Origin of the sequence: Bacillus sp. EKM501B (genome assembly GCF_011800505.1) — a bacterium.
In the GTDB taxonomy this organism is placed as follows: Bacteria; Bacillota; Bacilli; order Bacillales; family Bacillaceae_G; genus Bacillus_A; species Bacillus_A cereus.
Map to the genome: position 1 here is coordinate 1 of NZ_JAALFZ010000004.1, position 57,671 is coordinate 57,671.

Here is a 57,671-nt window from a genome sequence, read left to right on the forward strand (position 1 = left end):
CAAAAGCTAAAGAAGAAGAAAAAGCAAGAGAAATAGCAAAAGCTAAAGAAGAAGAGAAGGCAAGAGAAATAGCAAAAGCTAAAGAAGAAGAGAAGGCAAGAGAAATAGCAAAAACTAAAGAAGAAGAAAAAGCAAGAGAAATAGCAAAAGCTAAAGAAGAAGAGAGAGCGAAAGAAGCATCTAAAAACAACATACAGTCTGCTAAACGTGAATTAACGGTAGTAGCGACAGCGTATACTGCTGATCCAAGTGAAAATGGTACATATGGTGGACGCGTTTTAACTGCGATGGGGCATGATTTAACGGCAAATCCGAATATGAGAATTATCGCAGTTGACCCGAAAGTAATCCCATTAGGATCTAAAGTATGGGTAGAAGGCTATGGAGAAGCTATTGCTGGTGATACTGGAAGTGCAATTAAAGGTAATCGTATTGATGTTTTAATGGGTTCAAAAAGTAAAGCTATGAATTGGGGAAGACAAACTGTTAAAGTGAAAATTTTATAGTAACAATAATTATCCAAATAGAAGTCAGTTCTCTTTATTGAGGCTGGCTTTTATTTTTTTAGTAGAAGGATAATAGGATTTTTAAATGGCTTATTACTAAACCTGTAACAAAACATAAAAATTGTATGATGTTTAGAAAATAAAACTATTAAGAATGAGGTAAGGAAGTAGAACAGAAGTTTATTGAGAAGTAGAGAAGAGTAGTATGTTGAAAACGAAGGATTAACGTATAATGAAATGTATAAATTGGATCAAATCGTTTACTAAACACTTTCACTCATAATAGTGTAATTAAGTTCAAAGGATAGGTGTATTTCATGAAAGAAGTAAGAGAATATATTGAAACAAAGAAACAAGGTGTATTGGAGCTGCAAATAAAAGAAACTGAAGAAAAGTTAGGTGCTGCTTTCCCAAATCAATATAGGGATCTTATTAAATTAGTTAATAATGCTGAAATAGGGGAATGGATACTATATCCGATTAAAGATAATAGAAATGTAACGAAAACTTGGGATGATATAGTTAGACAAAATGTTGACATGAGAGATGAGTATATGCCAGAAAACCTTATCATAATTGGTGACGATGGTTCAGGGGATAAATTGTGCTTTAAAATAAATAATGGAAAAATGGATGATGAAATATACATTTGGTATCACGCGGATGACGAAATGGAAGAAATATCTCCGAGTTTAAAAGAATTTATTATGGAAACTATTCAGGAAGACGATGTTTTTTAGTCTTAATTATTATCATTTTGTGAATCATTCTTATAAAAGGCGAGGATAGAATATGACAACAGAATTATATGGTGCACATTGCAAAGAAAGGAAAGGGTATAGAGTAATTGAAGGAAGAGGTTCATATAATCATTATTTTGGCGGTCAAGATTGTAATTTGCCAGTATGTAAGTTATGCGGTGAAAAGATGCATCAAATTCTCTGTTTTGATTTAAAAGATGGGAGACTTGCTGAACTTAAAAGTAATGAACTAAATATTTTACCATTCGTTTCATGTTTAAACTGCGCGATGGTATGGGAACCGCAATATTTTCAGTTAAGTGATGGAGGGAAAACTGTTCAAATCATACAGCAGCAAAATACAGAAGAATGGATAATGGAAGAGGAATATAAGTTACCAGTTTTATTACCAAAAACAACGGTAAAGCTTATAAATATGAAAAATGAAGATATACCTACAGATGAAGATAGTTACTGGGAAGCTTTTGACTTGTTCGGTTCTGAATATGTATGTAGATTATTAGGGGTACCGTTATATGATGATCTTCCAAAGGATTTGGCGTGTCCAACTTGTGCGAAAGAGATGAAATATGTTGCTACAATTACTCAAGATATTGAGGAACGTGGACTTATTTCAGTAGTTAATTTCCAGTTTGGGGAAATGAATATATACTATTATTTATGTATAGATTGTTCAATTATAAAAACTGAAATACAAAATACATAACAAGCCTAACATAATATGTTAGGCTTGTTTTTTGATCGCAACATCATTAAGAATTGCATCAAATATATCTTTTTGCGTAAAGTTATCTGTAAAAATAGTTTCTCTGGCAACCTTAATAGTATCGTGCGGATTATACCATTTTTGTAGGGAATCTTCACCAAATTCGTGTCGTTTGTCCCTTGTGTTATGTCGTCTAATAGTTTCCTCTAATGATAAATCAAAGTAATATGCAAATGCATTTTCATCAAAATAACGAATTAATTCTTCTAACATCTCACCATACCTATGACTGTTCAATATACCTTCTAAAATAACAAATTCACATTTTCCTTTTCCGTACTTCGTAATTTCAAATAGTAAATCATGTGATAAATTACCCATTGTGTCGTGTACTCTAAGCATATCTCTACGTACAACATCCTGTGATACTAAAAGTGTCCCTTGTCCGAAATGTTCTTGTAGTTGTTTTGCAATCGTTGTTTTACCACTTGCGGAGTTTCCTCTAAGAATGATTAAAGTGGATGTAAATATAGGATTAGACATAATGTATTCCCCCAACAGTATTAATTATATAGAAAATTTTAACAAATAAAGTGAGGAAAGTGTATAATCAATATGATGGATATTTAAGGAGGGGGGTAAGTTTCGTTATCTAGGGGCATTTTTTATTGTTCAGTTACTGTTTATTTTGTGTGAAATAACTGGGTGGGTACCAAACTTTAGGCCAGGCGGAGAGTTTTTTAATAGAATATTAAATTCTCAATTTTTCACTGAATGGTTCACACTCTATACAATCCCGCAATTTAACGTATTTACAGCATTTTTTGCGATTACATTACTACCATATGCATTAGTAGGTGCAATGAAAGATGTAACAGCAAGAAAAAATATAAAGGAATAATAGAGGTAGAATATGCTTTTTCAAAAAGAAGGTTTATTGATTAGATACGTAATGGAAGATGATGCATCTATCATTTCTAAATGGTTAATGGACCCAGCAGTCCTGCGGTATTACGAAGGACGAGATAATCCGCAATCTGTAGAAAAGGTGCTTGATCATTTTATACATAGTCCAAACAGTAATGAAAAAAGATGTTTAATAGAATTTGATAACATTCCGATTGGTTACATACAAATGTACCCAGTGGATTCAGAGTGGAAAGCGTTATATGGCTATAAAGAATCACAAAATGTATGGGGTATGGACCAATTTATCGGTGAACCAGCCTATTGGGGAAAGGGAATTGGAACAAAACTCGTTCAGGCAGCAATTACATATATTATGGGTGAAATGGGAGCAGAAGCAATTGCAATGGATCCGAAAGTAAATAATGAACGAGCAATAAAGTGTTATGAAAAAAGTGGATTTAAAAAAGTAAAGATTTTAAAGGAACATGAGTTGCATGAGGGGAAATTAGAAGATTGTTGGATGATGGAATATAAACAATAATAATGGCTTATACAAACAAAGGGGGATGTGTGAAATGAAAAAAGCATTAATCGTAATTGATGTGCAAGCGGGTATGTATACAGCTGGAATGCCAGTACATAATGGGGGAAAGTTTTTACAAACATTGCAAGAGCTTATTAGGGAATGTCGTTCAAATGATATTCCAGTTATTTATATCCAACATAACGGTCCTAAAGATCATCCGTTAGAAAAAGGTACGGATGGATGGCGAATCCATGCGGCCATCGCTCCGCAAGAAGGAGATCATATAGTTGAAAAGACGACTCCAGATTCATTCCATAATACAAACTTAAGCGAAGTGTTACAAGAGAAAGGAATTGAACACGTTATTCTTTCGGGAATGCAAACAGAGTATTGTGTAGATACGACAACGCGCAGAGCATGTAGTGAAGGATATAAAGTAACGTTAGTGAGTGATGCACATAGTACATTTAATACAGAAGTGTTACGTGCTGAAGATATTGTGAAACATCATAACGCAGTATTGGGAGCGTTTGCGGATGTTGTTGCAGTAAAAGACTTAAAAGTGGCTGCCTCTAAATAAGAGGCAGTTTTTTATTAGAAAAAATAGCGTCAAATATTGTTAGTAGGTCGGTATTTTGAAATAATCACTTATATAATTTCACGTACCATAATGAAAAAATAAAAAAAGGAGCACCACATAATTAAAAAGGGCGCTCCTGCATTAAAACGTTACTTTTTTTTATCTTTATCCAATATATTTTGTTCTTCAGCAAACTCTGTACCATATGCAAAGCGGCGATTAATACGAATGTTATCATTGTTGTGCCTTGTATGAGAGTTAGAGAAGCGATGAACGATTACTTCAGATAAAGTGAAGACGATGGCAGAAAGGATACTGCCCCATGCAATTTGCATATAGTTGTCTAATAAAATATTACCGAAAATCCATACGCTTAAATATGTTAATAAGAAATCCGACATAATGGCACCAGTATTGCCAATTCGATTTAAAATGATTTTATCAACGAACATGTAGGATACGATTGTAACAAAGAGACTGAATGAAATAATTTGAACAAACGTTGCAGGGAAAAATAAAGCAAGCCCAATGCTAAATGCGATAATGCACGATATAAACTTGATAAGCACTACTGTGAAATCATTCAAAATTTACACCTCCGATTTATACATAGTTTTTCAATAAATTCTGGAGTTCATACATTGTAACGGATTTATTTACATAAAACTTTTTCATGTTCGGAATTTAGTCTAAATATTATAAAAACAACGAAAAAATGTTATAGTAAAATGAGAGTGTATGACATTTTTAGGTAAGGGGGAATCCAGGATGTGGATTACTTCAGAAGTAGAAATTCCAGATGAGTTAATTGATCACCTTGAGCAAGGAAAGTTAGTATTATTTGTTGGAGCGGGAGTTTCTATGAAAGGGAAATCAAACTTACCGAATTTTGATGATTTAGTTGATGAAATTGCAAAAACGTTATATGTCGAAAAACGTGAAATAACAGAACCACATGATTATTATCTTGGTAAAATTGCGAAAACAAAAGATGTACATCAAGTCGCAAGAGATCTTGTTCATATAGAGAAATCAAAACCGAATCCATTGCATTATGCAATTCCAAGGCTATTTCCTTTAGATACAGATATCCGCATTGTAACAACAAATTTTGATCAACATTTTACAACAGCAATTAAAGAAATAAATAGAGATATCAATGTTTATTACGCTCCAGCTTTACCGACTGGGAGAGCTTTTAAAGGTCTTGCTTATATACATGGTAATGTAGAACAGGAGAAAGAGGCTTTAATTTTAACAGATGGTGATTTTGGAAGGGCTTACTTAACGGAAGGGTGGGCGAGAAGATTTTTAGTTGATCTATTCTCAAATTACACCGTTTTATTCATTGGATATAGTCATAATGACCCAGTAATGAAATATTTAGCAACTGGTTTACCACCAAGTACAAGACGATTTGCTTTTGTCGCACAAGGAGAAAATACGTACCATTGGGAACATTTAGGGATAAGACCAATTGTGTATCCGAATAAGGGGAATAACCATCAACCCCTCGTAAAAGCAGTAAAACGCTGGGCTGAATTAATGGGTGATAATTATATTACGAAAAGAATGCGTATTCGGGATATTGTAACGGTTCCCCCGTCAGTAGAACAGGAACAATTATCATACATAAAGCAATCGATTAAAAAAATTGAAACAGTACGTTACTTTGTGGAATTTGCTCATGATTATGAATGGGTCGAATGGTTAGAAGCAGAAGGTAAATTACAAAATTTGTTTATGCTTACGCCAAACTATAATGAAGTAGATGAATTACTTGCAGAATGGTTAGTGGAACAATTTCTTTTTAGTCATCAGAAAGAATTATTTCAATTAATTTATAAAAACTATTCTAAAATATCACCGTTATTATGGAGAACAATTTGTAACTACTTAAACGAAACGAAGAGTAAGATGGACCCGCTGTTGTTTGCAAGGTGGACACTCCTTTTATTAGAAACAGCTGAAAAAGATAGTAGCTCTATAGAAAAGATTTCTAAGTTACTGCAAAAATGTTCTTTTCCTGAGCATAAAGAAATTGCCTTATTGTTACTAACTTTTATTTTAGACGGAAAACTGAAGTTGAAACGTGTAAGAAAATGGGGGAATGATACGCAAGAATCAATAGAACTCGAGGAATCGAGTCGCTTACCAGTATCTACATTTTCTCATGTGGAGCAAATTTGGAACGAAAAGATGAGGCCATATATCGCTTATTATGCTGTTCCAATTATGATGATTGGATTAGAAAAATTGAGAATGTTGTCGTTAAGACAAACGGCACTGAAAAAAAGAAATAAGGAAAATGTAGAGAAAGAGTTTCATCAAAATGATCTTGCATTTTTAATACGAATTGTAAAAGAGTGTCTAACTTATTTATGCGAAAACAATGAGAAAAAAGCGGATTATTATATTACAGAAATGATAGAAGCAAATAGTGTACTTCAAAAGCGAATTGCAATTGATGCGATGAATAAAAATATTTTTGTTCGTGTAGATGACAAAATGAAATGGTTGTTACATGAAGGACTTCTTTTAGATTTCACTTATAAACACGAAGTTTTTCAACTTTTAAAAAGGCATTATGCATATTGTTTAGAAAAAACAAAAGAAGAAGTCACTCGAACTGTAATAAAGCATCTTACAGAAGAGAGGGTATTTGATGCATATCTCGTATTAGACTTATTATTCAAGTGTGATTCAAATAGCCCATCTACGGCAAATGGGTATGAGTTAATGAAGCAAAAGCATCCTCATTTTCATTCTGAACGATACAGTGTACAAAAGAAAGAGGATACAGCAGAAAGCATTACTTGTAATGTAACTGCTGACGGATTATTGCAGCTGAAAGATGTTGAAATTATGAAGCAAGTTCAGCAATTTTCGCAAGATGGTGTTTTTGAACAACGCCATTTTTTAGAGATGTTATCAAAAGCATGTAAATTAAACACAGAGTGGAGTATTTCATTTGCATACCAATTAGTAGGAGTGCAAGAAATAAGTAATGAAGTATGGTTTGTTTGTATTAGAGAATGGCGAAATAATCGAGGATTGACGAATGAGCAAATCCAAAAAATTATTCCGCTATTGCAGAAATTTGTTAGAAATACTGCTTTTCATTGGTTAATTAGTAGTTTTCTATATGAAATTAGTAATCGACTAGAAGAGTTAGAAGAGAATAGTATACGTGTTGTAAAACGATTTGCTTTTTCAGTGTTCCCTCAAGTTATGAAGAGTGATACAGACTTTAAGCTTGGGAAACAAGATTTTTATAATGAATCAATTCAGCATCCAGTTGGAAAAATGACGGCTGTATTATTAAAGTTGTTATCATATGATCATTTATACGATCGTAATGTATATGAATATTTATTTTTATTTGAAGAACAAGTAAGAGTTAATTCGGAACGAACAAACTTTATGTTTGCTCGTTTAATAGCAGATATTACATTTCTATATCATATTGAAAAACAATGGTGCCGAAAATATTTGTTACCATACTTAGATTTAAAAAAACAAAACGAGATTACGGAATATGCATGGGCCGGCTTATGTTACACGCAAATAAATTTACCTTTATTTACAGAAATGAAGCGATTTATTAAGTATGCGATAGAACATTTGGAAGTGTTACATCCGCATACGAGAGAAGCTTTCTTGAAGTGGCTTAGCTTTGTATTTATTAAATGTGTACTATATTGGGAGCAAAAAACAAATTGGTTATACCCGTTACTCATACTAGAAAATGAAGAAAATAAAATTAAGTTTATGCAGTTTTTATGCTATTACGTCAAAACATTAAGTGTAAAAGAACAACAAAAGTTTTGGACAGCTTGGCTCAGTGTATTTTTGCGAGAACGACCAAAAATGGGTGAGATAACTGCGAGAGAATATGTGATGCTTTTACGTATTATTTTATACATGGATGAAATATTAGAAAAAGGATTATGTATTATGTCTCGTGCATTTTCAAGTGTACATGGTAAATGTACAGGTGAGGAAATGAAGCGGTTATTGATTGAAATGCTTCATAAAAAAGAAAGTATGAAAGCGCATAAAGAAATGTTTGCAAATGTGTTTTTTATTTTACTACAAACATGTCACGAAGCCGTTTTATTTGAAAAAGAAATCATACAAATAAAAGAATTATTAGTTCAGTATGAAGTAGAGGAATATGTTTTACATTTACTAGAAAATGAAATAATTCGCATAGGAATTGTAATGGGTGATTTACAAAAAAAATTATAGGACGAAAGTGGAATTTAAAAAAATATATAAAAAGTTGTTGACAGTGTTTTGAAAAGCGTTCTATAATACGAATCATACTTATTCAATTTCAAAAACATTTGAATAAACAAAGTGCAATGAAGAGATCACAGTAGTGGTTAGTCTTACTGTAACAGAGAGCTGGTGGTTGGTGTGAACCAGTACAGGGATAATCATGAATTACAGTCTTGGAGCATCTTTTTCGTAATAAAGATAGTTTGTCTTTATGAGGAAAAAGCGGTCAATTGATCGTTAACAGTGAAGAGAGGTAGACGGAAAGTTAGTCTACAACTAGGGTGGTACCGCGATAAATATCGTCCCTACTGATTTATTCAGTAGGGACTTTTTGTATTTTAGTGGTTCAACTTGAAAATTAAATAGTCATGCATTGAAAGGAAAAGCAGTAGTTGTTGTTTCCCTGTAACAGAGAGCTGGTGGTTGGTGCAAACCAGTACATAAACAAGAGCGAATTACAGTCCTGGAGCATCTTTTTCGTAGTAAAGATAGTATTGTCTTTATGAAGGGAAAGACGGTCAGATGATCGTTAACAATGAAGAGAGGTAGACGAAAGAAGTCTACAACTAGGGTGGTACCGCGATAAATATCGTCCCTACTGATTGAATCAGTAGGGCTTTTTTGTACAAAAAAGTGGGTTTTTAACTAGTAGTTCATGTCTTTGTACGAATTATTAGTTTAAAATAAGAAGAGGTATCGATTCCACTATAAATTTGTATAATTAGTCAGTTCAGAAAATAGAGAATTTTTTATTCTCTTACTATACTTTTAAAACATTAGAGGAGGATTTCCAAATGGCAAATCATGAATTAGATCAATTACGTAAACAGGTAGATGAAATTAACTTACAACTATTACACCTTTTAAACAAACGTGGTGAAATTGTTCAAAAAATTGGAGAGCAAAAGCAAGTACAAGGCACGAAACGCTTTGATCCAGTACGTGAGCGTGAAGTACTTGATATGATTGCAGAGCATAACGAAGGACCATTCGAAACATCAACAGTTCAACATATTTTCAAAACGATTTTCAAAGCAAGCTTAGAGTTACAAGAAGATGATAACCGTAAAGCGTTACTAGTATCACGTAAAAAGAAACAAGAAAATACAATTGTTGATGTAAAAGGTGAATTGATTGGAAACGGAACACAAACGTTCATCATGGGACCTTGTGCAGTAGAAAGTTTAGAACAAGTTCGTCAAGTAGGGCAAGCGATGAAAGACCAAGGCTTAAAATTAATGCGCGGTGGTGCATTCAAACCGAGAACTTCTCCATATGATTTCCAAGGTTTAGGAGTAGAAGGACTTCAAATTTTACGTCAAGTAGCAGACGAGTTTGACTTAGCAATTATTAGTGAAATTTTAAATCCGAACGATGTTGAAATGGCATTAGACTACGTTGATGTAATTCAAGTTGGCGCACGTAACATGCAAAACTTCGATTTATTACGAGCTGTAGGTAAAGTTAACAAACCAGTATTATTAAAACGTGGATTAGCAGCAACAATTGATGAGTTCATTAACGCAGCGGAATACATCATTGCGCAAGGTAACGATCAAATTATTCTTTGTGAGCGCGGTATCCGCACATACGAAAGAGCAACACGTAACACATTAGACATTTCTGCAGTACCAATTTTAAAGAAAGAAACACATTTACCAGTTATCGTTGATGTAACACATTCAACTGGACGCAGAGATTTATTATTACCAACAGCGAAAGCGGCACTTGCAATTGGCGCAGATGCAGTAATGGCTGAAGTTCATCCAGATCCAGCAGTTGCATTATCAGATTCTGCACAACAAATGGACATTCCAGAATTCCATAGATTCATGGATGAGTTAAAAGGTTTCAAAAATAAATTATCTTAATTCCATATCATATATGCATTGAAGAGGAAACAGTAGTGCTTATCTCACTGTTAAAGAGAGCTGATGGTCGGTGTGAATCAGTACAAAGGTAAGCATGAATTACAGCCTTGGAGCATCTTTCCCGACAACTTTTGGAGGGTAAGACGGTCGAATGATCGTTAAAGAAGAAGAGAGGTAGACGAAAGAAGTCTACAACTAGGGTGGTACCGCGATAAACATCGTCCCTACTGAGCGCTCAGTAGGGACTTTTTTGTACAAAAAAATAGTAAAGGGGCAAGAGAAATGAGATACATTACAGCTGGAGAATCACATGGACCGCAGTTAACAGTTATTTTAGAAGGTGTACCAGCAGGTTTGACACTTACGGCGGAACATATTAATAAAGAATTATTAAGAAGACAAAAAGGTCATGGACGCGGAAGACGTATGCAAATTGAAACAGATACAGTTGAAATTGTAAGTGGTGTTCGTCACGGGATGACACTTGGATCACCGATTACGTTAATTGTAAAAAATGATGATTTCAAACATTGGACGAAAGTAATGGGTGCAGAGCCAATTTCGGAAAAAGAAAGTAAAGACATGAAACGTACAATTACAAAACCACGTCCCGGACATGCAGATTTAAATGGAGCAATTAAATATGGTCATCGTGATATAAGAAACGTATTAGAGCGGTCATCTGCAAGAGAAACGACAGTTCGTGTAGCTGCTGGTGCAGTTGCAAAACAAATTTTAAGCGAATTAGGCGTGGGAATTGCAGGACATGTTCTTGAAATTGGTGGAGTAAAAGCAAAACATATTTCAAACTTATCAATTGAAGAAATTCAAACAATTACTGAAAACTCACCAGTTCGATGTTTAGATAAAGAAGTAGAGCAAGAAATGATGAATGCGATTGACAACGCAAAAAGTAGTGGAGATTCAATCGGTGGTATTGTGGAAGTCATTGCAGAAGGTATGCCGATTGGCGTTGGTAGTTACGTTCATTACGATCGTAAATTAGATGCAAAACTTGCTGGTGCAATTATGAGTATAAATGCATTTAAAGGTGCTGAAATCGGCGTAGGTTTTGAAGCGGCACGACAACCAGGAAGCAAAGTGCATGATGAAATTCTGTGGGATGAAAAAAAAGGATACACGAGAAAAACGAATAATGCCGGCGGTTTAGAAGGTGGTATGACAACAGGTATGCCAATTATCGTAAGAGGCGTGATGAAGCCAATTCCTACTTTATACAAACCGTTAGCAAGCGTTGATATTGATACGAAAGAAGCATTCCAAGCGAGTATTGAAAGATCTGATAGTTGCGCAGTACCAGCAGCGGGTGTAGTAGCTGAATCTGTTGTGGCATGGGAACTTGCAGATGCACTAGTCGAACAATTCGGAAAAGATCGTATGGAATTATTAAAACAAAACATTATGCAACACAATAACTACGCAAAAGAATTTTAATAAAAAGGTGGGTTTAACGTGCAAGTAAAAGATCAACTATCATCATTACAACCATATAAACCAGGTAAATCACCAGAACAAATGAAAGAAGTGTACGGAGATCATTTGTTTGTGAAATTAGCATCGAATGAAAATCCATTTGGTTGTTCACCGAGAGTTTTAGAAGAGTTGCAAAACTCTTGGTTGGAACATGCTTTATATCCTGACGGAGGTGCTACAACGCTCCGTCAAACAATCGCAGATAAGTTGCATGTGCAAATGGAACAAGTACTTTGTGGTAGTGGTTTAGATGAAATCATTCAAATGATAAGCCGCGCCGTATTACGAGCGGGAGATAACATTGTAACAGCAGGTGCAACATTCCCGCAGTACCGCCATCATGCGATTATTGAAGGCTGTGAAGTGAAAGAAATTCCTTTAAATAAAGGTGTATACGATTTAGACGAAATTTCGTCAGCGGTAAATAATAATACGAAAATCGTATGGATTTGTAATCCGAACAACCCGACGGGCACATATGTGAATGAGCAAAAATTAACTCAATTTATTGAAGACATTAGTGAAAATACGTTAATTGTCATTGATGAAGCGTACTATGAATACGTAACAGCAAAAGATGTCCCTGAGACATTACCGCTTTTAGAAAAACATAAAAACATTCTTGTACTTAGAACGTTTTCTAAAGCATACGGATTAGCTTCTTTCCGCGTTGGATATGCGATCGGACAGGAAGAGCTAATTGAGAAATTAAATGTCGTACGTTTACCATTTAACGTATCTTCATTAGCGCAAAAAGCAGCGACGATTGCTTTTGGTGATGACGAGTTTATTAAAGAAATAGTTCACATGAATACAGAAGGGTTACAGCAATACGAGAGTTTCTGTAAGGAAAACGGTATACCATTTTATTCGTCACAAACTAATTTCATCTTCTTACCGGTAGATAATGCTGGAGAGATTTATGAAGCTTGTGCACATGCAGGATTTATTATTCGTCCGTTCCCGAATGGTGTCCGTATTACAGTTGGAACAAGGGAGCAAAATGAAGGGGTGATTTCAGTGTTAAAACAACACTTTGAAAATAAAAAAAATAAGTCTCGAGATGAGGCAAATGCGTAAAAAGGTAGTATTAATTGGAACAGGTTTAATAGGAGGCTCTCTCGCATTAGCAATTAAGAAAGAGCACGATGTAACGATAACAGGGTACGATATATTTAAAGAGCAAGTAGAGCGTGCAAAAGAATTACACGTAGTAGATGAAATAGGAGTTGATTTACAGCGTGCATGTGAAGAGGCACATTTAATTGTTTTTGCTTCTCCAGTTGAAGAAACGAAGAAGCTATTACACAAACTTGCGTCATTCCGTTTACGAGAAGATGTTATAGTGACTGATGTTGGTAGTACAAAAGGGTCTATTATGAACGAAGCGGAAGCTTTATTTTCAAAGGATGTTTCTTTCATTGGTGGACATCCGATGGCGGGTTCTCATAAAACGGGAGTTGAAAGTGCAAAGGCACATTTATTTGAAAATGCATTTTACATTTTAACACCGATGAATCACGTGCCAAATAAACAAGTGGAAGACCTTAAAGTATGGTTAAAAGGAACAGGGTCACATTTTCTTGTTTTAAATACGGAAGAACATGATTATGTAACAGGGATCGTTAGTCATTTTCCGCACCTTATCGCAGCAGGTTTAGTAAAGCAAGTTGAGAAACATGCAGGAGATAATCCGCTCATTCATCAACTAGCTGCTGGAGGTTTCAAAGACATTACACGTATCGCATCTAGTAGTCCAAAAATGTGGAGTGATATTGTAAAGCAAAATCGAGAGCATTTAATGGTATTATTAAAAGAGTGGATCTCTGAAATGGAAGATTTATATAAAACAGTTTCTACCGGAGATGCAGGCGAGATTCAAAACTATTTTGCAGATGCGAAAGAATACCGTGATTCTTTACCAGTAAGAAAGAGAGGGGCAATTCCTGCCTATCACGACTTATACGTCGATGTATTAGATAAGGTGGGGGCATTGGCTCATATTACGAGTATTTTAGCGCGCGAGGAAATTAGTATTACGAACTTGCAAATATTAGAAGCGCGTGAAGGACTGCTTGGGGTATTACGTATTAGCTTCCAAAGGGAAGAAGATCGTATGAAAGCAAAGCTAGCGCTTGGAGAAGAAGAATACCAAACTTATGAAACAATTTAAATGAGAAGGTGAAAAACGTGAAAGAAAGAACAATACAACCTGTTAATAACGGATTGAATGGCAACATTACAATCCCAGGTGATAAATCCATTTCACACCGTGCTGTTATGTTCGGTTCTATTGCAGAAGGGAAAACAACAATTAAAGGTTTCTTGCCCGGTGCAGACTGTTTAAGTACGATTTCATGTTTTAAAGAAATGGGAGTAGAAATTACGCAAAACGGTGATGAGGTTACTGTAGTTGGTAAAGGATTAGAAGGTTTACAAGAACCGAAAGCTGTATTAGATGTTGGTAATTCTGGTACAACAATCCGATTAATGTCAGGTATATTAGCTAACACACCATTTTTCTCTTGCGTACAAGGTGATGAATCTATCGCAAAAAGACCGATGAAGCGTGTAACAAACCCATTAAAACAAATGGGCGCAAACATAGACGGCCGAGAAGAAGGAACATTTACACCGTTAACAATACGTGGCGGCGATTTAAAAGCAATTGAATATATTTCTCCTGTTGCAAGTGCACAAGTAAAGTCGGCTATTTTACTTGCAGGTCTTCGTGCAGAAGGTGTAACAGCTGTTACAGAACCACATATTTCACGCGACCATACGGAAAGAATGCTCGAAGCATTTGGTGTTAAAGTAACTCGCGAAGGGAAAACAGTGAAGCTGTCAGGTGGACAAAAATTAACAGCAACAGACATTCAAGTGCCAGGTGACGTATCATCAGCAGCGTTTTTCTTAGTAGCAGGTGCAATCATCCCAAATAGTAAACTAGTATTACAAAATGTAGGAATGAATCCAACCCGTACAGGTATTATTGATGTTTTAGAAAAAATGGGTGCTACGTTCACTGTAGATCTAATTAACGAAGAGGCATCAGAACCAGCTGCAAATATTACAATCGAAACATCTTCATTAAAAGGAATTGAAATTGGCGGAGATATTATCCCTAGATTAATCGATGAGATTCCTGTAATCGCATTAGCGGCAACGCAAGCAGAAGGAATTACAGTAATTAAAGATGCATACGAATTAAAAGTAAAAGAAACAAACCGTATTGATACAGTCGTTGCTGAGTTAACGAAACTAGGAGCTCGCATAGAAGCAACTGATGACGGTATGATCATTTACGGAAAATCAGCTCTAAAAGGCAATACAGTAAATAGTTATGGTGATCACCGTATCGGAATGATGCTTGCAATTGCTGGCTGTTTGGCAGAAGGAAAAACAATTATTGAAGATGCAGAAGCAGTAGGTGTATCATATCCTACATTCTTTGACGAACTTCAAAAGTTAGCTAAATAAAAAGGGTGGAAAGCAGATACGTGATGTATCTGCTTTTTTTGTTAAAACGTCCTTGTAATTTCACTTATCGAACTATAATAGTAAGAATTATGATACAATTCAAACAGAGAATGGAGGAGAATTATATGAATGTCATACAATTAAAAGAAGATAAGTTTAGAGAAGCATTACGTTTATCAGAATACGCTTTTCAATATAAAGTAGATGAGGAACGATTACAGCAGCAACTTACAAAAATGAAGGAAAGTCATGAAATATACGGCATTATGGAAGGGGAAGACTTAGCTGCAAAACTACACCTCATCCCGTTTCATATTTACATAGGTAAAGAAAAATTTAAAATGGGTGGCGTTGCAGGAGTAGCGACGTATCCAGAGTACAGAAGAAGTGGGTATGTAAAAGAGCTACTTCAACATTCACTTCAAACAATGAAAAAAGATGGCTTTACAGTCTCTATGTTACATCCATTTGCTGTTTCGTTTTACCGTAAATACGGCTGGGAACTTTGTGCGAATCTACTCAAATGTCATATAAGTAAGAGCGATTTAGTGATGAAAAAACAAGTAAATGGTACTGTGAAACGTTTTAATAAAGAAAATCATCCAGAAGAAGTCGAGAAGCTCTATGAAGCATTTGCAGAACGTTTTTCATGTATGTTAGTTCGAGAGAAGAACTGGTGGTTACAAGCGGTTTATGATGATTTAACATTAGCGATTTACTATGATGAAAATAAAAAGGCAGCAGGTTACATGTTATACAAAATAGAAAACTATAAAATGACAGTAGAAGAATTTGTACCACTGCATAATGAAGCACGAAATGGTCTGTGGAACTTTATTTGTCAGCATGATTCTATGATTAAAGAAATTGAAATGACAGTAAGTGAAAGCGAACCGTTATTATATTCATTGCAAGAGCCGCGCGTGAAGACAGAAATAAAACCATATTTTATGGGAAGAATTGTAGATGTAGAGCAGTTCTTAAAACAATATGAGTTGAATTGGAGCAATGTACAGCAAGAAGTGATCCTAAACATTACAGACGCATTTGCTCCGTGGAATAACATAACAGTGAGACTTGCAAATCATGAAATAACAATAATAAAAGAAAAAACAATAGATAAAGGCATCAAACTGGATATAAACGAGTTATCTACAATAATGTTCGGCTATAAACGTCCGTTACAACTGAATGAATTAGAATTAATTAGCGGAAGTGAAGAGGAAATACAAGCGTTTGAGAAAATAGTTCCGGTACGAGAAGCATTTATTTATGATTTCTTTTAAGTTTTCAATAGAAAATTGGGCTGCCCAAAAACAATTTTTGGGACAGCTTTCTCTTTGGTTGTCGGTAAGTCGATATATCCTGAAAATCGCTGATATAATTGGAGATGCGCCGATATATTCTGAAAATCGCTGATATAATTAGACTTGCGCTGATATATTCTAATAATCGTTGATATAATTTTTTCACTAAAACGTAACTATACTTTGTCACGCACTTGACTTTTAATCCATGTAATTTATAATTAAAAACGGAATGAATTTTCATTCCTGGAAATAGAGGTGGAAAAAATGGCTAAAAACAAACAAGAGGATATTTTTGATGCTGCGATGCAACTTTTTGCAGAGCGTGGTTACGATGGTACGACAATTCCAATGATCGCTGAAAAGGCAAAAGTCGGTGCGGGTACTATTTATCGCTATTTTGAAAATAAAGAGGCACTTGTTAACTCATTATTTTCAAAAAGTATGTTACAGCTTTCTGAAATAATAAAAACGGATTTTCCTGTTGAAGCAAATATTCGTGAACAGTTTAGTCATACGTACAACCGTTTATTTGAATTTGCGAGAAACAATGTAGATGCTTTTTTATTTACAAATTCTCACTGTGATAGTTATTTTCTTGATGAACAGAGTAAGAAAATATTTGATGATTTTATAGGCTTCTTTATGAATATTATTGAAGATGGAATCGCAAAAGGTTTTCTTCGTCCATTGCCTCCAGTTGCTTTAATTATTATTGTATATCAACCGCTAGAAAAATTAACGAAAGTAATTGCAACAGGGCAATTAGAATACTCGAAAGAGTTAGTAAAAGAATTAGAAGAAAGCTCTTGGAACGCTATTAGAATCATTTGATTCTATAGCTTTATAAGGAAAGGAATGAATATTCATTCCTAAATAGATTTAAAAAATGAGAGTAGGAAAGGATGTTTGTGTAACTAAGGGAATGAACATTCATTCCGGAAAGACTAGTTTAATAGAATTTACAAAATAATGTAATAGAACAATAGGAATGAACGTTCATTCCGTTACTAACGTGAAACTTTCAAAACGGGAGATGATTCAAATGAGCAAGTTAAAAAGTTGGAGAAGTTTATCTTTTCTATTATGGATAGTTATTACTATTACAATGGTCGTAACGATGCCTAATATGGATCAATTAGTGAAAGAAAAAGGGAAAATTACAATCCCTAATACAAAGCAAAGCAGTATTGCTGACAAGATGATGAAAGAGATGGATAAAGAAGGGGTTGAAAAGTATGAAATTATAGCCGTTTTTAATAGTGGCAATAAGGCAGCTTTAACAGATGAACAAAAAAAGGAAATAACAAAAACAATCAACGCCCTGCAAAATGAAAAAGAGCAATTAGGAATTAAGGAAGTTGTTTCACATTTAGACAATAAAGACTTGGAGAAACAATTAGTTTCTAAAGATAATACGACTATTTTAACGCAAATATCGATAGATAAAAAACATGGTGAAATATCAAAAGTTTCAAATAATCTTCATGAAAAAGTGCAAACGAAAGGGGTAAAAACGTATTTAACAGGAAGTGACTTAATAGCGGGTGATTTTCTTAAATCCTCTCAAGAGGGAGTGAAAAAGACAGAAGTTATTTCAATCATTTTCATTCTTGTAGTATTAATCCTCGTATTCCGTTCACCAGTTGTTCCAATTGTTTCTCTTCTTACAGTTGGTATATCGTATTTAGTTTCAATGGGGATTATTGCCCAGCTTGTAGATCAATTTAATTTTCCATTCTCAAACTTTACACAAGTGTTCGTAGTCGTCGTCCTGTTTGGGGTAGGAACAGATTATAACATTTTATTATATACGAGGTTTAAAGAAGAATTAAGTAAACAAGAAAATGCATTTTTAGCTACGAAAGAAACATTCAAATCAGCAGGTAAAACTGTATTATATAGCGGAATAGCGGTGCTAATTGGTTTTGCATCACTTGCTTTAGCAAGTTTTAAATTATATCAATCGACTTCAGCGGTAGCAATTGGTGTTTTAGTATTATTACTCGTATTAACGACTTTAAATCCATTTTTCATGGTGCTTTTAGGAAAAGGAATGTTTTATCCAGTTAAAACATTTAAAGGTCATGAGGATAGTCGCTTATGGGGATTCTTTGCGAAAAACTCAGTAGCAAGGCCATTTGTCGCTTTAATCATCGTATTCGTAATATCGATTCCTTCCGTATTAAAATACTCTAATACACTTAATTACAATGATTTATTTGAAGTGGATAATAAGTATGAATCCAAGATGGGTATTAACGTAATAGAGGATCATTTTCCGCCTGGTTTCTCTTCACCGAGTACATTAGTCATTCAATCTGATAAAAAGCTGGATGAAGGAACTTCTCTACAAATTTTAGACGAATTAACTGATAAAATTTCGAAAGTTAAAGGTGTGTCAGAAGTATATGCACCAACACGTCCAACTGGTGAGAAGATAAAAGAATTATATTTAAATAAGCAAGCGGGAGAATTGAATACAGGATTAGGAGATGCCGATGGTGGCATAAAGGAAATTAATGATGGATTAACAGATGCGAAAAATAAAATGGGAAGTAATGATTCAAATAGTCTTGCGAATGTTCAAAAATTAATTGATGGAACGAACGAGGCGAAAAACGGGGTATCAGCATTAGGAACAGCTTTACATCAATTATCAAATGGCATAAACGACGGTGCACAAGGAGCACAGCAAATTGAGAGTGGTTTAGCTTCAGTAAACGAAAATATAAATGTTCTATCTAATGCAACGTCGCAGCTGCATGCTGGTTATGCACAGTTAGAAAAAGGTTTAAACTCTTACGATCAATTCTTCGGAAGTATTTTTCAAGCGATTGATGGTGCGAAAAAGGGATATGAACAAATTGAAATGTTAATGACCAATTTCGTTCAAACGAAACCAGAATTAGCGAATGATCCAAACATACAACAAACGATAGGAATTGCTAAAGAGGCTCAAAAGAAATTAAGCGTACTTTCAAATGAATTAAATCAATTAGCAACACAGCACAAAACGGCGATGAGTTCATTTAAAGAAGCGAATCAATCGTTACTGAAAGTGGATAACGGCTTAAAAGAAATGAGCAATGGAGTTAATAAGTTACAAAAGGGAGCAGCCGATCTTAAAAATGGATTAAATGAAGGTTCTTCAGGTTCAAAACAAATTGCAAATAAATCAGTTGAGTTACAATCTGGATTAACGAAAATAAACGATGGGCAAGGACAACTTTTAACGGGCCTTAAAGACCTGCAAGAAAAGATGGGGCAATTACAATCCGGTTTATCTAAAAGTACAGAAGGGCTTGGAAAAGTAAGTAATGGCCTGCATGACGCACAAAAATATTTAGGGGAGCTCAATGAATCGAAGAGCTCTGAGAAGTTTTATATTCCAAAAGAAGTGCTAGAGGGAGAGGATTTCCAAAAAGCATTGAACACGTACATGTCACAGGATAGAAAAATTGCTAAAATGACTATCATTTTAGATGTAAATCCGTATTCAAAAGAAGCGATGCCAATTATTCAAGAAATCAATAAAACAATCGATGGCACTGTAAAGGGAACGGAATTACATGATGCGAAAACAGCAATTGGCGGAACAACAGCTAGAAACGTTGATTTAAAAGAAGTAACAGGGCAAGATTTCTTACGTACAGCTACAATTATGTTAATTGGAATTGCGATTGTATTAATCGTAATTACACGCTCATTACTAAACACAATATTTATTATTGGCTCATTACTATTAGCGTACTTCGCATCACTCGGTATAAGCGAACAAATTAGTGCACATGTATTACATGTAGATTCATTAAGCTGGAATGTTCCATTCTTTAGCTTCATTATGATTGTCGCTTTAGGAGTGGATTATAGTATTTTCGTAATGATGCGCTATAACGAGATAGAAGGGGATTCGGTAACGAAAATTGTAACTGCATCTCGTCATATAGGAGGAGTTGTATTATCAGCGGCGCTAATTTTAGGCGGGACATTTGCAGCATTAATTCCATCAGGTGTATTAACACTTATACAAGTTGCATCAGTAGTTGGCGTTGCACTTCTTCTATTAGCTTTAATTGTGATGCCGATATTATTACCGGCGTTAATAGGGTTAACGAGTAAAATGAAGAGTTACAAAGAGAAAATAATAAATACGAAATAAGAAGAGACTGTAGGGAATGATTTCTCTACAGTTTTTTCGGTATATAATATTTCAGATGAAAATGAATCCGATATATTACAGAATGAGCAGTGAAAGGTTATATGAGAAAGAGGTCGATGATATACATACAATAGCTAGGGGAATGGACAAAAACTATCCGATTTCATTGTAGAAAGGTAATCAACCGTTGCTATTCATCCAGCTTCTACTATATAATAGCTATAGTCTACAATAATTGAGTCGTAATATGCGATTTTTTAAGACAATCGGTGAGAAAACGCTGAAATAAGCGGTATTAGTAGGAGGACACAAATGATTACAGTAAGTAACGTTAGTTTGCGTTTCGCGGATCGCAAATTATTTGAAGATGTTAACATAAAATTCACGCCAGGTAACTGCTACGGTTTGATCGGAGCAAACGGTGCTGGTAAATCTACATTTCTAAAGATTTTATCTGGAGAAATTGAACCATCAACAGGTGACATACATATTACGCCAGGTGAGCGTCTAGCAGTATTAAAACAGAACCACTTCGAATATGAAGAGTTCCCAGTATTAGAAACAGTAATTATGGGTCACACGCAACTTTACAAAGTAATGCAAGAGAAAAATGCTATTTACATGAAAGAAGACTTTAGTGATGAAGATGGAATGCGCGCTGCTGAACTTGAAGGTGAGTTCGCTGAGCTTAACGGTTGGGAAGCTGAGTCAGAAGCTGCAATTCTTCTTAAAGGTTTAGGTATTGGTGAAGATCTTCATGATAAGAAATTGTCAGAATTAACTGGGGCAGAGAAAGTAAAAGTATTACTTGCTCAAGCTTTATTCGGTCAACCTGATATTCTATTATTAGATGAGCCTACCAACCACTTGGACTTAAAAGCGATTCAATGGTTAGAAAATTTCTTAATGAACTTTGAAAACACAGTTATCGTAGTATCCCATGACCGTCACTTCTTAAATAAAGTATGTACGCACATGGCTGACCTTGATTTCGGTAAAATTCAACTTTATGTTGGTAACTATGACTTCTGGTATGAGTCAAGCCAATTAGCTTTAAAATTAACACAAGATGCTAATAAGAAAAAAGAAGAGAAAGTAAAAGAGTTACAAAACTTCATTGCACGCTTTAGTTCAAACGCTTCTAAAGCGAAACAAGCAACTTCTCGTAAAAAATTATTAGACAAAATTACATTAGATGATATTAGACCGTCATCACGTCGTTACCCATTCGTTGGCTTCACACCTGAGCGTGAAGTAGGAAATGACTTATTAACTGTTGAAGGTCTTTCTAAAACAATTGATGGTGAAAAAGTGTTAGATAATGTGTACTTCACTTTAAATAAAGGTGATAAAGTTGCATTTATCGGCCGTAACGATATTGCGATGACAACATTATTTAAAATTCTTATGGGTGAAATGGAGCCGGATAGCGGTTCATTCAAATGGGGTGTTACAACCTCTCAATCTTACTTCCCAAGAGATAACTCTAAGTACTTTGAGAACAGTGATTACAACTTAGTTGAATGGTTACGTCAATTCTCTCCACAAGATGAGTCTGAAAGCTTCTTACGTGGTTTCTTAGGCCGTATGTTATTCTCAGGTGAAGAAGTTAAGAAGAACGTTTCTGTATTATCTGGAGGCGAAAAAGTTCGTTGTATGTTATCTAAAATGATGTTAAGTGGTGCGAACGTAATCACACTTGACGATCCAACGAACCACTTAGACCTTGAGTCAATCACAGCATTAAACAACGGTTTAATTGCATTCAAAGGTACAATCTTATTCACATCTCATGACCATCAGTTCGTGCAAACAATTGCAAACCGCATTATCGAAGTAACACCAAACGGTGTAATCGATAAAGAGGCTACTTATGATGAGTTCTTAGAAAATGAGGAACTTCAAAAACAAGTAGATGCAATGTACAAAGGTCAATAATATATAATGAAAAAACTCGTTCTTTTTAGAGCGAGTTTTTTTGTCGAGAAAACGTAACATCGCTGGTCGGTCAAATGAATAATTATTCAAATATAATATTAATGAACAGGAGAATTCTTTCATGTATGGAAGGGATGTAATGACTTTTAGATTTAAAGAGTTAGTTGAAGAAGGGAAATGTAAGTGGAGTAATATAATCAAATCGTATTATTTTGTCATGTGAAATATGTACCAAATTTGGAGATAGAATAGTTTGCGAATGAGTTTATAAAGGTATATAGTATGGGGTGTCATAATTAGTGGATGAATCTTGGGAGAAAACAGGAAATGTTACAAATTTATTTTGTTAAATAGAAACCAAGGTCAAAATGTCTAGAAAGAAATAGTTGAATAAATACTAGCTTCAAATTATAATTACTAATATTCTTCATATAGTTAAATAAAGATAATCTATTTGAAGAAGAAAATTTGAATAGAGAGACAGACTTATAAAAAATAAGCCTTGGATGATCAAAAGAGGTGGAGAAATGAAACAGTTCTTATTAAAGAGCAAAAGTGTGTTAAGCAATCATTTTGGATTCTTTCTGTTTGCCGTTATTTTATTGTGGCTCAAAACATATGCAGCTTATGTAACGGAATTCAATTTAGGAATTTCAAACACAATCCAAAAATTCTTGCTGTTTTTTAACCCGCTTAGTTCAGCAGTTCTATTTTTAGGACTTGCATTATTTGCAAAAGGGAAACGATCTTATATTTGGTTAATTATCATTAATTTGTTATTGTCGATTCTTTTATACGCAAACGTAGTATACTATCGCTTTTTCAGTGACTTTATTACGTTCCCGACATTAACACAAACGAATAACTTTGGAGATTTAGGTGGTAGTATTCTTGCGTTGTTACATCTTTATGATCCATTATACTTCTTAGACACGATTATATTAATTGTGTTAGTCGCAACAAAATTTGCAAATCCAAAACCAATTCGTGTTGCGAAGCATAAATTATCTCTAGTATTTGTAGTAGGTATTTTATTATTCAGTGTTAACTTAGGTCTTGCAGAGTCTGACCGTCCTGAATTATTAACAAGAACGTTTGACCGTAATTATATTGTGAAATATTTAGGTGCATACAACTACACAATTTATGATGGAATTCAAAGTGCGAAAGCATCGACAGAACGAGCATTAGCGGATGGCGATAATATGACAGAAGTACGAAATTATTTAACATCAACTTATGCAAGTCCAAATCCTGAGTATTTCGGTAAAGGAAAGGGAATGAACGTAATTTACATTCATTTAGAGTCATTCCAAAACTTCTTAATTGATTACAAATTAAATGGTCAAGAAGTTACACCGTTCTTAAACTCATTTACAAAAGATGCGAATACACTATACTTTGATAACTTCTTCCATCAAACAGGACAAGGGAAAACATCAGATGCGGAGTTTATGTTAGAGAATTCAATGTTTGGCTTACCGCAAGGTTCTGTCTTTACAACGAAATCTCATAATACGTATCAATCAGCACCAGCTATTTTAGGACAACAAGGATACACATCAGCAGTATTCCACGGTAACTACAAAACATTCTGGAACCGTGACGATATTTATAAATCATTTGGTTTTAATAAATTCTTTGATGCGTCATACTACGATATGAATGAAAAAGACGTAGTAAACTACGGATTAAAAGATAAACCGTTCTTTAATGAATCTATTCCGTTATTACAAACGTTGAAACAACCGTTCTATACAAAGTTTATTACGTTATCGAACCATTTCCCTTATCCAATTGATAAGGCAGAAGCAACGATTGAACCAGCAACAACAGGTGATTCATCAGTAGATACGTACTTCCAAACAGCACGCTATTTAGATGAATCTGTAAAAGGCTTCATCGATTACTTGAAACAATCTGGTTTATATGATAACTCAATTATTGTTATGTACGGAGACCATTACGGTATTTCAGATAATCATAATGCAGCAATGTCAAAAGTAATGGGTAAAGAAATGAACTCATTTGAAAATGCACAGTTACAACGTGTACCATTAATCGTTCGTGTACCAGGAGTGAAAGGTGGCGTACAACATCAATACGGTGGTGAAATTGACGTTCTTCCAACGCTATTACACTTACTAGGTACAGATACAAAGAATTATGTTCAATTCGGTTCTGATTTATTATCACCAGATCATAAACAAGTCGTTGCGTTCCGTAACGGTAACTACGTAAGCCCAACAGTTACTGCACTAAACGGCAAATACTATGATACAACTACTGGAAAACCTGTAGAATTTACAGATGAAATAAAGAAAAATGAACAAATGGTTCAAAACTCACTAAAATACTCTGACCAAGTCGTAAATGGTGACTTATTACGATTCTACACACCGGAAGGATTCACTCCAGTAGATCGTTCGAAGTATAACTATAACAACCGTGATAAAAACAAAACGAAGGTAAAAACGACTCCGGAAGGGGAAGCTAAATAAATAATAAAAGGCGCTATTCATATGAATAGCGCCTTTTATTTGTAAATATACCATCATTATGAGACAAAACCAGCTGTTGCTTTTTGTTTTGCCTTTCCGAAGAAAACTAGACCGACGATGATAATAATGATAAATGCCCATTTAACGAAAGGGTTACTTTCGAAAAATCCAGCGAACCATTTCTCATCTACAATCATTTTCGCGGCAGTATAAGCTAAAACGGCTGCTCCGATCGTAATGATGACAGGAAAACGATCCACCCATTTTAAAATTAATGTGCTGCCCCATACGACTACTGGAATAGACACTAATAGTCCGATGATTACTAAAGAAAAGTTACCATGGGCAGCTCCTGCAACAGCGAGTACATTATCAATGCCCATTAACGCATCAGCGATAATAATGGTTTTAATAGCAGACCAAAATCCTTCTTCGGCTTTAATATCATGATTTTTGCCCTCAGCGATCAGCTTGTAAGCGATCCAAATAAGAAGTACACCACCAATTAGGAGTAATCCAGGTATTTTTAATAACCAAACGACAACTAAGGTAGCGAGAGCCCTAATAGCAATTGCTCCAATGGTTCCCCAAATGATAACTTTCTTTTGTTGGTCTTTCGGTAATCTTCTTGCTGCTAATCCAATTACGATGGCATTATCTCCGGCTAACACTAAATCGATTACAATAATGGCAAGCAAGGCAGACAAATATTCAGGTGAAAGAAAATCCATATACATATCACTCCTTAAGAGTAATATGTGCTAAAGTGTTGATAATATAAAAAAGGATTGAAATTGTATATTCAATCCTTTTTTGACTGTATTCTGATATGTATGTTTTTATTTTGAATAAGTCGCTTTTGTAGTTTTTTACTTATCGCGTTTCTTTCTTAAATTGATTCCAAGTTTCTTCAGTTTGCACTATAAATACGATTATATAACATCTACTTATTTAAACTAGATTAAAGATAGCATGTGATATTTCAAAGTTAAATTTATTTGATAAAAGGGAAGGGACGTATAATATTGATATGGTGCAAGCGTGTATAGGTTTTCTCTATAAGGAAATTCTAAAAACGATAAAAAAGACTTGATAACCTACTAGAGGGGATCAAGTCTTTTCATTACATACGATTATCATGCCAGAAGTTTAATGGGAAGTGTTCGTTCTCATTATATGCTTCTAATTCATATCCTTTTTCTTTCAGTCCTTTAATAATTCCAGGTACTGCTTTTACTGATTGTGGATGAATATCATGCATAAGGATAACTTCTGTTGGATTTGTAGAATGAGCTAGAACGTTTTCTACAATTTTAGCTGATGCAGCATCAACTTGCATTTTGTTATATTTCCAGTCTAAAGAATCAATTGTCCAATCCCAAACTTTTAAGCCATTGTCTACAACTTTGTTGCGAAGAGCTTCGTTTAATCCTGGCATAGAGCCGTAAGCTGGACGAGTTAATACTGGTGATTTACCTAAAACACCAGCGATTAAGCCTTGGTCTTCCTTCATTTCATCTACGTAATGACCTTCAGTGTAAAGTTTCTTGTAGTTATGAGTCATACTGTGCATCCCAACGTAGTGGCCTTCAGCATCTTCGCGTTTTACAAGATCAGGGAAAGCTTTTACGTTTGAACCAATTAGGAAAAATGTTGCTTTTGCATTTTCTTTCTTTAACATATCTAAAAGCTCAGCTGTGTATTTTCCAGGACCGTCATCAAATGTTAAATAAGCGACTTTTCTAACTTGCCCGTTATAATGTTTTGGAGCTTCTTTCGGAGCAAGAGATGTTTGAATCTCACTTACAAGTTGAACAGATTTTGCTTCATCCTCTGTACTAGCTAAAGCAGTATGTACTGATCCAAAAGCCGCTTCGTATGTGAATAATACTCCCGCACAAACTAACATAGCCCTTTTTACTAAAGTTGTCATTCGAATTCCATTGTGCATAATTTTCCTTCTCTCTATAAAAGTTCTACTCTACTATATTAGCAATTATAGGTAGGGAAATGCAAAGAAACTTTTTTACACTTGTAAAAAAGTTTACCCAAAAGTATGCAAGATTTTATATCAATTGCAGTTTTGAAAAATAGAATGAATTTAACCTTTATTATTTAAACTTTCAATCACCAAATCATACTTTCGTATCACTTCGTTTTCGTTCCAAATATTGATTCGAATATTTTTGATTTTTATTAAAATATTGGTAAAGAAACAATTATATGAAAAAAGGAGCGGGAATATGAATAATTATATTTGCACTACATGTGGAGTACAGTATCCCGAAAATGAAGAAGCACCTTCTCACTGTAAAATTTGTAATGAGGAAAGGCCATATGTTAATCCAATTGGGCAGTCATGGATAACATTAGAAACAATGCAAAATAGCAATTTATACTAAAGTCCTATTGTTTATTAACTAATAGGTCTTTCAACTTAGGAAGCTCACACTAATGAGGGATGTTAAAGGGAATATATGTAACCTATACTAATTACTATAAAGCTTTGAAAAATGAAAAGGAGGAGAATTGCATGAAGAATTGGGTTCAATTTAGAATTGCAAGACCAACAGATAAATTTGAAGAAGTGATCAGTTTTTATGAAACAGGATTAGGACTAAAACGTATAGGGGAATTTCACAATCACGAAGGATATGACGGGGTTATGTTTGGATTACCAGATGAAGAGTATCATTTGGAGTTTACTACACATGTTAATGGAAGTCCATGTCCGGCACCGACAAAAGATAATTTACTAGTTTTTTATATGCCTAATAAAGATGAAATTGAAAAGATAGTGAATCGATTAAGTAATATGGGCTATCATGAGGTGGAACCAGAAAACCCGTATTGGATAGAGAAAGGAACCACAATAGAGGATCCAGATGGTTGGAGAATTGTGCTTATGAATGCATCTGAATAAGGAAACTATTTTCATATGAAATAGAGTGTAGCAAAATGATTTAGACATAAATCCCTACAGCGTTTGTAGGGATTTTTATATAAGAAAATCTTATTGAGAGAGTTATTAAAATGTAGAAAGTATTTTGGCTAAGAATAAATGTAGTAAACATAATTTATGAAGGAGGTATAAAAGTATGATAGTAAACCATTTTAAAGAGTTTTCTAAACATGTTGGAAATACACATCTCATTAAAAGTTCTTTCGTAGTTTATATCTTATTCTACGGAAAATTGATACCATCAAAAAACTGTATGTTTAACATGTATAGTTTTTTGATGGTGTAGCTGTGCAATGTTTAAAAATTTCACATACCGTATTTTAAAAATAAATATAGGAAAACCAAAAAGTAATGTAGAATATATCGTACATACATATATACAGTCAACATAAAAGATAAAGAGGTGGGTATATGTTACTTGAGGAAGTAATGCAGCAACTAGAGGAATATGGAACAGAACAAAATCGAAAAACGTATAAAAACCACGGAGCGAAAGAGCCGTTATTTGGAGTTAGTTTTGCGAATTTAAAATTGTTAAAAAAGAAGATAAAAAAAGATCATGATTTAGCAGTTGGATTGTGGGAAACGAAAAATATGGACGCAATGACATTAGCAACTTATATTTTAGATCCGAAAAAAATAACGACAGAACAGCTTAATAGTTGGATTCAGGATGTTGATTATTACTGTTTGATGGATGTTCTTATGACATCTATATGTACTTCGCCAATTGCAATAGAAAGAATGGAAGAGTGGACAAAGTCTAATGATGAATGGATTGGAAGAGCTGGCTGGTCTTTATTAGCAAATATAGCGATTAAAAATAAAACGTTACATGATGATTTCTTCTCTCCGTACTTAGAAGAGATTAAAGAAAATATACATAATGAAAAAAATAGAAAAAAAGAAGCGATGAATAGTGCTTTAATCGCAATAGGAATTCGTAATGAAGACTTAGAGCGACAAGCGATTGAAATTGCACGTGAAATTGGAAAAGTAGAGGTTGATCACGGTGCAACATCATGTAAAACACCAGATGCAGAAAGCTATATAAAAAAAGCGAGAGAAAGAGCTGAAAAAAAGAAAGTGAAATAAGAAAAGAGGATCGGTTATGAAAGCAATTGACGCAGCACAAAACATAATTACATTACAATTTTCTAATTGTGATGTAGCTTTACTCGGCGGAAGCGTTGCACGAGGAGAAGCGACGAAAACATCTGACCTTGATATTGTAATAGTTGACCAAAGTTTAACTTCTTGCTATAGGGAATCTTTCTATAGTAATGGATGGCCTGTTGAGGTGTTTGTTCATAATTTTGAAACATATAAAACCTTTTTCAAAATGGATTGTGATCGAGGGAGACCGTCGTTACCACAATTAGTTTCGGAAGGGATTGCATTAAAAGGGGAAAAGGAAATTGTTGAGAAATTAAAAAAAGAAGCGAATGATTTACTACATAAAGGACCAGCTAAATGGACCGAAGAAACGATTAAGCAGAAGCGATATTTTATTACGGATACTTTAGATGACTTTATTGGTGCAACAAAAAGAGAAGAAGAATTGTTTATCGCTAATTTATTAGCGGATTTAGTACATGAATATGTATTAAGAGTAAATGGTAAGTGGCTTGGGAGTTCAAAATGGTTTATTAGAGTGCTAAGAAGATATGATGAGCAATATGCAAACAAATTTGTAGCCGCTTTTGATCATTTTTATAAAACGGGAGAGAAAAATGAATTAATTCATTTTATAGAAAAGACGTTAGAACAGTATGGTGGAAGAGTGTTCGAAGGATTTTCTATTGGTAAATAAAAATGGGCGAGAAAAATGAATGTACCATATGTTCAATTAAGAGAATTGACACTAGATGATGTAGAAGATCGCTATCAATGGTCATTAGATAGAGATGTAACAAAGCATTTAGTCGTACCAGATCAATATCCTCCGTTCACTCGTGGAGATACGAGAAACTGGATTGAAGCTTGTATAAGCCGAAAAAATGGTTATGAACAAAGGGCAATCGTTACTGAGGCAGGTATACATATTGGATGGGTAGACCTTAAAAATTTTGATAAAACAAATAAAAATGCTGAACTAGGAATTGCGATTGGAAATAAAGACTATTGGGGTAAAGGATTTGGAATGGCAGCTCTAAACAGCATGTTACAAATAGGTTTTTCTCAGTTTGAATTGGAGAAAATTTGGTTACGTGTAGATGAAGATAATACAAAAGCTAAAAAGAGTTATGAAAGTGCCGGATTTGTATGCGAAGGGTTAATGAGAAATGATCGATTGAGACAGGGGAAGTTCATTCATCGCAATCGTTACAGTATATTAAAAGAAGAGTATGAATCAAAAAAGTAGCCTATAAAAATATTATGTAAATTAAAAAGGGGAAGATAAAATGATTCGATTACTTACAAAAGCGGATGCAAAACAATATTGGGAGTTACGTTTACAAGCATTACAAGTAAATCCAGAAGCATTTATAACGACTTATGAAGAAGCAGTACGTCAAGAAAATCCTCTTGAACGAGTTGCTAGTAATCTTTCATCCAATAGTAGTTTTACATTTGGTGCTTTTAATAATGAAAATCGTTTAGTTGGGGTTGTTACTTTATTAACAGAAGAAAAAGACGCATATAAGCATAAAGGACATATCGTTGCAATGTATGTAGATACTGAAAATCGAAGAAGTGGTCTTGCACGTGATTTAATACGTAAAGCAATTGAAAGGGCAAAAGAGATGAAGCTAGAGCAATTGAATTTAGGGGTTGTGTCAACGAACGAACCAGCCAAACGATTATATGAATCAATGGGATTTAAAACATACGGAATTGAAAAAAGGGCTATAAAAATGAATGGTGTGTATAGTGATGATGAACATATGGTGTTGTTCTTTTAAGAGAGGAAGTTTTGTATGAAAAAGGCGAAACTGCGACAATAAGATGGTGAATATGGCATATAGCAGATCATAATTGGTATCATCAAGCTCATATCAGTCGTTTGAGGAAATTATACAGAGAATATAAACTACATATTCTTTAATTTTTGAATGAACGAACGCCCCTAAATAATAATTAAAGGAGGCGTTTGTTTTTATTCGTTCGCTTTTCTTCCCAAGCTATCATTAAATTTTTATGATAATCTTTTGGTTTCTCAATAGAAAACCAGTAAATTGAATGTGCAATAGTTGGTAGCCATCTTTTATAGCGGATGTGTATATTTTCATGGTGAGTATAGTGGGTCGAGATTAAAGTAGATTTTGACCCTTGAAAATTTTGATATGTAATGGCCTCGATTTCATACCAATGCACTTTATTCCCATGTAAATCTACTACAATTCCTTCATCATCCCAAAGTGAAATGTAAGTTTGTATGTAGATTTTTCATCGCGTATACTAAAATATATGTCATAGAGATAAAAAATTAAATACAAGGGGTTTTACAATGAAAGCAATTGTTATAGGGATACTGGCATCATTTTTCTTTGCCTTTACTTTTGTTTTAAACAGGGCAATGGACTTAGAAGGTGGAAGCTGGATTTGGAGTGCATCATTACGGTATTATTTTATGGTTCCAATGCTATTACTTATTGTTATGTATAGAGGGAACTTAAAGCAACTCTTTCAATATATGAAAAACAATCCGAAAGAATGGTTAGTGTGGAGTATCGTTGGATTTGGTCTCTTTTATGCACCGCTTAGTTTTGCTGGAGCGTTCGGACCAGGTTGGCTTGTTGCATCAACATGGCAAATTACAATCGTTGCAGGGATTTTGTTAACACCATTTTTTGCGGTGGATCCACTACATAAAAAACTTCCGATGAAGGAATTAGTTATGTCGGGCATTATTTTATTCGGTGTTGTTCTCATGCAAGCAGAACATGCTTCTTCATTAGGTATTCGTGAAACCGTTTTATGTGTAGTTCCTGTACTTATTGCAGCATTTGCGTATCCTCTTGGAAATAGAAAAATGATGCAAGTTTGTAAAGGGGAATTAGATGTATTTCAGCGAGTACTCGGTATGACATTAGCAAGTTTACCATTTTGGTTTTTATTATCTGGTTACGAAGTATCAACAGGCGGATTACCGTCAAGTAGCCAAGTTTTTCAATGTTTTATTGTAGCAGTTAGCTCTGGGTTAATCGCGACAGTATTATTTTTCTTTGCAACAGATCTTGTGAAAGATGATCCGCAAAAATTAGCAACAGTGGAAGCGACGCAGTCTGGTGAAGTTTTATTTGCGCTAGTAGGAGAGCTGATCTGGTTATCTGCACCAATTCCGTCATCATTATCTTGGATTGGTATGAGTCTCGTTATTATTGGAATGATACTTCATAGTTATGTGGCTGTCGTTGTAAAAAAAGAAGAAAAAATAACGGCGTAATGAGATTAGCTCTTTTTATTAAGAGTTAGTCTTTTTTTCATAGAAAGGGATGAAAATATGAATTTACATCGCGTTGAACAAATTGAAAAAGATTCAATATTAAATGTGCTACAATATGCCGTCGGTCCAAATGAAATAAGCTTAAAGAAAGCAGTATTATTTTATCAAAGTAATAAAGGGACTTTGTACAAATATGAAGAAAAAGCTTGTCTAGGTATTGAAGTAATCGGAGCAACTAAAGCACGAGTATGTCATATAGCAGTGGCTCCAGATTATCGTCAAAAAGGAATTGCACTGCAAATGATTAAAGAAGTGGTAAGGATATATCAATTGACTTATATAGAAGCAGAGACAGACGATGGGGCGGTAGAATTTTATAAAAGAATTGGTTTTCAAGTTAAAAGTTTAGGAGAAAAATATCCAGGGATAGAAAGATTTCATTGTTACATGGAAAAATAGCATGAAAATATACAATTGTACATATTGAATATAGTTTGAAAAAAATAATAATTTCATTATATAATATAGGTATCTGGAAAAATATAGATAAAAGAAGATGGGTGTATAACAAGTGAGAATGGATAAAAGTAAGTTTATAAAAATAGCTACTTCAATAGGGGTGTCATCTTTTTTATTAACAGGTTGTGGTGATTATGAAGAAGAAACTGCTCAGCAAGAAAGTACAGCTGTTAAAACAGATGGTGCAAAACAAAGAAATGAACAAGAAACATTAAATTGTGATGATAAAGCCCCAACCAATGAAAATGTAGAGAAAGATGAGTTATGCAAGGAAAATAATCCGTCATTTTCATCTTATCATGAAAACTCTCATTTACCGATACTTCCATTTGTAGCAGGATATTTATTAGCGAGTAGAACTTCAAATATGAATTATACAGCAAAACCAAATTTAATGAAGAAACCGTATGCAAATAATGTTATTCCATATCGTGAAAAAGATGAGCGTAGAACAGGTGGCGGTAGTAGCGGTGGTTATACTGGTGGTTCTAACGGTAACAATAATACTTCCAATAAAGTAGATTTAAATAAACAGCAGCCAAATCCATCCAATAAAGTAACACCAGATACAAATACGCCAAAATCATCTACTACGCAAACACCGAAAGTAAACTCTGGTTCAAGTGGAATTGGAAACGCAAAAGCGCCAGCAGGATCCTAAAACGAAAGGGTAATGGAGTAATGTATACAGAACGAGAGCAAGAAGAGTATATGAAAGTATGGTTTTCACTTGCAGAAGAGGCTAGTAGGAATGGTTTCACTTGGCCTAGTCTGTTAGAGAATGAAGAATGGAATCAATATATGGCAACAGGGATGTATCGCATGCCAGCAAAAACTTATACTGCTATCTCAAAAGCGACAGAAGAAATCATGTATGTGTTATATAGAACGTATCAATATATTGTAAATACGACAGAAGATTTTCAAAAACTTGGATTCCCAGCTGAAGCGTGGGAAATGGCGAGAATGAAACATAATGGTTTATTTTCATATTTTACAAGGTTTGATTTTATCGTAAATGGTGACGATATAAAATTAATAGAAGTAAATTGTGATACGCCAACAGGCTATTTAGAACCGTCTGTCGCAAATGAAGTGTTATGCCGTTATCATGATGTAAATCACCCAAACCATATAGAAGAGCATATTGTGCAGGCATGGGAACAAATTAAACATGACTATCATATAGGCCCTGAAGAGACGATATATTTTACTAGTTATGATTGGCACGATGAAGATAGTCAAACGGTTCAGTTTTTAAGAACGTATTGCTTAAATCAGTCAACGGACTATGTAGGAATACAAGACATTGTCGTTGCGGAAGATGGTATATATACGCCGAGTGGAGAAAAAATAAAATATTTATATAGACTGTATCCAATAGAGTATTTAGTAACGGACGTTGATAAGAATGGAAAAAGGATTGGTTTACAATTTTTAGATCATATTGCGCAAGAAAGAGTGAAAATTATTAATCCGCCAGCCGCATTTGTTATGCAAAACAAAAGTGTACTCGCACTAATTTGGAAGCTTTATGAAGAAAGTGTTTTCTTTACAGAAGAAGAGCAAGACATTATTTATAAATACTTTCTACCAACATATTTTTCAAATAAGCGATTTCTAGAAAGACATGAATCATACGTTTCCAAACCTGTATTTGGTCGTGAAGGTGGCGGAGTATCTATATACGAAAATGATGAATTATTAGCTGAAGATAAAACAGAGTATTACTTTGAACAAAGGAAGATATACCAGCAATACATAGAAATGCCTGACTATACCATTGACACATGGGATGGTCCATATACTGGTAAACTATTAATTGGCTCTCACTGTATAAGCGGAAGAGCAGCAGGCTTATTTTTACGTGTAGGTGAGAAAATAACGGGAAACTTATCAATGTTTACTGGGGTTACAATTGAAGGATAAAGTAAACAAAGAGCTCATCATTTGTGATGAGCTCTTTCGTCTATGTATAAAACAGCTTTTTATGGTTGGATGTAAAATCTTCACTTTCTTTTTGTGTTTTAAATCTGAATATTATAATTCAAATATTTTTTGTGTAATAATATTACTATTTTTTATAGATGTGAAAAATGATTAAGTTAAAAATTAAGAAAAATATGATAATATATTTATATAAAAGTTTAAATTTACGTAGCTAGTGGGGGAACCAATATGAAAATGAATGAAATAGTAGCAAGTACACAATTTCCAAATACAATCGAAACAATAACAAAAGATTTAAAAGCATTAGGTGTCGAAAAAGGAATGACAATTATCGTTCATTCATCACTAAGTTCTATCGGGTGGATATCTGGTGGTGCGGTTGCTGTAGTAGAAGCATTAATGAAAGTTGTTACGGAAGAAGGAACGATAATAATGCCAACGCAATCTTCGGATTTGTCCGATCCGAAACATTGGTCAAGACCACCTGTACCGGAAGACTGGTGGCAAATTATCCGAGATAACGTCCCAGCATTTGATTCACGTATAACCCCAACAAGGGGAATGGGTGAAATAGTTGAATGTTTTCGTACATATCCGAATGTAGTACGTAGTAATCATCCGTTAGGAAGTTTTGCTGCATGGGGAAAACATGCAGTAGAAATAACAATGAACCATTCGTTATCAATGAGCTTTGGAGAAGAATCTCCATTAAGAAAAATATATGATTTAGACGGGTACGTATTATTAATTGGTGTTGGATATGATTCCAATACGTCTGTTCATTTATCCGAGGTGCGTTCTGGTGCATGTGAGTTAATACAAGTAGGAGCACCTATTATAGAAAACGGTGAAAGAGTGTGGAAAGAGTTTTTTGAAATGGATTACGAATCTGAGAAGTTTGTAGAAATTGGTGTGGAGTTTGAGCGAAAAGGAACTGTAAAAAATGGGAAGATAGGGAATGCAACGTGTCGTCTAATGAAACAGCGTGATATAGTTGACTTTGGAACAGAATGGTTTCGTAAGAAAAATTAGTAAGGGATGGTTACAATGAAGGGGAAAAAGGTATTAATTACGAGCGGTGGTTGTCTAGAAAAATGGGATCAAGTACGCGGGCATACGAATATGGCCAAAGGTACAATCGGAAGGATAATCGCAGAAGAACTTCTAGCTAAAGGGGCACATGTTATATATTTACACGGTTATTTTGCGGAGAAACCGAGTGATGTACATAGAGGGTTAGAATTACATCCATTTGAAGGAATCGTTGATTTACAAGATAAAATGAAAAGTATCATATCACATGAAAAGATTGATGCAGTCATTATGGCAGCGGCTGGATCAGATTGGATTGTGGAGAAAATTTGTGATCAAGATGGTAATGTTCTTAATATGAACGGAAAAATTTCAAGTGATATAGCACCGATTATTCACTTTCAAAAGGCTCCAAAAGTATTAAAACAAATAAAAGAATGGGACCCAGAAACAGTACTTGTTGGTTTTAAACTTGAAAGTGATTTAAATGAAGAAGAACTGTTTGAAAGAGCAAAAAATAGAATGAAAGAAGCAAGGGCGAATGTAATGATTGCGAATTCACCACATTCTTTATATTCGCGCGGAGCTGTGCATTATGTAATTGGACAGGATGGTAAAGGGAAGTTGTGTAATGGGAAAGATGAAACAGCGAAAGAAATTGTCAAAAGCTTAGAGTTATTATGTAATCGTGTCACTGCTTTTTAAAATTAAGTTTTTAGATGAGAATGAATCCGCATAGTAATAAGTAAGCGAAACTTTAATTGGTGGGAATTTTACTTTTACACGAATGTGAAGCGTATACCAATCAAGAGCTATACACAGAATAATTGGTGAGGAGTGGATTCTATGGAACATTTATTAAAGCAAGCTATTAAACTTAGAAACGAAAAGAAATATGCGCAGTCTAAAGAGATGCTTATAGGATTAACAAACTTTACAAAGGATGCAGAAGTACTGTATCAGTGTGCGTGGATACATGATGTAATGGGGCTAGAAACAGAAGCAGTTCCGTATTATGAGCAGGCAATCGCAAATGGACTTGATGGCGAATCGCTTTGCGGTGCTTATATTGGTTTAGGAAGTACATATCGTTGTATAGGGGAATATGAAAAGGCAATTACAGTATTAGAAGCTGGGGTGAAAAAATTCCCAGAGAACGCTCCGATGAAAGTATTTTTATCATTAGCAAAATATAACGTAAACGATCACGAATCAGCGATGAAATTATTACTTGAAACTGTCGTGAAAGTAGAGGAAGTAAAAGAATTTGAACGTGCCATTTCATTTTATAAAGACCATTTAAATGAGGTTTTTAAATAAAGGAGTGAACGTATGGAGGTTACACTATCACGAAGGCGAAAAGGTGTTTGGATTGGACTCGTCTTTTTAATTATGCTACCAAACTATTTATTGTATGCCCTTCCAATTGTACCAGTTGCGCCGAAAGAAGTTGTGCTTGGGTCATTATTAGATTGCATGTTTGTCATTCCAATCATCACGTATTTCTTCATTATTCGAAAAAGATACTCGTTAACGTATATAGTTCCTGTTGTAATAGCTGGTTATATTTTTGCGAGATTTATTATTCCAAGTGACTATTTACAAGCTTTTTCATTCATCTCTTATATTATTGTTGCGGCTGAAATTGCATTTGTAGGTCTAGAATTATTCCTTCTCTATAAAATTGTTAGAGTGCTTCCTAAAATAATAAAAAAATATAAAGAATATAGAAGAGAAAATTATTCCTTTTCTTATGCAATTGATGCAGCGTTTGACGCTACTATGAAAAGAAGTAAGTTAGTAGATGTCATTCTAACAGAGTGTAAGTTAATCTATTATGCGTTTTTATCGTGGCGTGAAAAAGTACCAACAGGTAAATCTGTATACTCATATCATAAAAAGACTGGTGCTATAGGTGTGTATATCATGATTATTCATGCAACAATAATTGAAAGCATTGGTTTTCATTATTTACTACATCAGTGGAATCCAGTAATAGCATGGATTTTACTTATTTTAAATGTATACGCGATGATTTATTTTATAGCTGAAATACAAGCGATGCGCAAAAATCCCCTTGTCGTAACAGAAGAACAAGTAGTCATTCAAATCGGATTAGGAAAGAAAATTGTTATGCCATTTACACAAATTGATAATATTGCGTTCTACAAGGGTGAATTGCTAACGGCAAAAGAAAGGAAACAGGTATTGGATGCAACTGTTATGGAGTTCATAAAAGAACCTGCTACTTTTGAAATAACATTAAAAGAGCCAGTGAAAGCGCAGTTGTTATACGGCTTTTCTAAAACAGTAAGTCGTGTTTACTTAAATGTTGATGAAGAACGAAAATTTTATGATGCGGTTAAGGAAAAGTTAAAACATGAGTAATAGTGCTGTTAGTTACATAAAAACAAATGAGCTTCCGTTAGAAGTGAAAAAATATGAAACATGGATAGTGAAAAACTCTTTCTAAATAAGAAGGAGTTTTTATTATATACTTTTATAAATCATTATATAAAAAACTATACACTTCTTTATCACTACATAAATGGATATAATTGAGGATAGAACTAGCATAAGGGGAAACAAAATAATGAATAAGTTACTTACATCGAAAATTGAAATTATAGAAAGAAAAATCCGGTATAACTCAACAATAGTAGATCACAATTGCTTATTACTTGAAAAGCAATCACAAAGTATCGTTTTATTTCACGAGGTGCAGTATTCATTTACAATGACTGCAAATGATACTAAGTTAACAATCCCAAAAGGAAGTTATACAATCGCATATTACTGGAAAGATCGTCCGTACAATTTATACGTATGGAGAGATATAAAAGGAAAGTATTTAGGTTCCTATTTTAATATTGTAAAAAACACACAAATAAAAGATGAAGTGGTTTCCTTTGAAGATTTAATCATCGATATTATGGTACTTCCAAATGGAGAATACTTCATATTGGATGAAGATGAATTACCAGAACCATTAGGGAATTTCGAAGGTGGTTACGTGAGGAAAGCTCTTTATGGATTAAAAGAAATCATTCAAAAAGAGCTGCCACCAATAGTTTTGGAGACAGCCAGGGTGCAGAGGAAATAAAATTTAATTACATAAATATTTTGAATGGGAATGAGTAGTCTCAAGTTATATGATCTAACTTTTTTAATAAATCTAAGGTTAGTAGCATATTTCTTGAAATTACTCTTTTTTTTGTAGAAATTTCGTCGCTTAGTTATTAAATCCCATCAAATGCATTTAGCGTGTGAGTTTTCTTATTGGTTACAGTGGATTAAAAATCAGAAAAAATAGTAAGTAAATGATATCGTTCAAATAAACAACAGTAAAAATATTCAAACGAATCATATGTATGTTTTGATAAAACCTAGTTGACTTATCGGAAATATTTGTATAATATGTACTTAATTCCATAACGTATTGCTGATTGGAGAAACCAAAGGCATTTTATCTGTTGATAAAATGCCTTTGGTTTTTTTATTGCACAAATACTGAATCTGTTCATTTATATGAATCATTTTAAGGAGGAGAAGAAATGACTGTTTCAATTGATGGGGTATCAAAATATTTTTTGAAACAAACTGGTACTGTTCAAGTATTAGAGAATATTAATTTTCAATTAGAGAAAGGGGATTTTGTTACAGTAATTGGTCCGAGTGGGTGCGGAAAAAGTACATTACTAAAAATTGTTGCCGGTCTAGATAATGATTTTGAAGGGGAAGTTGTTATTGACGGGGATCCTATCTTAAAACCGAGTAAGAAACAAGGTTTTATTTTTCAAGAACATAGGCTTTTTCCATGGTTAACAGTTGAAGAAAATATAGCGGCAGATTTGTCGTTAAAAGATAAGTATGTGAAAGATAAGGTGAGAGAATGGGTTGAAATCGTTCGGTTAGATAGCTTTGAAAAATCGTATCCGAAAGAGATTTCAGGCGGGATGTCACAACGTGTTGCGATAGCGAGAGCGTTATTAAGAGATCCGAATGTATTATTACTTGATGAACCTTTTGGAGCGCTGGATGCTTTTACTCGAAGTCATTTACAAGAAGTATTGCTAAATATTTGGGAGCAGAAGAAAACAACAATGATATTCGTTACACATGATATAGACGAAGCGATATATCTTTCAAACCGAATCATCATTATGAGTGCAAAACCAGGGAAAATACATAAAGTGATTGAAAATAATTTGCCTTATCCGCGAAATAAAACTTCTCAATCGTTCCAACAACTTCGAACGAAAGTATTACAGCAGTTTGAATATGGAGGGTTGATTCAAACAAGTATATAGGAAAAGGGTGATTTTATATGTATAAAAAATTAAAAATTCTTTCTTTTGCTTTAGCTATATCAGTATGTTTGTTAGGATGTGAAAAAAGTACAGCAAGTAGTAAGAAAGAAGATGTAACAATACAAATTGGTATACAACAAGGATTAAGCCCGCTATTACTAGCAAAGAAAAAGGGATGGTTTGAAGAGGAGTTTAAAAAAGAAGGAGTTAAAGTGAAATGGACAGAGTTCCAAAGTGGACCTCCTTATTTTGAAGCAATCGCATCAAACCGGTTAGACTTTGGTGAAGTAGGGAATTCTCCAGTCATTTCAGCGCAAGCAGCAGGTATTGGATTTACCGAAATCGCCAATACAAGTTATGCGAGAAAAGGAACTGGAATTCTCGTTCAAAAAGATAGTAAGATTGCGAGTGTAAAAGATTTAAAAGGTAAAAAAATTGCAGTAGCAAAAGGAAGTAGTGCCTTTAATTTATTATATCGAGCACTTGATAAAGAAGGTATTGATGCAAAAGATGTAAATGTCATTCAATTACAACCAGATGAAGCGCAGCCTGCATTCGAATCAGGATCAGTAGATGCATGGGCGATTTGGGACCCTTTCATATCATTACATACGTTAAATAAAGGTGCGAAGGTGATTGCAGACGGTGAAACATTAAATGTCTCTTCACCAGAATTTTTAATTACGAGGACAAAATTTGCGAAAGAACATCCAGAATTAGTTGAGAAATTCCTCAAAGTTTATGAGAAAGCACGTGTATGGCAAGATGCTAACTTAGATGAAGCAATAAAAGTATACACTTCTGTAAAAAAGATAGATGCAGAGATTGTAAAAGAAGTGTTTAATCACGACAAACCAATTTTAGTTCCGGTAACTAAGGAAATAATAGCAGAACAACAAAAGACTGCGGATTTTCAATATAAGCTCGGTTCTATAAAGAAAGAAATTAAGACGGAAAAAGTTGTAGATAATTCTTTCGTAGAAAAAGCATTGAAAGCGAAGTGAAAAGAGGTTTTGTAAAGTGGAAAATACGAAAGCTGTTATGAAACCAGCGAGTATAACGATTAAGAAAAATGGCATAAAGAAGGTACGAAAGTTAAATGTAAAAGTTTTAGTAAGGGCGATTACTATACCGGTTATTATATTAATAATTTGGCAGTTGGCTGGCGTATTCGGTCTTGTTTCTAAAACAGTTTTACCAACACCATTAGATATTTTTCTAGCTTTCCAAGAGCTTATTAAAACAGGAGAGTTATTCGGCCATTTAAGTATTAGTGTATTCAGGGCTGCGGCTGGTTTCTTTATTGGTGGGGGCTTAGGAATCATTTTAGGAACGATTGTTGGATTTTCAACGAGAAGTGAGCAATATTTAGACCCATCTGTGCAAATGTTAAGAACTGTACCTCATTTAGCTGTTGCGCCGCTTTTCGTATTATGGTTCGGTTTTGGTGAAACATCAAAAGTGTTATTAATTGCAGATGGTGCATTTTTTCCTTTATACGTAAACGCATTTTTAGGTATTAGAGGTGTGGATTCAAAGTTATTTGATGTTGCGAGAGTGTTAGAGTTTAGTAAAAGAAAATTAATCACGAAACTAATTTTACCAGCTGCATTGCCTAACCTTTTACTAGGAGCAAGGTTATCGTTAGGTGTTGCGTGGGTGAGTTTAGTAGTAGCAGAACTTATGGGGTCTACAGAAGGTATTGGCTATATGATTATGGATGCAAGGCAATTTTCAAATACAGATATCGTATTTGTCGGCATAATTATATTTGCATTTGTTGGGAAGTTTTCTGACTCTCTAGTACGTTTACTAGAAGTGAAGTTTTTAAGATGGCGAGATAACTTTAAAGGTGAGACAGGGAATTAACATATAAATTATTAGGGGTAATTTATATAGAATGTGTTAGTATACGATTCAAAATAAATAAGGGGTGTGTAAAGGTATGGAATTATTATGGTTTATTCCGGCTTATGGAGATGGTCGATATTTAGGAACGACAAAACGAGGAAGAGCAGCTGAATATGGTTATTATAAGCAAGTTGCTGCGGCAGCTGATTATTTAGGATATACGGGTGTTTTACTTCCAACTGGTCAAGGATGTGAAGACCCTTGGGTGTTAGCTTCAGCTCTTGCTGCTGAAACAGAAAAACTAAAATTTTTAGTAGCAGTGAGACCAGGACTAATGTCCCCTACAGTTGCAGCGAGGATGGCATCTACATTTGATAGAATTTCACATGGGAGGCTGCTTATTAATGTAGTAGCTGGAGGAGATCCAGTTGAACTACAAGGAGATGGATTATATCTTGATCATGATGAAAGATATGAAGCAGCGGATGAATTTTTAAAAGTTTGGAAATCGACATTGCAAGGTGAAACGATCTCTTTAGAAGGAAAACATATTAAAGTTACAGATAGTAAAGTTGTATTCCCACCAGTTCAAATACCATATCCTCCTATATATTTCGGAGGATCGTCAGCTGCTGGAAAAGAAGTAGCAGCTGAACATAGTGATGTATATTTAACGTGGGGAGAGCCGCCAGAGCAAGTGAAAGAGAAAATAGAAGAAGTAAGAAAACTTGCAGAAGAGAAGGGGCGTACAGTGCGATTTGGCATTAGATTACACGTAATTGTAAGAGAAACAGAAGAAGAAGCATGGGAAGAGGCAGAACGTTTAATTCAATATGTGGATAATGAAACAATTGAGCTTGCTCAAAAGACATTTGCAAGATATGATTCGGTTGGTCAAAAACGGATGACCCATTTAAATAAAGGTACGAGAGAGTCGTTAGAGATAAGCCCTAATTTATGGGCTGGAATCGGACTTGTAAGAGGTGGGGCAGGTACTGCACTTGTAGGCAATCCGCATACAGTAGCAGAAAGGATAAAAGAATATGAATCGTTAGGAATTGATACGTTTGTTTTATCAGGATATCCGCATTTAGAAGAAGCGTATGAAGTGGCAGAATTGTTATTCCCATTATTGAAAGACGAGAAGAAAGAAGAAAATAAAATTGTTGGTGAAATGATTGCTGATGCATATGCATTAAAAAAATAGTGAGAAATAAAGTTTCACTTATTTATTGCTCCATTTTGTTTACTGCCTGTTAACACGGGATAAAAAACCCGCAAGTTATTCGCTTGCGGGTTTTCATCGTAAATTATTAGAAAATATGGTAAAATTAAAGGGTAACTTAAGGTGCGGTTGGTTGTTCAATTATCACTTCTCCGAGTAGGAGGGGGGTGATAATACGTGAGTGAAATAGCGTTGCTACTGCAGGGTGGACTGTTTCTCGTTGCATTGTTAACGTTCGTCGTCGTTTTAATAGACAAGCTCAAAAAATAACAACCCACCTATGCCTATAGAATGTGGGTTGTTTTGTTTGTAAGAAACAAATAGGATAAATGAACAATCCAATCTGCTAAGTTACGTGGACTAGTGTGTAGCCGCACACTAGTCTTTTTTATTTATATACAATTTATAATTGGTTTATGTGATTGTATTGTTCTTTTCATACTCATTATAACACAGTGTCTTTTCATCAAGAAAGGAGACCGTATGTTCTGGTCTCTGTTATATAGTAGGTGCTTTTTCTTTAAACAGCCCATCCATATACTGTTTTAAACTTTGGACATAAAATTTCTGTGTATTCACATTATTTACACCGACAATGGGTGATGGAAGGTCAAATCTTTTTTCTGATAAATGAACGACAACATCAAAAATGTCAAACAAACGAATGAAGCAAAACAGACCGTCTTTATCGCTAAGTAAAATAAAGTAATGATTTTCACTACTTGTATTTAGCGTATTCCATAAAGAACTTTTGCTTAAATCACGTACAATGCTTTTTTCTTTTAGTTCCACGAAATCTGCATTTGAGAGAATGGTAGAGATATCAATCGCATCTTGATCTTCAAAGTAGCCATCAACTGTTTGTACAGCGAATGTATAAGCCATTTTTAATATACTCATTTTATATTTACGGTTATCCAATAGCAATTCACGTTGAATAGAACTGGCTACTTTCGTTACACGTTCCTCTTTCCAAATTTCATTATGTAAGGAAATATCGTGCTTTTTACATAGTTTCATAATTAATGCATTAGAATAAAGAATTTCGTCGCTTACTTCGACAACATCAGTCTCAGCAGCCGCAAGTTCCTCACCGTGCTCATTCGTATAGAGTGGGGAATCAATTTGTCTTTTCATTTGTTCAATCTTAAATTGACTCAATTTATGCCTAATTAAAGGACGATCAATATTTGTTGTCATTTGTTCATGACAAGTATCACAAATTGAGTTTGTGAAATAATATCCACATAATATTTCTGGAATGACATATTGTTCACTAAGTTCTTTCGTATCTTTTCTGCAAATGATGCATTGTGTCATTTTTATCACCTTTACCTGCAAATTTGTATATAATCTCATTGTAGTGTATTTATTGGTATTTTGGAATATTGTAAAGGAAAATATTATGTGAAATTCATACTTATTTTGGTACAATGAAGAGAAGTGCTAGTTTAAAGGAGGCCATTTTTTTGAAATCAAAAGTGCACTTTTGGACATTAGAAGTGCTAATGGTTGTAGGAATCATATTTATTTGCACAAAAATATCATTTTTATTTCAACCGATTGGTATCTTCATATCAACATTATTTTTCCCAATCTTAATCGCGCTTTTTTTATACTTCATATTTAATCCTGTATTAATCTTTTTGGAGAATAAAAAAGTACCTAGAAATTTAGCGATATTGCTGTTATATCTTTTTATCATAACATTAACTGCGGTTGGCGTTGGAGTAGTTGTTCCTACGATTTCACAACAGCTAATGGACTTAGTAAAAAATATGCCAGGCTACATAAAAGAGGGAAAAGTATACATACAAGAATTATCACATCATAGGTTGTTTGAATGGTTATCTACACAAAACTACGTTTCCATTGAAACAATTGAAAAAAATGCGATTGAATACTTAAAAGATATACCAAATACAATTACGTCGAGTGCAACGGCTTTATTTGGTATTATCACGAACGTTGCATTAGTTGTATTTACTGTACCGTTCATTTTATTTTACATGTTTAAAGATGGACATGCCTTTCCAGGAAAAGCGGTAAGTTTATTACCAGAGTCTTACCGTGAAGAGGGGCTTCGTATCATTAAGGAAACGAACGAAACATTATCTGCATATATTCAAGGGCAAGCGCTCGTTTGTATATTTGTAGGTGCGTTTACTTTTATCGGTTATTTAATTATCGATTTACCGTACGCTTTCGTTTTAGGAATTATTGCAGCATTTACAAACATCATTCCTAACTTAGGTCCATTTATCGGAGCAGCACCAGCTGTTATTGTAGGACTGTTCGTATCTCCGATGCAAGCCTTATACGTAATTATTATCGTAACAATTGTACAACAGTTTGAAAGTAATATTATTTCACCACGTATTATGAGCTCGAAATTAAACATCCACCCATTAACAATTATTATCCTAATTTTAGGGGTAGGTAACTTTGCTGGAATCATCGGAATGATTTTAGCAGTACCAGTTTATGCAGTAACAAAAACAGTTGTTTCAAATTTAGTGAGATTGTTTAAAACGAAGAGAAGTAATCGGAAATAGTAAAACCTGAGAAAGATACACCTCTTTTTAAGTGGTGTATCTTTTGTTTATAAAAAAATAATTAAAAGCGGGTTGATTTGATTTTATTATATATTTTTTATACATCAAATTCAGCGATGAACTTGTGTGATATAAGCTCTATAAAACTATGTGGAATCCCTCTGAACTATCCAAATCATTTCCTTACAGCGTGCTATCATCATCATAATCGACTCCTTTCAATTCTATATAGTTAAACGATTAAAGGTGAGTGTAGTATTTGCTTCTACGATCTCGAATTTCATCAATAACTTGTTTATATTGTCTTTCTTGTTTTAATTCATTTTGAGATATTGTTTCTTTTTGAATCGTAATCGTTAAAAAGAATAGGTGAAACTTCATATGTGAATTCCTCCTTTCGAATTGGAATTACAGATGACTACAGTAATGACTTTGTCTTTCTTTTACAGAATCCATAGCCTGATTAATTTGTCGTTCATGAAGCATTTCAGACTCAGAAAATTTATTTTTTTGAATGGTAATGGTTAAAAAGAATACTTTAAATTTCATAAAATAATTGCCCCTTTATAAGTGATTTAGAAAAAACGAGTGTAATAAGAAATTACAGGTGACTACAGTAATGACTTTGTCTTTCTTTTACAGAATCCATAGCCTGATTAATTTGTCGCTCATGAAGCATTTCAGACTCGGAAAATTTATTTTTTTGAATGGTAATGGTTAAAAAGAATACTTTAAATTTCATAAAATAATTACCCCTTTATAAGTGATTTAGAAAAGACGAGTGTAATAAGAAGATTGAAGCTCTTTTACTTCGTCCATAATATTTTGAATGTGTTGTTCACGTAAAATCTCTTTCTGTGAGAGCTTACGTTTTTGAATAGTGATTGTTAAAAAGAATGTTTTAAATTTCATGAATATATTACCCCTTTAAAATATATTTTTAATACATTTGAGTGTAGTATGAACTTTTAATGTCAGTTATTTTATCAGTCAGTTGTTTTAACTGTTGTTTACGATTGATTTCATTTTCAGATAAATTATTTTTTTGAAGTACAGTCGTAAAAAAGAAAATATGAAAAGTCATAAATGAATTCCTCCTTTCGAAAAGGAATTACAGGTGATCACAGTAAAGTGCTTGGCGCTCCTTAACATCATTCATAGCTTTTTCAATTTGCTCATTATGAAGAATTTCATCTTTGGAAATTATATTTCTTTGAATCGTAATACTTAAAAACAATACGCTAATAGTCATTGAATGTTGCTCCTTTCTTAGAAAAATAATGTAAGAGACTAAAAAATCGCGCAAAAAAACCACAGGAAGATACAGTTCTCCTATGGCTGGGCGTGAAAAAGCCACAGGAAAGTATACGGCCTCCTGTGGCGAATTTATGAATTAAATGAAATAAAGTACGATTTTCAATTCTCCATTAGGGTGGTCGAATTCATATTTAATTGTCCAGAAAACACAGGTGCAGTTAACGCTAAAGTTAATGCATGTAATTGTAATTTCATCATTTCCTTCGACCTCCTTTTAGAATTTTTTTCTTACGTTAGTAAGTATATACAATTAATGGATAATTGTAAACGTAAAAAATGAAAATTTTTAATTTTGATTAAAATGCGTATATTTAAAAGGGATTTGAAAGTAAATATTGTAATTAACGAAATATCGATAAAAATGGGGGATGCTAAATGAAATATATGCATCATAACATGATCGTTATGCTAACAATTTTTTTATTCATTGCGGCTTGTTCTAATGGAGAAAGAATAAAAGATATATATGATATTAGGTCAGATGATTTTAAGAAATATACTGGGACATACGTTGGTAATAGTTCAGATGTGGTTGCAATTGTTAATCATTTACCCGGTGGTGGAACAGTTCAAAGTATAAGTTTAGAAAATGAAAATATAAAAGTGAACTATGGCGCAAAAGAAAGTGGGGCTCTTACAGAAGAAATGATTGAGACGTATTGGTTTGATGAGAAGGATACGATGAAGAAGAATTTTTTCTTTAATGCTATATATTTAGTGATTTTAGTGCCAAATGCAAAAATTTATGAGTTTCAGGTAGAGAATAAAAACTTTAAGATAACGAGGGAAGAAATGTTATCAATTTTGCATAGAATATTCGATGATTTTCCAAAAGAAAAAGATATATGGGATAAAAATAAAGTTATAAAGTTCTTTAACGGCAATGAAGAAAAAATTAAAATGCTTGTGGAAGATAAAGATTTTCGGAAATCTTTATTTGCTAAATATCCAGTGAGCCAGTTGAAATAATGGAGGGGAGAAGATGGAGTTAGTATACAAAATTTCTTATCATAGAATACAGGACCTTTATTACAATTTTTGAAAGAAGACATTCCGTACATCCCGCATGTAACAGTCGGAAGAAAAGAAAGTGCCAAATTAGCTGCTGAAGTAGTGAAGGAGATTCCTAGTTTTCATGGGAAGTTAAATTGTGTGATTGATAGAATAAGCGTGGAGCGAATTGGAGAGAACGGGGAATCAATTATTGAATTTGAAGTGCCATTTTTAAAAAGCTGACAAAAGTCAGCTTTTTATTTCGTAGCATGAAGTAATGCACCAATTGCACCGCTATTACCACCATCTTGTAAAAAGATTGGTGTTTTATTTTGATATTCGGTGTAGCTACTTATAATATGTTGAAGTTGTACGTTATTACATAAAGTCGAACCAATATAAATAATATGTTTAATGTTTTTTGTTTCAGCGAATTGAAGGCTTAATGCAGTAACGACTTCACCGACAAGTCCTTGTATAGTAGCAAGTATGTCTGAGCTATTATATTTCGATTCTGAAATAGCGGCTTTACCAAAATTGCTAGCAGTTAAGTTATTATCGATAGGGGAAAGAATACCACTATAAATATCTCCAACCGTAATATCTAGTTCTTTTCTAGATCCTACTTTTGTTAGAGGGATTACATCTTCAAAATGATTTGTATTTGTTAACAATTTTGAAAGTCCCATAATAGTCCCACCGCCAACTCCGGTTCCACCAGCGCGAATATATTGTTCATTATAAACATAATGGATAGAAGTACCTGTACCGATATTGGTTAAAATAAAATTGTTTATAGTGTGTTTTTCTTCTTTTAATATGTATTGGACACCTGCAAGAGTAGATTCAAATTCGTTTAGCTCTATTATTTTATATGAACCTGTAAGCAGATGCTGTAATAGTTTCGATTTACCACCCGTAATACATATTTGTTTTATGCCATTGTTGTTTTTAATCCAATCTATTATTTTATGTTGTTCATGTGAATAAAATTTTTCAAAAGTTAATAGCTTTTTTTCGTTAAAATAAGCTATTTTCGTTAATGTGCCTCCAGCATCGATACCGATAGTACGTTCCATTTTCCTGCTCCTAACTACGTAATATGTTTTCCTATTTACTTAATTGGTTGAGAATAGATATTTCCAACTGATATAAGGAACACTTTAATCTGCTTGATATATTAATAGTTTTTCTATAGTTACAATAGGCTGGTCGTTTACAGTTGCAATACCTTTACCAAGAATAAAACCTCGGCGATTGCGCGTTAGCTCATAATGTAAATCAAGTTTATCACCGGGATATGCTTTTCCGTGGAATTCAACTCCATCTAAAGAGGAGAGAAATCCTAGTCCTTCAGAATCACTTGTATGTACAAATGCACTAAGCTGGGCAAGTGATTCTACAATTAACATATGAGGCATATGTTTTTGACTATCATTTATAAACCATTCGTTATTTGTAATGAGTTTATATCCTGTAACGGATTCACCTTGTTTTACATTTGTTACTTTATCAATCATTAAAAATGGATAACGATGGGGAAGCGTGTCTTTAATATGCATATGAAAGTACCTCCAATTAATAATACCCCTGCTAAAGTTAAGCAGGGGAGTGGGAACTAATTTTTAACTAATTCATCTACTTTTTCAAGGACGAAAATGCCGCTATTTCTAATATTTTCAACAACTTGTTGCAACACTTCTTTATCTTGAACGAGTGCAATACGTACGAAGCCTTCTCCATGAGGTCCAAATGCATGACCAGGTGTAACAACGACATTCGCACGATCCATTAATGCATAAGCGAAGTCTAGAGAAGTCCATCCTTGTGGAATTTCAGCCCAAACAAACATACTACCAGCTGGCTTATCGACATTCCAGCCAAATGTTCGGAATCCATCGACTAAAGTATCTCTCCGTTCTTGATAAATATCGCGGTTTTTCTCACAAAATGCAGCGCCATTTCTTAGTGCTACAGATGCCGCTTTTTGAATTGGTAAAAATACACCGTAATCGGTATTAGATTTAAATTGAGTAAGTGCACGAACAATTTCTTCGTTTCCAATCATATATCCAATACGGCTACCTGCTAAACTATAACTTTTTGACAAAGAATTGATTTCTACACCAACTTCTTTAGCACCAGGTACAGAGAGAAAGCTAATTGGCTTATTACCATCGAAATAAAATTCAGCATAAGCAAAATCATGGACAACGATAATATTATGCTTTTTCGCGAATGCGATTACTTCTTTAAAGAAATCTTCATGAGCCATTGCTGGAACGGGATTCCCTGGGAAGTTTAAAATCATCATCTTCGCTTGATCGGCAATTTCTTCAGGGATGACTTCTAAGTCTGGTAAGAAATCATTCTCTTTCTTTAAAGGCATGTAGTAAGATGTTGCACCAGCCATTTGAATACCTGTTTCATAAGCTGTATATCCTGGATCAGGAACTAATATAATATCACCTGGATTTGCATAAACCATAGGTAAATGAACGAGCCCGTCTTGTGAACCCATTAATAATAAAACTTCTTTATCCGCATTTAATAAAACGTTATGAGTGTTGTTGTAATATTCAGTTACAGCTTCGTGAAATTCTTGAATACCTGATAATGTATACCCATAGCTCTCTTTTTCACTCGCTGTATGTACCATTGTTTCTCTTACAAAATCAGCGGGCGGCATATCAGGATTTCCGATGCTCAAATCAATCATGTTATGACCTGCTGCAATTTTTTCTTTTTTATAGGCTCCTAATTCACTAAATATAGAAGATTGGAATGCTTTCATTCTAGTTGCTAACGTGTAAGTCATCAAAACCCCTCCTAAAAACAGTGCTTTCATTCTGCGTTTTTAATTATTCTGAAAACACATGTTTACATTTTATCATTTTTTTATGAAAATTAAAACGATTGACAAATTTAGAGGGAGGATTAGCCTATTTTGAAAAGTAACGATGTAAATAGCGTAGATATATTAATTGAAATGTGTATTATATGATTCATTTTATATAACTTAAGGTATTTTCTAGCTTTTATTAAGTATATTTCTCATGTTTTGAATAAAAAAGAATACGAAAACAAGGGCTATTTTTGCGGACGATTTCTAAAGTGAAATAACGCAGAAAATATTTTCTGCGTCTCCTCTGAAATGTAATCATTTCTTTTTATATGTGCATAATTTTTCGGCTGTCAAAAAGTATACATTTAATGTACCGTCGGCAACTTTTAAAGTTTGGTCCGATGTAAATGAATTACCATAATCAATGTGATATACATTAGAATTTTTGACAAATGAGCCTTTATATAAATCGTCTTTATTCTTTGTTGTTTGCATTTCTACTAAATTTTGCACAATTTCCTCTTTATTTTCTTTTTTGACAACTGTTTCAAATTTATAATATACAGGGCATTCACCTTTTTTATTGTCAACGACTTCCCAAGAACCGTATATATCGTTATTGCTGCATCCACTAAGTAGGATGATTAGTATAGGAATTGTAAGTAGAACCTTTTTCATTTTGTGCTCCTTTCTTTTAAATTTGAATAAACGTGCGAATACGATAGGGATATTATAATAAATAAAGTTTAAATTTTTTTAAAGAATTATTTAATTTCATATAAAAATTTAGGAGAAATTAAATAAGCATGAATCTAGTGTAAAGTCAGATTCATGCTAGTACTATAGCCTATGTTATGTCTTTTTTGAGGATAAATAAAGAGGAAAGCAGAATTACTATTCCATTTAATATATATACGCTTGCGATCATAAAGGCTAACGTACCTGCGCCAAATCCTGCTTTATCGAATATAGAAGCAAATGTTGCGATAGTCAAAAAGATAATGGGAGTCAGTAGTAAAAATATGAAACCTGCCACGATTCTTTTTTTTAAACTATGTCCAGATAAGGAAATGGCTAAAAAGTTTAGGATGCTAAACAGAGCAATTGCAAAGAGCAGGACAATAAATACTTCGATGCCATCAGACATTTTACCACTCCTTTTATAAAGAGTACTTTTTATAATCTATTCGAAATAAAAGGGGGATACTCCTTTAGGTAATTTCAATAAACGTAATAAATAGGCGTATTATAAAACAAAGAAGTATGGATTCAATATTAGACCCATACTTCTTTGTTTATTTTATAAATTTGCAGATTGCGAATGCTGTTTTTCATAATGTTTCTGCTTAGAAAGGGAAATAGAAATAATCAATAATGAAACGACTCCAAAGATGAGAACCATATATTGTAACCCAATTGTATCTAAGAAGAAGCCTGTGCCAAGTAAGACGATTTGGAACATAACCCTCTCAAACATATTACGGAATGAGAAGAGGCGACCGTGATAACTTTTTTCCACTTTCGTTTGGAAAATCGTCGACATAATAGGGAAGAAGCAGCCAACACTAAACCCAAACAAACCAAATGATGTAAGAGCCATCCATTTTATATCGCTAAAGAACAATGACAGATGTGCAAAAGCAGTACAAACTGCGAAGAAATATAGTAATTTTTCAGGTTTGAAATGATCAGATAGACGTTTAATTACGAAGGCACCTAACATAAATGCGACACCTTCAATTGTATATATGAACCCTTTAATCGTAGGATCATGTTGCATTTCGCTAATGTTAATAACCATTAAATTAAACCCAGCTATAAATAATAGAGGGATGATACTTAATATAAGTGCTGTAAAAGCAATAGGAATTCCTTTTAAAATACGAAATACTTCCATAAAGCTATTATCTTTTGCAGCTTGTTTACTTGGTGTTGTTGATTTTTTGTCTTCGAATTGTAGGAAGAAAGTCGAGAGGAATAATAAGGCGTATGCTGCCATTGAGAAGGCATACATGTACTGTAAACTCATCACAACTAAAAGAATTCCACCTAGTGAAGTGCCTGCAATACGAGCAATTGTACCAACATTCATATGTACACCGTTCATTTGTAATAACTCATGCTCACGTACGATGAGTGGAATTACAGATTGTAATGCAGGGAAATAAAATGCTGCTGAAATTTGAAGAGCAACCATAAATGCAATCATAAATGCGATACTTTCAAATTGAATAGCAAAAAACATGAAAATAACACTTAAAACTCGACCAAACCCAGCGTAAAGAAGAACTTTTTTCTTTTCATACTGATCGATGACACGGCCAGCCATAGGTCCAACTAGAACACCGGCTAATAGTCCGATAAATAATATAACTGATTTCATGAAATCAGAAGGGACATATTTTTGCATAAATTCAAGGTTGCCAAGAATACCAAGCCATAATCCTAGACCTGCAATAAACTCCCCAATTAGAACAATCCAAACGTTTTTATTACGCCACATAACATAAAACCTCTCCGTCTTTTAAAATGAAAAACTCGTATATAAAACCTCCTTATTTATGCATTATTTTCATACGAACTTTTTTAGAGTCAGAGTCTATATTACGTGTTTCATAATTGGATTTCAATCTTTTTGATTTGTCAAAAATTTGATGTGTTAATTGATGAAATAAGTGAATCAAAACGTAAAAAATTTATGATTAAAGCTAATAGAAAGTAAGGATACATATAAAAAAGCAAGAACGTATAACTACGCCTCGCTTTTCTCAAGTACAAAATTAAATATTAGATTCACTTAGCAACATTTACGCTCTTGTCCAATAGCTAAAGCGCTAAAAGATAGTGGGCCAACAACTTCTGCACTTGCACCACTAGTAAGGTTTTCAACAGTTAATGAATATTCGTGTGTTCCACTGCTAACGTTTTGATCTATAGCTTGAAATGTTTGTACGTAGAATTGTTCAGAATCTGTAGATTCAATACCTACTTGTGCATTAAAAATTTCAATGTTATCACGGAAAATTCGGAATAAAACTTGTGAAGTCTCAGTTATACCTTCTACACCAATTGTAGCGATTAATTCTACTCGATTATTACGTGAATCTCTACTTGAAATTCTCAATTTCAAATTTGCTAAAATTGCTTTATTTGGAGAAGCTGGGATTGCAAAAGTTGTTTCACCAGTTTTACTTATAGGCTGAGTAGCTTGGTAATCAATGATATGAGTCATATTCTTCACCTCCTCATATACTAGAATATGAAAATAGTGAAGAATTAGCTTGGACAAATACTGGATTATTTAATAGAGTCAACAATAATTATTGAAAAGAAGAAATTCACATAAAAGCATTAAGAATATATCACAATAAGATGATATTTTTCTTAATGCTTTTTGTAATTAAGCAGAATATTCTTCTTTACGTACTTCAAAAAATTCATTACGTCGCAAGTAATTATAAATTTTCTCTGAAACCTCTTCTTCTTCAGACACTAAGAAACGATGATCAAAAGCGTAGAAAGATTGACCTTTAATTAATTTTACGTAATACATATTAAACGCCTCCTGACACTAGATTATTACTTGCTTCATATTATGATGGCCTATATGTCTGCTAAAAATACTTGGAGTTTCAAAGGGGATAAGTAAAGGGATAAAAGAGCTTACAATTCTGTAAGGTTTATGTCACCTTTTTCGATAGTTTGTATTTACCAATTTCTTCTATAATGCAAATAGGTTACATAAAATAAGGGGGTAAAAAGATGGATGAAATACTTGGAGAAGTTGTAGCTGGTATTTGTGAATTTGTAGTGGAAGTAACAGCAGATGCTATAGGAAATTTAGTTTCTGGAAATGATGAGGAAAAAGAAACATTATAATAATTTGTAAAAGAATAAAGTTGATCAAATTATAAAGGCTGATTTCTAAAGGGAAATCAGCTTTTATATTTTTTACATTATATTAACTTAATTTGAATATTCATTTGTTATCATATTTAAGAAGCCTATATAAGGAGGTGAATAAACAAATATGTCGAATTCAGGGCCTGATTTATCTGTTTCTCGTTTGATTGTGGTAAATATAGAAGAAAAAGAATATCATTTTATTGTTCGTGAACATCCGATTGTAGGGAAGTTTATATCGCTATTTGAAAATGGGAAAGAATACGGTTTAATAGATAAACAAATCGCTAATAAAGATAAATTTATTACATCGGAGCTTACTAAGTTAGATTATTTTAATATAGATGTTTTATATCTTACACCTGGGTGGATATGGATTGGTATGGATCAATTTGGTTTACATGCTCGTGAGGCTACTTATAACGAAGTAGATGTTATTATGAAGTTGAAAGAGGGTTTATATTATATAGACATATACGAAGAAATAAAAATGTAGTAAATATTTATTCAGGTTAGGGGGGAAGTTCCCATAGCCTTTTTTTGTTTAATAATAAAATGCAAAATTATATTATTTTAATGAAAGGTAAATATGATAAGAAGTGAGATGAAAAGAGGATTTGAAAATACATTAAGAGAATTGTAATAATTATATGAGTCGTATATGTAAATAACAATAGAAAGAAGATGATAATATGAGTAAAGAAGAGCTTGTGAAAAAACAGTTTGGCAGCAATGCAGATAAATATGTAAATAGTAAAATACATGCTAAAGGACTGGATTTACAATATGTAGTTCAACAAGTTGAGTCTCGTCATAATAATCGTCTTCTTGATGTTGCTACTGGTGGCGGGCATGTGGCAAATATGTTAGCACCTATGTTTGAAGAAGTAGTTGCACTTGATTTAACAGAACAGATGTTAGAAAAAGCAAAAGTTTTTATAAAGCAGAATGATCATGAAAATGTATCTTTTGTAGCAGGAAATGCAGAGAATTTACCATTTGCAGACCATTTTTTTGATACAATTACATGCCGGATTGCAGCCCATCATTTTACGAGTCCGGCTCAATTTATTTATGAAGTAAATCGTACGTTGGAGGATAATGGATTATTCATCTTAATAGATAATGTTTCGCCAGAAAATAATGAATATGATACATTTTATAATTTTATAGAAAAAAAGCGTGACCCAAGTCATGAACGAGCTCTAAAAAAGACAGAATGGCTTACTTTATTAGAAAAAAATGGTTTGCAAATGCAGTCATGTCTTACTTTTGATAAGAAGTTTGATTTTGACTGGTGGTGTAATATGATGGATGTCCCTTTACAAAAGCGTGAAAAATTAACAGAATGTATGATGAAAGCACCAAACGAAATGAAGGAATATTTTAATATTCAATTTAAAAATAATAAAGTAGAATCGTTCTATACTGAAATGGCTATGTTTATATGTAAAAAAAGTATAACGTTAAAAAGATAAATGTGTTGCAGTCTTTCTGAAGTACGATATACTTAGTACAGAGAAACTGAGAATTGAGGAATAGTTATAATGATTCGTGTACGCATTGAAGGTACTGAGGAAGAAATGCTTGAATTTATGGGGAAAATGCCAGACATTCCTGGATTTGAAAAGACACATATGAGAGAGCCGAGAAAAGGAAATAACCCGAAATACGATTCAAGTAAAAATGTACTTGCATATTTGTCTTATAAAAAGATTGAAGTCGCCAATAAATAGGCGGCTTTTTTAGTTTGCGCTGTTTCACCGCCTTGTCTTTTTCACATAATAATAATAGTAGATTATGCTGAAGAGGGGTGAGAATAGTTAATAAGAAAATTATCTTTTTTGGAGACTTTGGTATTGATGACGCCGTAGCGTTAATTTATGCAAATAAAACATGTAAATTAGATATTCTAGGTATTGTTGCTGAGTACGGGAATGTATCACGAGATATCGTTACGGAAAATGTTTATTTTTTAGAAAGGTACTATGCTACACAAGTGAAAATTATTGAAGGTGCGAGTAGACCGATGACAGCTGAAGAGCCTTTGTTTTTCCCTGAAATCCACGGGGATCACGGTTTAGGTCCTATTATTCCACCTAAGATGAGAATTTGTAAACGAGAAAATTTTTGTGAATTAATCAAATTAATCGAACCTTGTCCAGAAGATATTATAATTGTGGCGACAGGGAGACTAACGACGCTTGCTACGTTATTTTTATTGTATCCAAATATAATGGATCGTATTTGTTCGTATTATATAATGGGCGGCGCTTTCCTATTTCCAGGTAATGTTACACCAGTATCTGAAGCGAATTTTTATGGTGATCCAATTGCAGCAAATATTGTTATGAAATATGCGAAAAACGCTAGCATATACCCGTTAAATGTAACACAGGGCGCGCTTATTACGCCTGAAATGGCCAATATAATAGATAAACAAGGAACTGGACAGGCGAAACTCATTAAACCAATGATTGATTTTTATTATGAGAACTTCTATAAAAAAGAATATCCGGGTATTGGTGGAAGTCCTATACACGATTTACTACCGTTTATCTCGTTTATAGATGACAGTATTTTCGAATATAAAAAATCGGCAGTGTGGATTAGTACGACAAATGATGTGACTAGAGGCCAAAGTGTAGCAGACTTTAGAAAAATAGCTGAGCCAACAAGGTTTGATAATCGGCCGATTCAAAGAATTGCTGTTGGTTTTAACTATGCAGCTTTTAAAGAAGAGTTTATGCGAACAATATTGAAGCCAGATTGTCCTTAATGTGTGTAATAACAA

The 57,671-nt window shown here is 33.8% G+C and carries 61 protein-coding genes, 2 pseudogenes and 3 other annotated features; of the genes and pseudogenes, 44 read left to right on the top strand and 19 right to left on the bottom strand.

All coding sequences use genetic code 11. The features are described 5' to 3' along the window. The 3 genes from HFD78_RS10890 to HFD78_RS10900 all read left to right on the top strand — a co-directional run. Positions 1–506: 3D domain-containing protein (locus HFD78_RS10890; RefSeq protein ID WP_238797727.1), on the top strand; the 506-nt coding region annotated here is incomplete at its 5' end. A 317-nt stretch (positions 507–823) separates the two neighbouring features. Further along, a complete protein-coding gene (locus tag HFD78_RS10895) occupies positions 824–1,246 on the top strand; it encodes an SMI1/KNR4 family protein (RefSeq protein WP_000665936.1) in 423 nt (140 codons plus the stop codon). A 52-nt stretch (positions 1,247–1,298) separates the two neighbouring features. After that, the gene (locus HFD78_RS10900; protein WP_000206086.1) at positions 1,299–1,973 is read left to right on the top strand and encodes a hypothetical protein; all 675 of its coding nucleotides are present in this window, start codon (positions 1,299–1,301) and stop codon (positions 1,971–1,973) included. 18 nt (positions 1,974–1,991) lie between these two features. On the opposite strand, the gene HFD78_RS10905 is transcribed toward HFD78_RS10900, so the two are convergent. Next, complete coding sequence (locus HFD78_RS10905) at positions 1,992–2,516, bottom strand: kinase (RefSeq protein ID WP_000070080.1); 525 nt, start codon at positions 2,514–2,516, stop codon at positions 1,992–1,994. Positions 2,517–2,595: 79 nt separating this feature from the next. On the opposite strand from HFD78_RS10905, the gene HFD78_RS10910 reads away from it, so the two are divergent. The 3 genes from HFD78_RS10910 to HFD78_RS10920 are packed head-to-tail and all read left to right on the top strand — an operon-like array spanning position 2,596 to position 3,988. Next, complete coding sequence (locus tag HFD78_RS10910; protein WP_033667163.1) at positions 2,596–2,874, top strand: YfzA family protein; 279 nt, start codon at positions 2,596–2,598, stop codon at positions 2,872–2,874. Positions 2,875–2,886: 12 nt separating this feature from the next. After that, positions 2,887–3,423 (top strand): GNAT family N-acetyltransferase, encoded by a 537-nt coding sequence (locus HFD78_RS10915; protein ID WP_000898764.1) that lies wholly within the window; start codon positions 2,887–2,889, stop codon positions 3,421–3,423. A gap of 34 nt (positions 3,424–3,457) precedes the next feature. Beyond that, a complete protein-coding gene (locus HFD78_RS10920) occupies positions 3,458–3,988 on the top strand; it encodes a cysteine hydrolase family protein (protein WP_000709536.1) in 531 nt (176 codons plus the stop codon). A 149-nt stretch (positions 3,989–4,137) separates the two neighbouring features. Here the strand turns inward: HFD78_RS10920 and HFD78_RS10925 are convergent, their stop codons facing one another. After that, positions 4,138–4,575: a YndM family protein gene (locus HFD78_RS10925; RefSeq protein ID WP_000997702.1), complete on the bottom strand. Its 438-nt coding sequence runs from the start codon at positions 4,573–4,575 to the stop codon at positions 4,138–4,140. A 181-nt stretch (positions 4,576–4,756) separates the two neighbouring features. Here HFD78_RS10925 and HFD78_RS10930 point away from each other — a divergent pair, with 181 nt between their 5' ends. From HFD78_RS10930 to ltaS, 11 genes are all read left to right on the top strand, one after another. Beyond that, positions 4,757–8,239: a DUF4020 domain-containing protein gene (locus tag HFD78_RS10930; protein WP_000265205.1), complete on the top strand. Its 3,483-nt coding sequence runs from the start codon at positions 4,757–4,759 to the stop codon at positions 8,237–8,239. A 107-nt stretch (positions 8,240–8,346) separates the two neighbouring features. Next, positions 8,347–8,582, top strand: a binding site (T-box leader). Positions 8,583–8,636: 54 nt separating this feature from the next. Continuing rightward, positions 8,637–8,872 (top strand) — a binding site (T-box leader). A 194-nt stretch (positions 8,873–9,066) separates the two neighbouring features. After that, on the top strand, positions 9,067–10,143 hold the full coding sequence (locus tag HFD78_RS10935; protein ID WP_001273575.1) for a bifunctional 3-deoxy-7-phosphoheptulonate synthase/chorismate mutase: 1,077 nt from the start codon (positions 9,067–9,069) through the stop codon (positions 10,141–10,143). Between the two features lie 9 nt (positions 10,144–10,152). After that, positions 10,153–10,372, top strand: a binding site (T-box leader). A gap of 53 nt (positions 10,373–10,425) precedes the next feature. Continuing rightward, complete coding sequence (gene aroC, locus HFD78_RS10940; protein ID WP_001269429.1) at positions 10,426–11,598, top strand: chorismate synthase; 1,173 nt, start codon at positions 10,426–10,428, stop codon at positions 11,596–11,598. An 18-nt stretch (positions 11,599–11,616) separates the two neighbouring features. Next, entirely contained in the window at positions 11,617–12,717 is a 1,101-nt protein-coding gene (gene hisC / locus HFD78_RS10945) for a histidinol-phosphate transaminase (protein ID WP_097814009.1), read from the top strand. Next, entirely contained in the window at positions 12,710–13,810 is a 1,101-nt protein-coding gene (gene tyrA, locus HFD78_RS10950; protein ID WP_001228131.1) for a prephenate dehydrogenase, read from the top strand. The genes hisC and tyrA overlap by 8 nt, the downstream gene beginning before the upstream one ends. Before the next feature lie 17 nt (positions 13,811–13,827). Further along, positions 13,828–15,117 carry a 3-phosphoshikimate 1-carboxyvinyltransferase gene (aroA, locus tag HFD78_RS10955; RefSeq protein WP_097814010.1) on the top strand — a complete coding sequence of 430 codons (1,290 nt, stop codon included), beginning with the start codon at positions 13,828–13,830 and terminating at the stop codon, positions 15,115–15,117. A gap of 125 nt (positions 15,118–15,242) precedes the next feature. Continuing rightward, entirely contained in the window at positions 15,243–16,403 is a 1,161-nt protein-coding gene (locus tag HFD78_RS10960; protein WP_001100916.1) for a GNAT family N-acetyltransferase, read from the top strand. 288 nt (positions 16,404–16,691) lie between these two features. Next, on the top strand, positions 16,692–17,258 hold the full coding sequence (locus tag HFD78_RS10965; RefSeq protein ID WP_001107303.1) for a TetR/AcrR family transcriptional regulator: 567 nt from the start codon (positions 16,692–16,694) through the stop codon (positions 17,256–17,258). A 211-nt stretch (positions 17,259–17,469) separates the two neighbouring features. Then, the gene (locus tag HFD78_RS10970) at positions 17,470–20,586 is read left to right on the top strand and encodes an MMPL family transporter (RefSeq protein WP_191968074.1); all 3,117 of its coding nucleotides are present in this window, start codon (positions 17,470–17,472) and stop codon (positions 20,584–20,586) included. A 312-nt stretch (positions 20,587–20,898) separates the two neighbouring features. After that, positions 20,899–22,524, top strand: coding sequence for an ABC-F family ATP-binding cassette domain-containing protein (locus HFD78_RS10975; RefSeq protein WP_000633864.1), 1,626 nt, complete (start codon positions 20,899–20,901; stop codon positions 22,522–22,524). A 527-nt stretch (positions 22,525–23,051) separates the two neighbouring features. Next, positions 23,052–25,025: a lipoteichoic acid synthase gene (ltaS, locus tag HFD78_RS10980; protein WP_000808774.1), complete on the top strand. Its 1,974-nt coding sequence runs from the start codon at positions 23,052–23,054 to the stop codon at positions 25,023–25,025. Positions 25,026–25,081: 56 nt separating this feature from the next. Here ltaS and HFD78_RS10985 read toward each other — a convergent pair whose 3' ends face one another. Then, positions 25,082–25,756, bottom strand: coding sequence for a TerC family protein (locus tag HFD78_RS10985; RefSeq protein ID WP_097814011.1), 675 nt, complete (start codon positions 25,754–25,756; stop codon positions 25,082–25,084). 392 nt (positions 25,757–26,148) lie between these two features. Further along, a complete protein-coding gene (locus HFD78_RS10990; RefSeq protein ID WP_000551443.1) occupies positions 26,149–26,976 on the bottom strand; it encodes a peptidoglycan-N-acetylglucosamine deacetylase in 828 nt (275 codons plus the stop codon). A gap of 582 nt (positions 26,977–27,558) precedes the next feature. Here HFD78_RS10990 and HFD78_RS11000 point away from each other — a divergent pair. The 20 genes and pseudogenes from HFD78_RS11000 to HFD78_RS29435 all read left to right on the top strand — a co-directional run bounded on the left by HFD78_RS11000 (position 27,559) and on the right by HFD78_RS29435 (position 43,534). After that, entirely contained in the window at positions 27,559–27,948 is a 390-nt protein-coding gene (locus HFD78_RS11000) for a VOC family protein (protein WP_000800670.1), read from the top strand. Positions 27,949–28,398: 450 nt separating this feature from the next. After that, positions 28,399–29,082 (top strand): DNA alkylation repair protein, encoded by a 684-nt coding sequence (locus tag HFD78_RS11005; protein ID WP_000923455.1) that lies wholly within the window; start codon positions 28,399–28,401, stop codon positions 29,080–29,082. Positions 29,083–29,098: 16 nt separating this feature from the next. Continuing rightward, the gene (locus tag HFD78_RS11010; RefSeq protein ID WP_000643682.1) at positions 29,099–29,800 is read left to right on the top strand and encodes a nucleotidyltransferase domain-containing protein; all 702 of its coding nucleotides are present in this window, start codon (positions 29,099–29,101) and stop codon (positions 29,798–29,800) included. A gap of 15 nt (positions 29,801–29,815) precedes the next feature. Next, complete coding sequence (locus tag HFD78_RS11015) at positions 29,816–30,352, top strand: GNAT family N-acetyltransferase (RefSeq protein WP_001102495.1); 537 nt, start codon at positions 29,816–29,818, stop codon at positions 30,350–30,352. Between the two features lie 40 nt (positions 30,353–30,392). Continuing rightward, positions 30,393–30,893: a GNAT family N-acetyltransferase gene (locus HFD78_RS11020; RefSeq protein ID WP_000620317.1), complete on the top strand. Its 501-nt coding sequence runs from the start codon at positions 30,393–30,395 to the stop codon at positions 30,891–30,893. Beyond that, positions 30,890–31,036: pseudogene (locus HFD78_RS29430) on the top strand (DinB family protein); the annotation flags it as partial. The gene HFD78_RS11020 and the pseudogene HFD78_RS29430, both read left to right, overlap by 4 nt. A gap of 402 nt (positions 31,037–31,438) precedes the next feature. After that, positions 31,439–32,377 carry a DMT family transporter gene (locus HFD78_RS11025; RefSeq protein ID WP_000644587.1) on the top strand — a complete coding sequence of 313 codons (939 nt, stop codon included), beginning with the start codon at positions 31,439–31,441 and terminating at the stop codon, positions 32,375–32,377. A gap of 57 nt (positions 32,378–32,434) precedes the next feature. Next, positions 32,435–32,836 carry a GNAT family N-acetyltransferase gene (locus tag HFD78_RS11030; RefSeq protein WP_053514303.1) on the top strand — a complete coding sequence of 134 codons (402 nt, stop codon included), beginning with the start codon at positions 32,435–32,437 and terminating at the stop codon, positions 32,834–32,836. A gap of 112 nt (positions 32,837–32,948) precedes the next feature. Continuing rightward, positions 32,949–33,557, top strand: a complete 609-nt coding sequence (locus HFD78_RS11035; RefSeq protein ID WP_001242170.1) for a hypothetical protein — start codon at positions 32,949–32,951, stop codon at positions 33,555–33,557. 20 nt (positions 33,558–33,577) lie between these two features. Further along, positions 33,578–34,825: a glutathionylspermidine synthase family protein gene (locus HFD78_RS11040; RefSeq protein WP_000287883.1), complete on the top strand. Its 1,248-nt coding sequence runs from the start codon at positions 33,578–33,580 to the stop codon at positions 34,823–34,825. Between the two features lie 249 nt (positions 34,826–35,074). Next, a complete protein-coding gene (locus HFD78_RS11045) occupies positions 35,075–35,878 on the top strand; it encodes an AAC(3) family N-acetyltransferase (RefSeq protein ID WP_000783344.1) in 804 nt (267 codons plus the stop codon). A gap of 15 nt (positions 35,879–35,893) precedes the next feature. Continuing rightward, complete coding sequence (locus HFD78_RS11050; RefSeq protein ID WP_000676724.1) at positions 35,894–36,583, top strand: phosphopantothenoylcysteine decarboxylase domain-containing protein; 690 nt, start codon at positions 35,894–35,896, stop codon at positions 36,581–36,583. Between the two features lie 141 nt (positions 36,584–36,724). Beyond that, positions 36,725–37,198, top strand: coding sequence for a tetratricopeptide repeat protein (locus HFD78_RS11055; protein WP_000400636.1), 474 nt, complete (start codon positions 36,725–36,727; stop codon positions 37,196–37,198). 12 nt (positions 37,199–37,210) lie between these two features. Beyond that, positions 37,211–38,266, top strand: a complete 1,056-nt coding sequence (locus tag HFD78_RS11060; RefSeq protein WP_000454145.1) for a hypothetical protein — start codon at positions 37,211–37,213, stop codon at positions 38,264–38,266. Positions 38,267–38,471: 205 nt separating this feature from the next. Continuing rightward, complete coding sequence (locus HFD78_RS11065; protein WP_001037878.1) at positions 38,472–38,981, top strand: ribonuclease FAU-1 family protein; 510 nt, start codon at positions 38,472–38,474, stop codon at positions 38,979–38,981. 451 nt (positions 38,982–39,432) lie between these two features. Next, on the top strand, positions 39,433–40,188 hold the full coding sequence (locus HFD78_RS11070) for an ABC transporter ATP-binding protein (protein ID WP_000218580.1): 756 nt from the start codon (positions 39,433–39,435) through the stop codon (positions 40,186–40,188). A gap of 17 nt (positions 40,189–40,205) precedes the next feature. Then, positions 40,206–41,192 carry an aliphatic sulfonate ABC transporter substrate-binding protein gene (locus HFD78_RS11075; protein WP_000277087.1) on the top strand — a complete coding sequence of 329 codons (987 nt, stop codon included), beginning with the start codon at positions 40,206–40,208 and terminating at the stop codon, positions 41,190–41,192. A gap of 16 nt (positions 41,193–41,208) precedes the next feature. Continuing rightward, positions 41,209–42,057: an ABC transporter permease gene (locus HFD78_RS11080; protein ID WP_000432134.1), complete on the top strand. Its 849-nt coding sequence runs from the start codon at positions 41,209–41,211 to the stop codon at positions 42,055–42,057. Positions 42,058–42,133: 76 nt separating this feature from the next. After that, positions 42,134–43,246, top strand: a complete 1,113-nt coding sequence (ssuD, locus tag HFD78_RS11085; protein ID WP_000422258.1) for an FMNH2-dependent alkanesulfonate monooxygenase — start codon at positions 42,134–42,136, stop codon at positions 43,244–43,246. Between the two features lie 195 nt (positions 43,247–43,441). After that, a complete protein-coding gene (locus HFD78_RS29435) occupies positions 43,442–43,534 on the top strand; it encodes a putative holin-like toxin (protein ID WP_001289320.1) in 93 nt (30 codons plus the stop codon). A gap of 228 nt (positions 43,535–43,762) precedes the next feature. Here the strand turns inward: HFD78_RS29435 and HFD78_RS11090 are convergent, their stop codons facing one another. Further along, on the bottom strand, positions 43,763–44,584 hold the full coding sequence (locus HFD78_RS11090; protein ID WP_000189710.1) for an HNH endonuclease: 822 nt from the start codon (positions 44,582–44,584) through the stop codon (positions 43,763–43,765). Between the two features lie 149 nt (positions 44,585–44,733). Here HFD78_RS11090 and HFD78_RS11095 point away from each other — a divergent pair, with 149 nt between their 5' ends. Continuing rightward, positions 44,734–45,819, top strand: coding sequence for an AI-2E family transporter (locus tag HFD78_RS11095; protein ID WP_000837892.1), 1,086 nt, complete (start codon positions 44,734–44,736; stop codon positions 45,817–45,819). A 240-nt stretch (positions 45,820–46,059) separates the two neighbouring features. Here HFD78_RS11095 and HFD78_RS11100 read toward each other — a convergent pair whose 3' ends face one another. The 6 genes from HFD78_RS11100 to HFD78_RS11125 are packed head-to-tail and all read right to left on the bottom strand — an operon-like array spanning position 46,060 to position 47,071. Further along, positions 46,060–46,200 (bottom strand): YrzI family small protein, encoded by a 141-nt coding sequence (locus HFD78_RS11100; protein ID WP_000668497.1) that lies wholly within the window; start codon positions 46,198–46,200, stop codon positions 46,060–46,062. Positions 46,201–46,227: 27 nt separating this feature from the next. Next, positions 46,228–46,368 carry a YrzI family small protein gene (locus HFD78_RS11105; protein WP_000669805.1) on the bottom strand — a complete coding sequence of 47 codons (141 nt, stop codon included), beginning with the start codon at positions 46,366–46,368 and terminating at the stop codon, positions 46,228–46,230. A 52-nt stretch (positions 46,369–46,420) separates the two neighbouring features. Continuing rightward, complete coding sequence (locus tag HFD78_RS11110) at positions 46,421–46,561, bottom strand: YrzI family small protein (protein WP_000669805.1); 141 nt, start codon at positions 46,559–46,561, stop codon at positions 46,421–46,423. A 26-nt stretch (positions 46,562–46,587) separates the two neighbouring features. Beyond that, the gene (locus HFD78_RS11115) at positions 46,588–46,731 is read right to left on the bottom strand and encodes a YrzI family small protein (RefSeq protein ID WP_065703860.1); all 144 of its coding nucleotides are present in this window, start codon (positions 46,729–46,731) and stop codon (positions 46,588–46,590) included. Between the two features lie 28 nt (positions 46,732–46,759). Beyond that, positions 46,760–46,903: a YrzI family small protein gene (locus HFD78_RS11120; protein WP_000142715.1), complete on the bottom strand. Its 144-nt coding sequence runs from the start codon at positions 46,901–46,903 to the stop codon at positions 46,760–46,762. Between the two features lie 27 nt (positions 46,904–46,930). Next, the gene (locus HFD78_RS11125; protein WP_000156176.1) at positions 46,931–47,071 is read right to left on the bottom strand and encodes a YrzI family small protein; all 141 of its coding nucleotides are present in this window, start codon (positions 47,069–47,071) and stop codon (positions 46,931–46,933) included. Positions 47,072–47,511: 440 nt separating this feature from the next. On the opposite strand from HFD78_RS11125, the gene HFD78_RS11130 reads away from it, so the two are divergent. Both HFD78_RS11130 and HFD78_RS11135 read left to right on the top strand, forming a co-directional pair. Continuing rightward, positions 47,512–48,105, top strand: coding sequence for a DUF4825 domain-containing protein (locus HFD78_RS11130; RefSeq protein ID WP_065703863.1), 594 nt, complete (start codon positions 47,512–47,514; stop codon positions 48,103–48,105). Positions 48,106–48,153: 48 nt separating this feature from the next. Next, positions 48,154–48,372: pseudogene (locus tag HFD78_RS11135) on the top strand (2'-5' RNA ligase family protein); the annotation flags it as partial. A 14-nt stretch (positions 48,373–48,386) separates the two neighbouring features. Here HFD78_RS11135 and coaW read toward each other — a convergent pair. The 8 genes from coaW to HFD78_RS11175 form a co-directional block, all read right to left on the bottom strand. After that, complete coding sequence (gene coaW / locus HFD78_RS11140; protein WP_000442495.1) at positions 48,387–49,208, bottom strand: type II pantothenate kinase; 822 nt, start codon at positions 49,206–49,208, stop codon at positions 48,387–48,389. Positions 49,209–49,292: 84 nt separating this feature from the next. Then, positions 49,293–49,691 (bottom strand): 3-hydroxyacyl-ACP dehydratase FabZ family protein, encoded by a 399-nt coding sequence (locus tag HFD78_RS11145; protein WP_000547659.1) that lies wholly within the window; start codon positions 49,689–49,691, stop codon positions 49,293–49,295. A 56-nt stretch (positions 49,692–49,747) separates the two neighbouring features. After that, on the bottom strand, positions 49,748–50,947 hold the full coding sequence (locus HFD78_RS11150) for an LL-diaminopimelate aminotransferase (protein WP_000222700.1): 1,200 nt from the start codon (positions 50,945–50,947) through the stop codon (positions 49,748–49,750). Positions 50,948–51,289: 342 nt separating this feature from the next. Continuing rightward, positions 51,290–51,652, bottom strand: a complete 363-nt coding sequence (locus HFD78_RS11155; RefSeq protein WP_000757017.1) for a hypothetical protein — start codon at positions 51,650–51,652, stop codon at positions 51,290–51,292. Between the two features lie 169 nt (positions 51,653–51,821). After that, the gene (locus tag HFD78_RS11160; RefSeq protein WP_065484089.1) at positions 51,822–52,121 is read right to left on the bottom strand and encodes a hypothetical protein; all 300 of its coding nucleotides are present in this window, start codon (positions 52,119–52,121) and stop codon (positions 51,822–51,824) included. A gap of 153 nt (positions 52,122–52,274) precedes the next feature. Then, entirely contained in the window at positions 52,275–53,477 is a 1,203-nt protein-coding gene (locus HFD78_RS11165; protein ID WP_000269261.1) for an MFS transporter, read from the bottom strand. 294 nt (positions 53,478–53,771) lie between these two features. Then, complete coding sequence (gene exsC / locus HFD78_RS11170) at positions 53,772–54,206, bottom strand: exosporium protein ExsC (RefSeq protein WP_000148797.1); 435 nt, start codon at positions 54,204–54,206, stop codon at positions 53,772–53,774. A gap of 168 nt (positions 54,207–54,374) precedes the next feature. Beyond that, entirely contained in the window at positions 54,375–54,527 is a 153-nt protein-coding gene (locus HFD78_RS11175; RefSeq protein ID WP_000291905.1) for a YqbF domain-containing protein, read from the bottom strand. Positions 54,528–55,004: 477 nt separating this feature from the next. On the opposite strand from HFD78_RS11175, the gene HFD78_RS11180 reads away from it, so the two are divergent. From HFD78_RS11180 to HFD78_RS11195, 4 genes are all read left to right on the top strand, one after another. Continuing rightward, on the top strand, positions 55,005–55,373 hold the full coding sequence (locus HFD78_RS11180) for a hypothetical protein (RefSeq protein WP_097813707.1): 369 nt from the start codon (positions 55,005–55,007) through the stop codon (positions 55,371–55,373). A 196-nt stretch (positions 55,374–55,569) separates the two neighbouring features. After that, positions 55,570–56,355, top strand: a complete 786-nt coding sequence (locus tag HFD78_RS11185) for a class I SAM-dependent methyltransferase (RefSeq protein ID WP_065703871.1) — start codon at positions 55,570–55,572, stop codon at positions 56,353–56,355. Between the two features lie 69 nt (positions 56,356–56,424). Further along, positions 56,425–56,613: a DUF3970 family protein gene (locus HFD78_RS11190; protein WP_000621885.1), complete on the top strand. Its 189-nt coding sequence runs from the start codon at positions 56,425–56,427 to the stop codon at positions 56,611–56,613. 77 nt (positions 56,614–56,690) lie between these two features. After that, a complete protein-coding gene (locus HFD78_RS11195) occupies positions 56,691–57,656 on the top strand; it encodes a nucleoside hydrolase (RefSeq protein WP_097813706.1) in 966 nt (321 codons plus the stop codon). Positions 57,657–57,671: the final 15 nt, after the last annotated feature.

Bases quoted from the DNA above. Each gene is read 5' to 3' on its own strand.
- HFD78_RS11110 (WP_000669805.1), bottom strand. From the start codon at position 46,561: ATGAAATTTAAAGTATTCTTTTTAACCATTACCATTCAAAAAAATAAA.
- HFD78_RS11015 (WP_001102495.1), top strand. From the start codon at position 29,816: ATGAATGTACCATATGTTCAATTAAGAGAATTGACACTAGATGATGTA.
- HFD78_RS10915 (WP_000898764.1), top strand. From the start codon at position 2,887: ATGCTTTTTCAAAAAGAAGGTTTATTGATTAGATACGTAATGGAAGAT.
- tyrA (WP_001228131.1), top strand. From the start codon at position 12,710: ATGCGTAAAAAGGTAGTATTAATTGGAACAGGTTTAATAGGAGGCTCT.
- HFD78_RS11115 (WP_065703860.1), bottom strand. From the start codon at position 46,731: ATGAAATTTAAAACATTCTTTTTAACAATCACTATTCAAAAACGTAAG.
- HFD78_RS11065 (WP_001037878.1), top strand. From the start codon at position 38,472: ATGAATAAGTTACTTACATCGAAAATTGAAATTATAGAAAGAAAAATC.
- HFD78_RS11150 (WP_000222700.1), bottom strand. From the start codon at position 50,947: ATGACTTACACGTTAGCAACTAGAATGAAAGCATTCCAATCTTCTATA.
- exsC (WP_000148797.1), bottom strand. From the start codon at position 54,206: ATGACTCATATCATTGATTACCAAGCTACTCAGCCTATAAGTAAAACT.
- HFD78_RS11185 (WP_065703871.1), top strand. From the start codon at position 55,570: ATGAGTAAAGAAGAGCTTGTGAAAAAACAGTTTGGCAGCAATGCAGAT.
- HFD78_RS11125 (WP_000156176.1), bottom strand. From the start codon at position 47,071: ATGACTATTAGCGTATTGTTTTTAAGTATTACGATTCAAAGAAATATA.
- HFD78_RS11155 (WP_000757017.1), bottom strand. From the start codon at position 51,652: ATGAAAAAGGTTCTACTTACAATTCCTATACTAATCATCCTACTTAGT.
- HFD78_RS10905 (WP_000070080.1), bottom strand. From the start codon at position 2,516: ATGTCTAATCCTATATTTACATCCACTTTAATCATTCTTAGAGGAAAC.
- HFD78_RS10900 (WP_000206086.1), top strand. From the start codon at position 1,299: ATGACAACAGAATTATATGGTGCACATTGCAAAGAAAGGAAAGGGTAT.
- HFD78_RS11005 (WP_000923455.1), top strand. From the start codon at position 28,399: ATGTTACTTGAGGAAGTAATGCAGCAACTAGAGGAATATGGAACAGAA.
- HFD78_RS10985 (WP_097814011.1), bottom strand. From the start codon at position 25,756: ATGGATTTTCTTTCACCTGAATATTTGTCTGCCTTGCTTGCCATTATT.
- ltaS (WP_000808774.1), top strand. From the start codon at position 23,052: ATGAAACAGTTCTTATTAAAGAGCAAAAGTGTGTTAAGCAATCATTTT.
- HFD78_RS11010 (WP_000643682.1), top strand. From the start codon at position 29,099: ATGAAAGCAATTGACGCAGCACAAAACATAATTACATTACAATTTTCT.
- HFD78_RS11145 (WP_000547659.1), bottom strand. From the start codon at position 49,691: ATGCATATTAAAGACACGCTTCCCCATCGTTATCCATTTTTAATGATT.
- HFD78_RS10935 (WP_001273575.1), top strand. From the start codon at position 9,067: ATGGCAAATCATGAATTAGATCAATTACGTAAACAGGTAGATGAAATT.
- HFD78_RS11025 (WP_000644587.1), top strand. From the start codon at position 31,439: ATGAAAGCAATTGTTATAGGGATACTGGCATCATTTTTCTTTGCCTTT.
- HFD78_RS11020 (WP_000620317.1), top strand. From the start codon at position 30,393: ATGATTCGATTACTTACAAAAGCGGATGCAAAACAATATTGGGAGTTA.
- HFD78_RS11105 (WP_000669805.1), bottom strand. From the start codon at position 46,368: ATGAAATTTAAAGTATTCTTTTTAACCATTACCATTCAAAAAAATAAA.
- HFD78_RS10975 (WP_000633864.1), top strand. From the start codon at position 20,899: ATGATTACAGTAAGTAACGTTAGTTTGCGTTTCGCGGATCGCAAATTA.
- HFD78_RS11040 (WP_000287883.1), top strand. From the start codon at position 33,578: ATGTATACAGAACGAGAGCAAGAAGAGTATATGAAAGTATGGTTTTCA.
- HFD78_RS11000 (WP_000800670.1), top strand. From the start codon at position 27,559: ATGAAGAATTGGGTTCAATTTAGAATTGCAAGACCAACAGATAAATTT.
- HFD78_RS10990 (WP_000551443.1), bottom strand. From the start codon at position 26,976: ATGCACAATGGAATTCGAATGACAACTTTAGTAAAAAGGGCTATGTTA.
- HFD78_RS10965 (WP_001107303.1), top strand. From the start codon at position 16,692: ATGGCTAAAAACAAACAAGAGGATATTTTTGATGCTGCGATGCAACTT.
- HFD78_RS11030 (WP_053514303.1), top strand. From the start codon at position 32,435: ATGAATTTACATCGCGTTGAACAAATTGAAAAAGATTCAATATTAAAT.
- HFD78_RS10960 (WP_001100916.1), top strand. From the start codon at position 15,243: ATGAATGTCATACAATTAAAAGAAGATAAGTTTAGAGAAGCATTACGT.
- coaW (WP_000442495.1), bottom strand. From the start codon at position 49,208: ATGGAACGTACTATCGGTATCGATGCTGGAGGCACATTAACGAAAATA.
- HFD78_RS11090 (WP_000189710.1), bottom strand. From the start codon at position 44,584: ATGACACAATGCATCATTTGCAGAAAAGATACGAAAGAACTTAGTGAA.
- HFD78_RS11055 (WP_000400636.1), top strand. From the start codon at position 36,725: ATGGAACATTTATTAAAGCAAGCTATTAAACTTAGAAACGAAAAGAAA.
- HFD78_RS11075 (WP_000277087.1), top strand. From the start codon at position 40,206: ATGTATAAAAAATTAAAAATTCTTTCTTTTGCTTTAGCTATATCAGTA.
- ssuD (WP_000422258.1), top strand. From the start codon at position 42,134: ATGGAATTATTATGGTTTATTCCGGCTTATGGAGATGGTCGATATTTA.
- HFD78_RS11175 (WP_000291905.1), bottom strand. From the start codon at position 54,527: ATGTATTACGTAAAATTAATTAAAGGTCAATCTTTCTACGCTTTTGAT.
- HFD78_RS11165 (WP_000269261.1), bottom strand. From the start codon at position 53,477: ATGTGGCGTAATAAAAACGTTTGGATTGTTCTAATTGGGGAGTTTATT.
- HFD78_RS11070 (WP_000218580.1), top strand. From the start codon at position 39,433: ATGACTGTTTCAATTGATGGGGTATCAAAATATTTTTTGAAACAAACT.
- HFD78_RS11100 (WP_000668497.1), bottom strand. From the start codon at position 46,200: ATGAAGTTTCACCTATTCTTTTTAACGATTACGATTCAAAAAGAAACA.
- HFD78_RS11180 (WP_097813707.1), top strand. From the start codon at position 55,005: ATGTCGAATTCAGGGCCTGATTTATCTGTTTCTCGTTTGATTGTGGTA.
- HFD78_RS11190 (WP_000621885.1), top strand. From the start codon at position 56,425: ATGATTCGTGTACGCATTGAAGGTACTGAGGAAGAAATGCTTGAATTT.
- HFD78_RS10930 (WP_000265205.1), top strand. From the start codon at position 4,757: ATGTGGATTACTTCAGAAGTAGAAATTCCAGATGAGTTAATTGATCAC.
- HFD78_RS10920 (WP_000709536.1), top strand. From the start codon at position 3,458: ATGAAAAAAGCATTAATCGTAATTGATGTGCAAGCGGGTATGTATACA.
- HFD78_RS11160 (WP_065484089.1), bottom strand. From the start codon at position 52,121: ATGTCTGATGGCATCGAAGTATTTATTGTCCTGCTCTTTGCAATTGCT.
- HFD78_RS11120 (WP_000142715.1), bottom strand. From the start codon at position 46,903: ATGACTTTTCATATTTTCTTTTTTACGACTGTACTTCAAAAAAATAAT.
- aroC (WP_001269429.1), top strand. From the start codon at position 10,426: ATGAGATACATTACAGCTGGAGAATCACATGGACCGCAGTTAACAGTT.
- HFD78_RS11060 (WP_000454145.1), top strand. From the start codon at position 37,211: ATGGAGGTTACACTATCACGAAGGCGAAAAGGTGTTTGGATTGGACTC.
- HFD78_RS10895 (WP_000665936.1), top strand. From the start codon at position 824: ATGAAAGAAGTAAGAGAATATATTGAAACAAAGAAACAAGGTGTATTG.
- HFD78_RS11130 (WP_065703863.1), top strand. From the start codon at position 47,512: ATGAAATATATGCATCATAACATGATCGTTATGCTAACAATTTTTTTA.
- HFD78_RS11050 (WP_000676724.1), top strand. From the start codon at position 35,894: ATGAAGGGGAAAAAGGTATTAATTACGAGCGGTGGTTGTCTAGAAAAA.
- HFD78_RS11045 (WP_000783344.1), top strand. From the start codon at position 35,075: ATGAAAATGAATGAAATAGTAGCAAGTACACAATTTCCAAATACAATC.
- HFD78_RS10970 (WP_191968074.1), top strand. From the start codon at position 17,470: ATGAGCAAGTTAAAAAGTTGGAGAAGTTTATCTTTTCTATTATGGATA.